This is a genomic window from Mesobacillus sp. LC4, from assembly GCF_053543455.1.
This window is the reverse complement of record NZ_JBGCUB010000001.1, coordinates 576,717-634,387: the sequence shown is the minus strand read 5'-3', so window position 1 is coordinate 634,387 and position 57,671 is coordinate 576,717. Positions and strand designations below refer to the sequence as shown.

Annotated in this window: 57 protein-coding genes and 1 pseudogene (2 of these 58 cut by a window edge); 7 read left to right on the top strand and 51 right to left on the bottom strand. The window is 42.6% G+C overall.

The window, feature by feature from the left end; genetic code table 11:
- From AB5I83_RS03245 to AB5I83_RS03170, 16 genes are all read right to left on the bottom strand, one after another.
- A protein-coding gene (locus AB5I83_RS03245; protein WP_448972774.1) for a hypothetical protein crosses the window boundary here: on the bottom strand, window positions 1–364 show its 5' portion. Its footprint begins 335 nt before the window's first position; 364 of the gene's 699 nt are visible here — the first part of the coding sequence; the start codon lies at window positions 362–364; the stop codon falls past the left edge of the window.
- A 192-nt stretch (window positions 365–556) separates the two neighbouring features.
- Window positions 557–778, bottom strand: coding sequence for a YozE family protein (locus AB5I83_RS03240; protein WP_448972772.1), 222 nt, complete (start codon window positions 776–778; stop codon window positions 557–559).
- Between the two features lie 190 nt (window positions 779–968).
- Window positions 969–1,160, bottom strand: a complete 192-nt coding sequence (locus tag AB5I83_RS03235; protein WP_167833738.1) for a hypothetical protein — start codon at window positions 1,158–1,160, stop codon at window positions 969–971.
- Between the two features lie 131 nt (window positions 1,161–1,291).
- The gene (locus tag AB5I83_RS03230) at window positions 1,292–1,573 is read right to left on the bottom strand and encodes a YokU family protein (protein WP_448972770.1); all 282 of its coding nucleotides are present in this window, start codon (window positions 1,571–1,573) and stop codon (window positions 1,292–1,294) included.
- Window positions 1,574–1,584: 11 nt separating this feature from the next.
- Window positions 1,585–3,018: a lysine 2,3-aminomutase gene (gene kamA, locus AB5I83_RS03225; protein WP_448972768.1), complete on the bottom strand. Its 1,434-nt coding sequence runs from the start codon at window positions 3,016–3,018 to the stop codon at window positions 1,585–1,587.
- Window positions 3,019–3,184: 166 nt separating this feature from the next.
- A complete protein-coding gene (locus AB5I83_RS03220; RefSeq protein WP_448972766.1) occupies window positions 3,185–4,582 on the bottom strand; it encodes a sigma-54 interaction domain-containing protein in 1,398 nt (465 codons plus the stop codon).
- A gap of 52 nt (window positions 4,583–4,634) precedes the next feature.
- The gene (gene ablB, locus AB5I83_RS03215) at window positions 4,635–5,501 is read right to left on the bottom strand and encodes a putative beta-lysine N-acetyltransferase (protein ID WP_448972764.1); all 867 of its coding nucleotides are present in this window, start codon (window positions 5,499–5,501) and stop codon (window positions 4,635–4,637) included.
- 58 nt (window positions 5,502–5,559) lie between these two features.
- On the bottom strand, window positions 5,560–6,981 hold the full coding sequence (locus AB5I83_RS03210) for an aldehyde dehydrogenase family protein (protein WP_448972762.1): 1,422 nt from the start codon (window positions 6,979–6,981) through the stop codon (window positions 5,560–5,562).
- A 12-nt stretch (window positions 6,982–6,993) separates the two neighbouring features.
- Complete coding sequence (gabT, locus tag AB5I83_RS03205) at window positions 6,994–8,322, bottom strand: 4-aminobutyrate--2-oxoglutarate transaminase (protein ID WP_167833727.1); 1,329 nt, start codon at window positions 8,320–8,322, stop codon at window positions 6,994–6,996.
- A gap of 21 nt (window positions 8,323–8,343) precedes the next feature.
- Window positions 8,344–9,612 (bottom strand): peptidase, encoded by a 1,269-nt coding sequence (locus tag AB5I83_RS03200; protein ID WP_448972760.1) that lies wholly within the window; start codon window positions 9,610–9,612, stop codon window positions 8,344–8,346.
- A 14-nt stretch (window positions 9,613–9,626) separates the two neighbouring features.
- Window positions 9,627–10,292 carry a 3-oxoacid CoA-transferase subunit B gene (locus AB5I83_RS03195; RefSeq protein ID WP_448972759.1) on the bottom strand — a complete coding sequence of 222 codons (666 nt, stop codon included), beginning with the start codon at window positions 10,290–10,292 and terminating at the stop codon, window positions 9,627–9,629.
- Window positions 10,277–10,969 carry a CoA transferase subunit A gene (locus tag AB5I83_RS03190; protein WP_448972757.1) on the bottom strand — a complete coding sequence of 231 codons (693 nt, stop codon included), beginning with the start codon at window positions 10,967–10,969 and terminating at the stop codon, window positions 10,277–10,279. Before AB5I83_RS03190 ends, AB5I83_RS03195 begins: the two co-directional genes overlap by 16 nt.
- Window positions 10,970–12,331, bottom strand: coding sequence for an aspartate aminotransferase family protein (locus AB5I83_RS03185; protein WP_448972755.1), 1,362 nt, complete (start codon window positions 12,329–12,331; stop codon window positions 10,970–10,972). It abuts the gene before it with no gap.
- Between the two features lie 568 nt (window positions 12,332–12,899).
- Window positions 12,900–13,880 (bottom strand): S66 family peptidase, encoded by a 981-nt coding sequence (locus AB5I83_RS03180; RefSeq protein ID WP_448972754.1) that lies wholly within the window; start codon window positions 13,878–13,880, stop codon window positions 12,900–12,902.
- Window positions 13,881–13,945: 65 nt separating this feature from the next.
- Window positions 13,946–15,412: an NAD(P)/FAD-dependent oxidoreductase gene (locus AB5I83_RS03175; RefSeq protein WP_448972752.1), complete on the bottom strand. Its 1,467-nt coding sequence runs from the start codon at window positions 15,410–15,412 to the stop codon at window positions 13,946–13,948.
- A gap of 183 nt (window positions 15,413–15,595) precedes the next feature.
- Window positions 15,596–15,751 (bottom strand): YjcZ family sporulation protein, encoded by a 156-nt coding sequence (locus tag AB5I83_RS03170; RefSeq protein ID WP_226642579.1) that lies wholly within the window; start codon window positions 15,749–15,751, stop codon window positions 15,596–15,598.
- Window positions 15,752–16,034: 283 nt separating this feature from the next.
- Between AB5I83_RS03170 and AB5I83_RS03165 the strand changes: the two genes are divergently transcribed.
- The gene (locus tag AB5I83_RS03165) at window positions 16,035–17,108 is read left to right on the top strand and encodes a GDSL-type esterase/lipase family protein (RefSeq protein WP_448972750.1); all 1,074 of its coding nucleotides are present in this window, start codon (window positions 16,035–16,037) and stop codon (window positions 17,106–17,108) included.
- A gap of 63 nt (window positions 17,109–17,171) precedes the next feature.
- The gene (locus AB5I83_RS03160; RefSeq protein WP_448972748.1) at window positions 17,172–17,777 is read left to right on the top strand and encodes a DUF502 domain-containing protein; all 606 of its coding nucleotides are present in this window, start codon (window positions 17,172–17,174) and stop codon (window positions 17,775–17,777) included.
- 49 nt (window positions 17,778–17,826) lie between these two features.
- On the opposite strand, the gene AB5I83_RS03155 is transcribed toward AB5I83_RS03160, so the two are convergent.
- The 4 genes from AB5I83_RS03155 to rsgA form a co-directional block, all read right to left on the bottom strand.
- Window positions 17,827–18,327 carry a PTS sugar transporter subunit IIA gene (locus AB5I83_RS03155; RefSeq protein WP_448972746.1) on the bottom strand — a complete coding sequence of 167 codons (501 nt, stop codon included), beginning with the start codon at window positions 18,325–18,327 and terminating at the stop codon, window positions 17,827–17,829.
- 32 nt (window positions 18,328–18,359) lie between these two features.
- Window positions 18,360–18,797, bottom strand: a complete 438-nt coding sequence (msrB, locus tag AB5I83_RS03150) for a peptide-methionine (R)-S-oxide reductase MsrB (RefSeq protein WP_448972744.1) — start codon at window positions 18,795–18,797, stop codon at window positions 18,360–18,362.
- Window positions 18,794–19,333, bottom strand: a complete 540-nt coding sequence (msrA, locus tag AB5I83_RS03145; RefSeq protein WP_448972742.1) for a peptide-methionine (S)-S-oxide reductase MsrA — start codon at window positions 19,331–19,333, stop codon at window positions 18,794–18,796. Before msrA ends, msrB begins: the two co-directional genes overlap by 4 nt.
- Window positions 19,334–19,477: 144 nt before the next feature.
- On the bottom strand, window positions 19,478–20,527 hold the full coding sequence (gene rsgA, locus AB5I83_RS03140) for a ribosome small subunit-dependent GTPase A (protein WP_448973891.1): 1,050 nt from the start codon (window positions 20,525–20,527) through the stop codon (window positions 19,478–19,480).
- A 346-nt stretch (window positions 20,528–20,873) separates the two neighbouring features.
- Here rsgA and AB5I83_RS03135 point away from each other — a divergent pair, with 346 nt between their 5' ends.
- On the top strand, window positions 20,874–21,629 hold the full coding sequence (locus tag AB5I83_RS03135; protein WP_448972740.1) for a DUF4397 domain-containing protein: 756 nt from the start codon (window positions 20,874–20,876) through the stop codon (window positions 21,627–21,629).
- Window positions 21,630–21,747: 118 nt separating this feature from the next.
- On the opposite strand, the gene AB5I83_RS03130 is transcribed toward AB5I83_RS03135, so the two are convergent.
- The 10 genes from AB5I83_RS03130 to ilvA all read right to left on the bottom strand — a co-directional run bounded on the left by AB5I83_RS03130 (window position 21,748) and on the right by ilvA (window position 31,001).
- Window positions 21,748–22,332 (bottom strand): YpmS family protein, encoded by a 585-nt coding sequence (locus AB5I83_RS03130; RefSeq protein WP_167834447.1) that lies wholly within the window; start codon window positions 22,330–22,332, stop codon window positions 21,748–21,750.
- Between the two features lie 35 nt (window positions 22,333–22,367).
- Complete coding sequence (locus AB5I83_RS03125; protein WP_448972739.1) at window positions 22,368–23,174, bottom strand: SGNH/GDSL hydrolase family protein; 807 nt, start codon at window positions 23,172–23,174, stop codon at window positions 22,368–22,370.
- A gap of 162 nt (window positions 23,175–23,336) precedes the next feature.
- Window positions 23,337–23,921, bottom strand: a complete 585-nt coding sequence (locus tag AB5I83_RS03120; protein ID WP_448972737.1) for an SCO family protein — start codon at window positions 23,919–23,921, stop codon at window positions 23,337–23,339.
- A 96-nt stretch (window positions 23,922–24,017) separates the two neighbouring features.
- Window positions 24,018–24,992 carry a nucleoside hydrolase gene (locus tag AB5I83_RS03115; protein WP_448972736.1) on the bottom strand — a complete coding sequence of 325 codons (975 nt, stop codon included), beginning with the start codon at window positions 24,990–24,992 and terminating at the stop codon, window positions 24,018–24,020.
- 74 nt (window positions 24,993–25,066) lie between these two features.
- Entirely contained in the window at window positions 25,067–26,647 is a 1,581-nt protein-coding gene (locus AB5I83_RS03110; RefSeq protein WP_448972734.1) for an ATP-binding protein, read from the bottom strand.
- Window positions 26,648–26,973: 326 nt separating this feature from the next.
- Window positions 26,974–27,816, bottom strand: a complete 843-nt coding sequence (locus AB5I83_RS03105; RefSeq protein ID WP_448972732.1) for a DegV family protein — start codon at window positions 27,814–27,816, stop codon at window positions 26,974–26,976.
- A 168-nt stretch (window positions 27,817–27,984) separates the two neighbouring features.
- Complete coding sequence (locus AB5I83_RS03100) at window positions 27,985–28,236, bottom strand: DUF2535 family protein (RefSeq protein ID WP_226642167.1); 252 nt, start codon at window positions 28,234–28,236, stop codon at window positions 27,985–27,987.
- A 241-nt stretch (window positions 28,237–28,477) separates the two neighbouring features.
- On the bottom strand, window positions 28,478–29,254 hold the full coding sequence (gene tatC, locus AB5I83_RS03095; RefSeq protein ID WP_448972730.1) for a twin-arginine translocase subunit TatC: 777 nt from the start codon (window positions 29,252–29,254) through the stop codon (window positions 28,478–28,480).
- 101 nt (window positions 29,255–29,355) lie between these two features.
- Window positions 29,356–29,559, bottom strand: a complete 204-nt coding sequence (locus AB5I83_RS03090) for a twin-arginine translocase TatA/TatE family subunit (RefSeq protein ID WP_167834439.1) — start codon at window positions 29,557–29,559, stop codon at window positions 29,356–29,358.
- Window positions 29,560–29,732: 173 nt separating this feature from the next.
- A complete protein-coding gene (ilvA, locus tag AB5I83_RS03085; RefSeq protein WP_448972728.1) occupies window positions 29,733–31,001 on the bottom strand; it encodes a threonine ammonia-lyase IlvA in 1,269 nt (422 codons plus the stop codon).
- A 165-nt stretch (window positions 31,002–31,166) separates the two neighbouring features.
- Here ilvA and AB5I83_RS03080 point away from each other — a divergent pair, with 165 nt between their 5' ends.
- The gene (locus tag AB5I83_RS03080) at window positions 31,167–31,388 is read left to right on the top strand and encodes a hypothetical protein (RefSeq protein WP_023627653.1); all 222 of its coding nucleotides are present in this window, start codon (window positions 31,167–31,169) and stop codon (window positions 31,386–31,388) included.
- An 83-nt stretch (window positions 31,389–31,471) separates the two neighbouring features.
- Here the strand turns inward: AB5I83_RS03080 and AB5I83_RS03075 are convergent, their stop codons facing one another.
- Window positions 31,472–32,203, bottom strand: a complete 732-nt coding sequence (locus AB5I83_RS03075; protein ID WP_448972727.1) for a lysophospholipid acyltransferase family protein — start codon at window positions 32,201–32,203, stop codon at window positions 31,472–31,474.
- A gap of 407 nt (window positions 32,204–32,610) precedes the next feature.
- Between AB5I83_RS03075 and AB5I83_RS03070 the strand changes: the two are divergent.
- Window positions 32,611–32,718: pseudogene (locus AB5I83_RS03070) on the top strand (transposase); the annotation flags it as partial.
- Between the two features lie 150 nt (window positions 32,719–32,868).
- On the opposite strand, the gene AB5I83_RS03065 reads toward AB5I83_RS03070, so the two are convergent.
- The 16 genes from AB5I83_RS03065 to AB5I83_RS02990 form a co-directional block, all read right to left on the bottom strand.
- The gene (locus tag AB5I83_RS03065) at window positions 32,869–33,357 is read right to left on the bottom strand and encodes a dihydrofolate reductase (RefSeq protein ID WP_448972725.1); all 489 of its coding nucleotides are present in this window, start codon (window positions 33,355–33,357) and stop codon (window positions 32,869–32,871) included.
- A complete protein-coding gene (locus AB5I83_RS03060; protein ID WP_448972723.1) occupies window positions 33,354–34,148 on the bottom strand; it encodes a thymidylate synthase in 795 nt (264 codons plus the stop codon). Before AB5I83_RS03060 ends, AB5I83_RS03065 begins: the two co-directional genes overlap by 4 nt.
- 158 nt (window positions 34,149–34,306) lie before the next feature.
- Window positions 34,307–35,008 (bottom strand): anthrax toxin lethal factor-related metalloendopeptidase, encoded by a 702-nt coding sequence (locus AB5I83_RS03055; RefSeq protein WP_448972721.1) that lies wholly within the window; start codon window positions 35,006–35,008, stop codon window positions 34,307–34,309.
- A 230-nt stretch (window positions 35,009–35,238) separates the two neighbouring features.
- A complete protein-coding gene (locus AB5I83_RS03050; protein ID WP_448972719.1) occupies window positions 35,239–36,318 on the bottom strand; it encodes a toxic anion resistance protein in 1,080 nt (359 codons plus the stop codon).
- Window positions 36,319–36,322: 4 nt separating this feature from the next.
- On the bottom strand, window positions 36,323–37,954 hold the full coding sequence (locus AB5I83_RS03045; RefSeq protein ID WP_448972717.1) for a YceG family protein: 1,632 nt from the start codon (window positions 37,952–37,954) through the stop codon (window positions 36,323–36,325).
- 560 nt (window positions 37,955–38,514) lie between these two features.
- Complete coding sequence (locus AB5I83_RS03040; protein WP_448972715.1) at window positions 38,515–39,303, bottom strand: TerC family protein; 789 nt, start codon at window positions 39,301–39,303, stop codon at window positions 38,515–38,517.
- Window positions 39,304–39,480: 177 nt separating this feature from the next.
- Window positions 39,481–40,059, bottom strand: a complete 579-nt coding sequence (locus AB5I83_RS03035) for a YpjP family protein (protein WP_448972713.1) — start codon at window positions 40,057–40,059, stop codon at window positions 39,481–39,483.
- 396 nt (window positions 40,060–40,455) lie between these two features.
- Window positions 40,456–41,232 carry a class I SAM-dependent methyltransferase gene (locus AB5I83_RS03030; protein WP_448972712.1) on the bottom strand — a complete coding sequence of 259 codons (777 nt, stop codon included), beginning with the start codon at window positions 41,230–41,232 and terminating at the stop codon, window positions 40,456–40,458.
- Window positions 41,233–41,378: 146 nt separating this feature from the next.
- Window positions 41,379–41,813 carry a BrxA/BrxB family bacilliredoxin gene (locus tag AB5I83_RS03025; protein WP_448972711.1) on the bottom strand — a complete coding sequence of 145 codons (435 nt, stop codon included), beginning with the start codon at window positions 41,811–41,813 and terminating at the stop codon, window positions 41,379–41,381.
- Between the two features lie 82 nt (window positions 41,814–41,895).
- Window positions 41,896–43,608: a dihydroxy-acid dehydratase gene (gene ilvD / locus AB5I83_RS03020; protein ID WP_448972709.1), complete on the bottom strand. Its 1,713-nt coding sequence runs from the start codon at window positions 43,606–43,608 to the stop codon at window positions 41,896–41,898.
- Window positions 43,609–43,820: 212 nt separating this feature from the next.
- Entirely contained in the window at window positions 43,821–44,951 is a 1,131-nt protein-coding gene (locus tag AB5I83_RS03015) for a conserved virulence factor C family protein (protein WP_448972707.1), read from the bottom strand.
- 720 nt (window positions 44,952–45,671) lie between these two features.
- Window positions 45,672–47,555 carry an ABC-F family ATP-binding cassette domain-containing protein gene (locus AB5I83_RS03010; RefSeq protein WP_448972705.1) on the bottom strand — a complete coding sequence of 628 codons (1,884 nt, stop codon included), beginning with the start codon at window positions 47,553–47,555 and terminating at the stop codon, window positions 45,672–45,674.
- Complete coding sequence (locus AB5I83_RS03005; RefSeq protein ID WP_448972703.1) at window positions 47,552–48,196, bottom strand: HD domain-containing protein; 645 nt, start codon at window positions 48,194–48,196, stop codon at window positions 47,552–47,554. Before AB5I83_RS03005 ends, AB5I83_RS03010 begins: the two co-directional genes overlap by 4 nt.
- 404 nt (window positions 48,197–48,600) lie before the next feature.
- Window positions 48,601–49,449 carry a DegV family protein gene (locus AB5I83_RS03000; RefSeq protein WP_226085207.1) on the bottom strand — a complete coding sequence of 283 codons (849 nt, stop codon included), beginning with the start codon at window positions 49,447–49,449 and terminating at the stop codon, window positions 48,601–48,603.
- A gap of 165 nt (window positions 49,450–49,614) precedes the next feature.
- Window positions 49,615–50,148: a hypothetical protein gene (locus AB5I83_RS02995; RefSeq protein WP_448972702.1), complete on the bottom strand. Its 534-nt coding sequence runs from the start codon at window positions 50,146–50,148 to the stop codon at window positions 49,615–49,617.
- Window positions 50,149–50,272: 124 nt separating this feature from the next.
- Window positions 50,273–51,961 (bottom strand): formate--tetrahydrofolate ligase, encoded by a 1,689-nt coding sequence (locus AB5I83_RS02990; RefSeq protein ID WP_448972700.1) that lies wholly within the window; start codon window positions 51,959–51,961, stop codon window positions 50,273–50,275.
- Between the two features lie 307 nt (window positions 51,962–52,268).
- On the opposite strand from AB5I83_RS02990, the gene metA reads away from it, so the two are divergent.
- Window positions 52,269–53,177 (top strand): homoserine O-acetyltransferase MetA, encoded by a 909-nt coding sequence (metA, locus tag AB5I83_RS02985; protein WP_448972698.1) that lies wholly within the window; start codon window positions 52,269–52,271, stop codon window positions 53,175–53,177.
- Between the two features lie 138 nt (window positions 53,178–53,315).
- On the opposite strand, the gene AB5I83_RS02980 is transcribed toward metA, so the two are convergent.
- Together AB5I83_RS02980 and AB5I83_RS02975 are read right to left on the bottom strand one after the other, a co-directional pair.
- On the bottom strand, window positions 53,316–54,008 hold the full coding sequence (locus AB5I83_RS02980; RefSeq protein ID WP_448973889.1) for an AIM24 family protein: 693 nt from the start codon (window positions 54,006–54,008) through the stop codon (window positions 53,316–53,318).
- A gap of 12 nt (window positions 54,009–54,020) precedes the next feature.
- Window positions 54,021–54,704: a class I SAM-dependent methyltransferase gene (locus tag AB5I83_RS02975; RefSeq protein ID WP_448972697.1), complete on the bottom strand. Its 684-nt coding sequence runs from the start codon at window positions 54,702–54,704 to the stop codon at window positions 54,021–54,023.
- Between the two features lie 124 nt (window positions 54,705–54,828).
- On the opposite strand from AB5I83_RS02975, the gene AB5I83_RS02970 reads away from it, so the two are divergent.
- Window positions 54,829–55,047: a DUF3892 domain-containing protein gene (locus tag AB5I83_RS02970; protein WP_448972695.1), complete on the top strand. Its 219-nt coding sequence runs from the start codon at window positions 54,829–54,831 to the stop codon at window positions 55,045–55,047.
- Window positions 55,048–55,090: 43 nt separating this feature from the next.
- On the opposite strand, the gene mntR is transcribed toward AB5I83_RS02970, so the two are convergent.
- Entirely contained in the window at window positions 55,091–55,513 is a 423-nt protein-coding gene (mntR, locus tag AB5I83_RS02965) for a transcriptional regulator MntR (protein WP_226085213.1), read from the bottom strand.
- A gap of 70 nt (window positions 55,514–55,583) precedes the next feature.
- Window positions 55,584–57,671, bottom strand: the 3' portion of a protein-coding gene (locus tag AB5I83_RS02960) for a DNA topoisomerase III (RefSeq protein ID WP_448972693.1). The gene runs 90 nt beyond the window's last position; 2,088 of the gene's 2,178 nt are visible here — the last part of the coding sequence; its start codon lies beyond the right edge, outside the window — the gene reads right to left on this strand; it ends in the stop codon at window positions 55,584–55,586.

Sequence of the window (57,671 nt, the reverse complement as noted above, 5' to 3'; positions counted from 1 at the left end):
ATTCCCCATCTTTAATCCTGGAGAGTTCATAAATTACATCCTCCCAGGCATCTTCTTTGTATCTCCAAATTTCAGTGCGGAAGCCGACAACTTTAAATAGGTCTGAGCCATACCCTTTAACCTGAACTAAGTCCCCAAAGAAATATTTGTATTCGATGTCGATTTGCTCCTTTTCAAGCAGCTTCCCATCGTATTCAGAGAGCATCTGCAAACTTGTTTCTAAATACAAGCCCTCGCTCTTATTTATCTCATATACATGAAGGCCGTCAAGCCATTTTACATCAGTCACTTTCCCCACAGTTCCATAAATAGTGATCACGACTGTATCACCGATGTTAAACTTAGGTTTCTTCCGTTTTTCCATATCCTCCATCCTCTCAACGATGAGTCGTGAATTGTGATTACAACAGTATATGCAATTTTCTGAAAATCGCTACGCCTAGAAATTGGAGGCAAGCAGCTTTTATAAAAGGGAGTCTAAGATGGATTTTTTTTCATGAACAATAACTCCTTGAAAACAAAAAAAGACTCTCGCGGTTTTACCGCAAGAGCCTTATTAACTTTCTGCTATTAAATACTCCTCCCAAGCTTCGTCAAAAACAGCCATACTTTCCGGGTATTGACCGTTCAGTTCCAGATAGGAGCTAATCTCATCATAATCCTCGGAGTTTTTCGGGAATGAGAGATCATCGTATGCGGAATTTGCAAACCTGCTGATTGCATCAATCGGTTTTGTGGTCCGGTACTTCATAAGAAAGTGGTAAAAGCTTTTATACATATGAACGCCTGCCTATAGTTAAAATTAGTTTGTCCATACTATAACGGATTTGTTAAGTGTCCGTCCACTGTAATGCAAAAAACGAAGCACCTCCCGATTTGGTGAGGTGCTCCCTTTTTGGATTAAAGAATAAATTCAGTGCTTAGATTAGGATCTAGCTCCAGCTCTTCTCAAGGCGCATGCTCTTTTCTTATTGCCATCTTGCTGATTTCGCCATCTCCAGCAATGCCCATATGATATTGAACATTAAAATAGCCACGGTGATTGGCACGGCATGCAGCCAATTCATCCCGTATTTCTCAATAATCAGCCTAACATAATATCCGCAAAAGAATAAGACAACCATTGCTGCAACCAGCATGATTGATAATGCGATGGACATTTCCTCTCCCCATTTCCTAAATAAATACTCCCCACTCTATTATAAAGAGGAGGGAGTAAATGGATAAAAAGGAAGTATGAAATTTTTGTGAACAACACGTTGCAGCTGGTAATATTTATCACACTAGGATATCAGGATGAAAAGTCAAAGTAATTCCGCTTTAACAGTCTTGGCTGGGCCATCAATTCTTCAAAGGTGACCACTTTGTCGAGTTTTTTTGTATCGATTAAAAATAATTGGTCTTCGATTTCCTTCGTGATCAATTCAGTCTGATAGGTCATATCGCAATCGAGACAATGGATGGCAGGAGTTTCATTAATTTGAATTGCTTTCGTGCCGTCTGGAAGTTCCCAAAAGACTTTGTCACTTACAGCTTTTGTGTTTTGGCTACCGCACCACTCGCATTTTCCCATCTTTCAACCTCCTATTCCTTTGTCGATGGGACTGCGCCTTGCCCATCAACTGCTTCAGCTGTCGTCTTATTCTGCTGTGCGATAAACTTCTTCTCCTTCAGCTCATCACGTTTTTCACGCTTATCCTTCAAAGAAGCATGTGCCGGGTCTTCCTCATACTTTTCCCTCCGGTCAATCCTTCCAAGTCCTTCTGGAATAAGGTTGAACTCACTGTCGTTCATGATAGCGGCGATTCCCGCGTTCGATTTTTTCTTTTCATAATCAGGGTATACTTGTTTAAAGTAGCCCTCTGCTCTCCCTGCAACATAATTTTCTGGTTCAGGGTAAGAAGTGATCACACCTTCAAAATTTCGTAACACGACTTTTTCAGGGCTTTGTGATATCAGGTAATTTGGCTGAAGAGAGATTTTACCGCCTCCGCCCGGAGCATCAACCACGAATGTAGGTACAGCGTAGCCGGATGTATGTCCTCTTAAGCCTTCAATAATCTCAAGGCCCTTTGTAACTGGAGCACGGAAATGACCGATGCCCTCTGACAGATCACATTGGTAGATATAATATGGGCGGACACGGATTTTTACGAGGTCATGCATAAGCTTTTTCATGATTGGTACACTGTCATTGATCCCTGCCAGGATGACGGATTGGTTTCCGACCGGTACACCCGCGTTGGCAAGCATTTCACAGGCGCGCTTCGAGTCTTCCGTGATTTCGATTGATGTGTTGAAATGTGTATTCAGCCAAATTGGGTGATATTTTTTAAGGATGGAACAGAGATTCTCTGTAATTCGCTGCGGGAAAACAACCGGTGCCCTTGTTCCAATCCTGATTATCTCAACATGGTCGATTTCCCTCAGGTTTTTTAATATATATTCGAGGATATTATCGTTGATGAGGAGACCATCCCCGCCTGAAATCAATACATCTCGGACTTCAGGGGTCTCCCTGATGTAATTGATTGCAGCATCAAGCTGCTTCTTGGCAACCCCCATGCCGATTTGGCCGGAAAATCTTCTCCGAGTACAATAGCGGCAATACATCGAGCATTGGTTGGTCACAAGGAAAAGCACCCTGTCAGGATATCTATGAGTTAAGCCAGGTACTGGCGAATCCTCATCTTCATGAAGCGGATCTTCAAGATCATATTTTGTTTTGTGAATTTCCTTTGAGATGGGGACTGACTGCATTCTGATCGGGCAGCGCGGATCATCCGGATTCATTAATGAAGCGTAGTAGGGTGTGATATTCAACGGAATGGTTTTCGTCGAGATCCTGACACCCTCTTCTTCTTCAGGCGTAAGATTAATAACCTTCTTTAAATCGTCCAGTGTCCTGATTGTATTTGTAAGCTGCCATAGCCAATCATTCCATTGCTCCTCCGTAACATTCTTCCAAAGCTCAATATCCTTCCAGTGTCTTGCAGGCTTATATAAAGTGTGTTTCATCCAAATTCCCCCCAGCTATTTTTATAGTTATTTATATTGCAAGTTCCGTGCCAAAAATGACGGATTATTCCGAATACACTAAAACCGACGCCAGCAAGGAGTTCATACGATAGCTGGGAAAAATAAGTCAGTATAAAAAAAAATAACCTGCTGAAATTTCGGCAGATTAGGTAGTTATATTTAATTTTTTGATTTTATATTGGAGTGTTTGCCTGGGAATATCCAGGAGGCTGGCTGCTTTTTGGATATTGCCGCCCGATGCATCAAGCGCGTCCTTGATTAACGAGATTTCCAACTCTTTAAGGTGGTCCCTTAAAATGAATGAGTTTCGTGATTTTTCATCAGAGGGACCTGGCACGATGTTTTTCAGCATCATTGGCAGGTCTTGTCCAGTCAGCATAGTGCCTTCGCATACATTCATCATGTATTCGATTGTATGTTTCAGTTCCCTTACATTGCCTGGCCATTGGTGGTTGAGAAAAATGGCCTTCACATGGTCATCCAGTCCAGAAATATGCTTCCTCAGCTGGTTGTTATATTGGCTGATGAAGATATCGGATAAATAAAGGATGTCCTCTTTCCTTTGCCTTAAAGGCGTAAGTTCGAATGTCAAGACATTCAGGCGGTAAAACAAATCCGTTCTCAGCTGGTTCTCTTCCATAGCCTGGCCAGGGTATACATTCATCGCGGAAATCACCCTGACGTTGACGGAGATGACATTAGTACTGCCGATTCTTCTGACTGCTCCATCCTCAAGGACACGAAGCAGCTTGGCCTGCAAGTCGAATGGCATTGAATTCAGCTCGTCAAGGAAGAGTGTTCCACCGTTTGCCAGCTCGAAAAGACCTGGCCTGTCCACCGCCCCCGTATAGCTTCCCTTAGAGGTGCCAAACAGGATACTTTCAAGCAGGTTTTCCGGTATAGCCGCGCAGTTTTGTGCGATGAAAGGTCCATCTGCCCTATTGGAGGAGTTATGGATGGATTGGACGAAAAGCTCCTTTCCAGTACCGCTTTCTCCATATACAAGAATCGGTGAATCAGACATTGCCAGTTTCTCAGCCTTCTTCTTGATGGTCATAAAATGCTTATTTTTTGTAAGCATGTCACTGAATGTATAACCCGCTTGCAGTTTGACTGCTTTCCCGTTGCGAGGCTTAAGCTTTTTTTGGATTTCGACCAGACGTTCAGAAAGCTGCTTAATCTGGGAGTAATCCTTTGCAATTTCCACTGCACCGATTAATTCTCCCTGAACAAAAATTGGCAGAGTTGTATTGACCGTGTCAATTTTTCGTCCATGCAAATTGACAAAGGACTGGGTTTCATTAAAGATCGGTTTCTTCGTTTCAATTACTTTCAAAAGAGTGCTGGATTGATTGTTCAGTGAAGGAAACACACTAAGAAGCGGCTTTCCAATCACTTCGCTGATTTCAAGTCCATCATGCCTTGCGGCCACCTCATTATAAAAAATGGTGATCCCAGCTGTATTCACGACGTGGATTGCCTCGTCAATGCATTTCAATATTGCGCTTAAGATTTCTTCCGTCACATTGGATACTGAATTCATCTCATCACACTCCCATATTGAGTATATGACAGAGTGCCGAAAAACTGTCTTATCACTGCCCAAAATTTGGCGTTTTTGCCAAATCTTTTACCCAAACGTTCATGTTTTCAATTTTATCATAGATATACACGTTGTTCACCAGCCTGCCGCGATACGCATAGCCCAATTGATACAGTGCGGCATTCATGCCAAAGGATAAAGCCCTGGCGATGGAGTAAGCGCAATAGATGCCATTTTCAATCAGTTCATCTTCAAGACGTGCCAGCAGCACCTTCATTAAACCGTGCTTTCTATGTTCTTTTAAGGTTGCGCAATCTGTCATTTCAGCATTTTTATAAAAAGAGTTCACATCCGCTGATGCCGCGCTGACAATCTGGCCGTCATTTACAAAGCCAAAATAAAGACTCCCTTCTTTCATCGTTTTGACAATATACTCTGGGTCATTCAATGGTGTCGGATAGATTTGAAAAACCTTGCTATACAAAACAGACAGGCCCTGAGCGTCTGTTTCGTCCATTTTTTTCAGGATGTAATCATTTGGAGGTGTGATGTTCTGCGCCGGTTCCGCTAGATGGTAAACACTCTTGATGATTCCATCTTCCTGTACCCAATGCGGTGAAGTCCTTCTTTCATCGCTATAGAACTTCGAAAAGAACACACAGTCATTGCCGAGGAAAAATCCGTCAATACCTGCCTCAAAACTGAAGCCCCGTTCAAGCAGCTGCGTAAAATGCTCTTTCCTTCCCTTGATAATTAATTTGTCTGCTTTTTCGCTCTCCACAAGCTTCTCCGCATGATCCAAAACATGTGGTAAACTGCCTAAATAATCTTCCACCCTGACCCGCTTATTCTGTTGATCCAGGTAAACAGTCAGATTATAATTCTTATCAGAAAAGCTCAAGGTTTTTCCTAAATGCATGTTCATTCCCCCAATTCCCAAAATGTATGAAAAGCCTGGCTTTGGGCCAGGCTGACGGTCAATCTAGTTTAATGGATACGAGCTTCAGTTCTGTCATCTCTTCTAAAGCATATTTAATCCCTTCTCTGCCGTTCCCGCTCAATTTGACACCTCCATATGGCATGTGATCCACTCGGAATGTCGGGATATCATTGATCATTACACCGCCAACATGAAGGATTTTTGCTGCTTTGAAAGCTTTTTGAAGATCTTTTGTATAGACTCCTGCCTGAAGGCCAAATTGGGAGTCATTGACCTGAGCGAGCGCATCATCGAATTCTATGAAAGTGTTGATATGGACAACTGGCGCGAAAACTTCCTCACAGGAAATTTTGTCAGTGAGCTGGGCATTGAGCAGCACGGTCGGCTTCAGGATTTGCTTATCGCTTTCCCCGCCATATACCAGCTCCGCTCCATTTTCCACAGCGTCCTGAACCCACGTTTTTGCCCTGGCCACATCATTAGCACTGATCATCGCAGCTAAATCTGTTTGTTCATCCAGCGGATTTCCTACCTTCAGCTTACCAGCTTCTTCAACAAATGTTGACACAAATTCATCGGCAATGCTTTCATGCACGAAAATCCTCTGAATGGATATGCAGACCTGGCCTTGATTTGAGAATGCTCCCGTAACGATTCTTGGCATAACCTTGTTAAAATCAGTTCCTTCGTCGACAATCAATGCGGAATTCGAACCTAGTTCAAGAGTTACTCTTTTGAGGCCTGCATTTTCGCGGATATGCTTTCCCACTTCAGGGCTACCTGTGAATGTGACCATTTTTACCCGATCATCTGAAATCAGTACATCGCCAACACTCTTCCCACTTCCAGTCACTACATTCAGAGCACCTGCAGGCAATCCTGCCCTATGAAAATAGGAAGCTATTTTGTATGCCGATAACGGTGTCTGGCTGGCTGGCTTAAGGACGACCGTATTACCGGCAGCAATAGCCGGGCCGACCTTATGGGCCACGAGATTCATCGGAAAGTTGAAAGGAGTGATCGCAGCGATCACACCCAGCGGTTCCCTGACTGTATAGGCGACTCTTCCCTCGCCTCCAGGTGCCGCATCCATTGGGATTGTTTCACCATGAATCCTCCTAGCCTCTTCTGAAGCAAAAGTATAGGTCATGATCGTACGGTCAACTTCTCCTCGAGCTATCTTCAAGGGTTTGGAGGATTCCTCCGCAATCAGCCGGGCACATTCCTCCCTGTCTTCCTGGATGAATTCAGCCACTCTACGCAGGATATCAGAACGCTTGTGGGCATCCATTTCCGCCATCACTCTTGCTGCTCCTGCCGCTGAATCAATTGCTTTTGTGACATCTTTCTTGCCTGCTTCGGCAACATCAGCAATTTTTTCTCCATTGAATGGATTAAAAAGCGGACGATATGTTTCCGTTTCAACGCTCTCTCCATTTATCCATAAGTTCTGTTTCATTGCATATCCCTCCTATCGCTCGCAGCATTCATTTATGACTGCTTCCAGCACATCGAATCCTTCCTCAATCTGATCATCTGTTATGACGAGAGGAGCCAAAAGCCTGATTACATTACCGTAAAGACCTGCGCTCATCAAGATCAAGCCTCGCTGATGTGCTTTAGCGAGTATTTCCCGGACCAATTGTCCGTTAGGTTGATCATTCTTATCGAAACATTCAATTGCACACATTGCTCCAATTGAACGGATATCGCCAATCTCCGGGAAGCGGTCTGTCAGCTTGCCGAACCTAGCATGAAATTTTTCACCAAACAAGTTTGCTCTATCAAGAAGATTTTGTTCTTCTATCATTTTAACGACTTTTACAGCAGCTACACAACCGAGAGGACTTCCTCCAAAGGTGCCGCCAATTTCGCCAACACCTGCAGAATCCATAATCTCGGCCCTTCCTGTGACCGCACTGATCGGAAGTCCGGCAGCTATTGATTTTGACATGGTCATCAAGTCTGGTACAACGTCGTAGTGCTCCATCGCAAACATCTTTCCCGTCCTGCCAAAACCAGTTTGAATTTCATCTGCGATAAAGAGAATTCCATATTGTTCACAGATTTTTTTCACTCCCTGGACAAACGCCTTGGACGGAATATTAAATCCACCTTCCCCTTGAATTGGTTCCATTATGACAGCCGCAATTTCGGTAGCAGGAACCTCACTAAGGAAAAAGGTCTCAAACTTTTTCAGCATATAGGCGTCCAGTTCTTCAGGTTTCATCTCTTTCTCCTGGGAATACACCGGATATGGCCATTTATAAGTTTCCGGAGCGAATGGCCCGAACTGGTATTTGTATGGTTTCACTTTACTAGTCAGTGACATGGCCATATAGGTCCTGCCATGAAATCCTCTTTCAAAAGAAATGATTCCTTTTCGTCCTGAATATTTCCTGGCGATTTTGATCGCATTTTCAACTGCTTCTGCTCCGCTGCTTAGAAAGAAGGTTTTTTTATCATGCGTGCCTGGAGTGATCTCATTCAGCAATTCCGAAAGTTCAATATATGGTTCATACATCATCACATGAAAGCAAGGGTGAAGGTAGCGGTCAATCTGTTCATGCAGTGCATCCACAACCTCAGGCGGACAGTGTCCAACATTCAGCGTTCCAATGGCCCCGGCAAAATCGATGAACGTATTTCCATCGACATCCGTCAACAATGCACCTTCCCCTTTTTCCGCAAACGACTTGATTGTGTTGAATGGTCCAAGAGGGACACTTTTTTCTTTTCGCGCTAACAATGCCTGTGCCTTCGGACCCGGTATCGCTGTGTTAATCTTTATATATCCCATTGCTTGATTCCCCCTTTTTTTCTAATCGCTGACCTCACACCACTTAAGTAATGCAAGGGCTATGATTTCAGCAGCTTCAAAAACATCTTCTAGCTTGATATACTCATTCGCCTGGTGTGCTGTTTCCGTTACTCCCGGTCCAAAGACCACTACAGGCACTCCGCCAACCTTCGAAAGAATTCCTCCGTCAGTAGCCCATGGAGACGCCTCGATTAATGGAGTCTTTTCTTTAACTTCCTTAAAGCTATCTGAAAGGACATGGATCAGTTCATGTTCGGGATCCAGGTCGCCTGGCAGCCAGCTAGCACCGAACCATTCAAGCTCAGGTGAATGATCTCTTAACCACGTATCTTCATTACAGACTTCCGCAATGGCTTCCAACATTTCATACTTTGCCTCTTCCTGTGTTTCATTTGGGGCGACCCCCATCCTGCCCTCAATGACAGCTAAATCTGGTACAGAAGATGGCCAATCTCCTGCATGGATTTTCCCTATATTGATAGGAATTGGGATTGGGATGCTCTCGAAAAACGGGTCTGTGATTCTCTCATTCCTCTGAGTCTCCAAGCTTCTCAGTCTATCTATCACCAGCATGGATTTTTCAATCGCGTTGACCCCTTCATACCTTGTCCCGCCATGCGCCCCTTTTCCTTTTACAGAGATTCTGAACCACATCGATCCCTGCTGTTTTGGAAACAGTTTCATATTGGTCGGTTCAGGGATGATGGCTGCATCCGCTTTATAACCTCTCAGGACCGTGGCAAGGGTACCGGCACCACCGCTTTCTTCTTCAATCACACTCTGAAAAATAACATCGCCCTTTAACTTTATTCCTGAATTCTTAATTGCCTCCATCGCCATGAGCAGTGAAGTTGTGCCGCCCTTCATATCTGTCGAGCCTCTGCCAAACAACTTGCCGCATTCGATATGCCCGCTGAACGGGTCTTTATCCCAATCTTTTGGGTCACCAGCGGGAACAACATCAATATGTCCATTGAGGATCATCGACTTCCCTCCGCCTGTCCCCCTCATAATCCCTATAGCATTTGGATTTCCATTGAAGTCTTTTCGGTCAGAACAAAATGCTGGGTGGACAGAAAGTGTGTTATCCCCGATTTCCCATATATCCATTTCAAGTCCAAGCTCGCGGCATTTTTCTATAATGACTGCCTGCGCTCCACTTTCATTCCCTCTTGTACTAGGTTCCTGGACTAACTTCTGTAAAAGCCGTGTCCCTCTGATCCTGCTTTCTTTAATGTAATTCCTCACCTTTTGCTCAGGAGTTTGCACGATATCAGCCCCTTTTAATATTCGATAATCCGTACCTCATCTGCGAGTGTAAATTTGCATGCGGTCTTAGAGGTAACTTCAGGTATTGTATGTGGCGCAAAAAGTTCAGACAAAATCAAACAACCATCCATTATTTTAAAAATAGCGAGGTCGGTAATCACCATGTCGACACATTCAGCTGCCGTTAAAGGCAAAGTACAGGATGGGACAATTTTAGAAACCCCATTTTTATCGGTATGATTCATCAATACGGCAACTTTCCGGGCCTTCTGTGCCAGCTCCATTGCCCCTCCCATACCTGGAACCTTCTTGCCCGGTACAATCCAGTTTGCCAGGTCCCCTTTCTGGCTAACCTGCAAGGATCCTAGAATCGTAAGATCCACTCTGCCTCTGCGAATCATTCCAAAGGCAACGGCGCTATCACAATAAGAGGAACCCGCCACGACAGTAACAGGGAAGCCGCCAGCATTGCACAGGTTTTCATCCTCAAAACTTTTTTCAGGCGACTCCCCCATCCCAATAATTCCGTTCTCAGCATGGAACATGACTCTCGTATTCTTGGGAAGGTGGTTTGGGACCAGTGAGGGAATTCCTATGCCTAGATTGACAACCATGCCCGGAGAAATTTCTTCGGCAGCTCGTCTGGCCATTCTATTTCTGACATCTACTCCCATGCCCATCTCCAATTCACCCCTCCAGAAGGAATTACCATATCTACAAATACTCCGGGTGTAACGATTTCTTCAGGATCCAGGCTGCCCAGGGGGACAATTTCCTCTGCCTCTGCAATGGTGAAATTTCCCGCCATCGCTACAAGCGGGTTCGTATTCCTGGCACTTTTATCAAAAACAAGATTTCCGTATGGGTCTGCTTTTTTGGCATAAACGATTGAAACTTCGGCAGTTAAAGCTGTTTCGATCAAATAGTCTTTGCCGTTCAAGGTCATTCTTTTTTTTCCTTTAGAAACAAACTCATGTTCAACGCCTACATCTGTCAATATGGCGCCGAGACCCATTCCTCCCGCGCGGATTCGTTCTGTAAGAGTTCCCTGTGGCGAAAACTCCACCTCCAGTTCCCCCTTAGTCATCAGTTCACCTGCAACTGGATTGGAGCCGATATGTGAGGCAACGACTTTCTTTGCCTTGCCGCGGCTGACAATTTTTCCAATTCCGATTTCAGGAAAACCCGTATCATTCCCAATCAGCACAAGGTCTTTTATTTCTTTTTCGAGAATGCCGTCTATTAGGTCAGGAGGAGATCCTACTCCGCCAAACCCGCCAAACATCAAGGTCATCCCGTCATAAAAATGCTCCATTGCTTGTTGAAGTGTGGCTATCTTTCCAAATGGATTTTCCATCTATTTCTCATCTCCATTTTCACAAGGAAATCCCAGTATTCTATATACTTCAATGAATGTTGCCTTAAGCAAAGCTATCAATTCATCAATCTCTCGCCTGGTGATCGTCAGCGGCGGAGAGATAATGACTGCGTCCCCTGACAGGCCATCCAGGCCGGCACCAGCTGGATAGAGCAGAATCCCTTTTTCTCTTCCTGTTTTTATAACTAGCTCTGTTAATTTGATGCTTCGTTCAAACGGGATTTTTGCACCTGCCAATCTCACAAATTCAAGACCGAGAAGCAAGCCCTTTCCCCGGACATCACCGATAAACTCAAACTGATTTTTCAACTTATCGAGCTTATTTTTCAGGTAAATAGACTTTGATTCGACTTCATTAAGAATTTGATTATTCTCAAGGTATTCCAAAACCGCCAGTGCAGCTGCGCATGATTGTGGATTCGCGCTAAGCGTATGGCCGCTCATAATTGATTTAGAGCCATTCTGAATGGGCTCCATCACATGATCACTGACAACCGTTGCTGCAATCGGAGCGTATCCTGCTCCCATTCCTTTTCCAAGGGCGACAATATCGGGGATGATGTTCCAGTGTTCAGATGCGAGCATCGGTCCTGTTCGGCCAAACCCTGTCATCACCTCATCCGCGATGAATAATATATTGTTTTCGTCACAAATCTTCTTAATCGTTTCGTAGTAGCCCTTTGGGGGAGTTATTGCGCCTCCAGCAGCACCGATCACCGGTTCTGCAATAAATCCTGCGATATGTTCAGAACCAATCCGCTTGATCGCTCCCTCAAGCTCCATCGCACATAAAAAGCCACACTCAGGTGCTGAGCTTTGATATGGACATCGGTAACAATATGGAGGTGAAATGGACGGAAATTCCTCAAGCAATGGAACGAACCTTGCTCTTCTCCCTGGATGACCTGACATCGAAAGGGCACCAAGCGTGATTCCATGGTAGCTGATCCATCGGGATAAAATTTTTGTTTTTGACTTGATCCCCTTCTCTTGCCAGTACTGAATCGCAATCTTCAGCGCGGTTTCTGTAGCCTCTGAACCACTATTTACGAAGAAACTCCAATTTAAATCCCCTGGCAGAGCATCGGCTAGTTTTTCCGCAAGTTTTTCGGCTGCCTCACTAGTGAATTGGGAGCGATAGACAAATGACACCTTTTTCGACTGTTCATGCATGGCCAGGATAATTTCAGGAACCCCGTGTCCAATATTTGCCGTGACAGCCCCGGATGCAGCATCTAGATATTTTTGGCCTTCTTTGTCAAAAAGAAAGACACCCTTTCCATAGTCAATCTCTGGATAGCTTTCATCCAAGGCAGGTTTTATCAAGTAGGACGGCTTCATAATTTCACTCCATTCACCGCATTAAAATTAAATGGACATTCTGTAAAGTGTATGAAATGAAAATAGGAATCTTTCGTGAAGTTCTAAAAAATTACTGGAGAGGAGGAGGGAACGGAGGGTGTTTTAGAATTAAGACGGGTTTGGGGAGCTTTGAGGTTATAGCTGTCAAGAAAACGATGGAATCTTGACTGCTTCGGGAGCCCCAGGCTAAAAGCTGTCAAGATAACGAAGGAATTGTGACAGGTTCGTAGGCTCTAGGACAAAAGCTGTCAAAATAAAGAAGGAATCGTGACAGGCTCGCGCGCATCAGGCTAAAAGCTGTCAAGATAACGAAGGAAACATGACAGCTTCGGGAGCCCCAGACTAAAAGCTGTCAAGAAAACGATGGAATCTTGACTGCTTCGGGAGCCCCAGCCTAATAGCTGTCAAGATAACGAAGGAATTGTGACAGGTTCGTAGGCTCCAGGACAAAAGTTGTCAAGAAAGTGGAGGAAGTAAGACATTTTCGGAGGCTGGACAAATTCCAGCCAGAGAAAAAGACACCTATCAAGGTGCCTTTAAATAAGAACTATTCTTTTTGTTCAATAAAGATCTCGGTTTGGCCAGCTGCTGCTTTTACAGTGGCGGTTGCTCCGATTGGCAATGTCGCAAATGGCTGGACATGGCCAAAGTTGACGTTTGCGATGATGGGTATGTTGCGCAGCTCTTCCTTACTGGAAATAATCTTCCTTAGTGCCTCTTCTGTAATATTGGAGTTTTTTTGGAAGCGGCCAATCAATAGCGCTTTAATCGAGTCAGCATCCGGCAGATGCAGCAGCGACTGCAGATCCCTGTCGAAGCTCCTTGAATGGCTTTCTTCGTCATCCTCGATGAACAGGATGCTATCTTTCAGTGAAGGCAAAAACTCTGTTCCCTGAAGCAGGTTCATTGTACAAAGGTTTCCGCCGATCAGTTTTCCCTCGGCTTCTCCTTCCTGGAGGATTAGATAGCCGTTTTGTTCATGGAATGTCCGATTTTCCTGGTCAAGATACCAGGCATCGTCGGACCATGTTGCAGATGGAACGACTTCGTAAGGAGCATCATTCGTGACTGCCTGCAAAAACGATTCCATCGTATATTCAAGTCCATGCTTCACGCCGAAGCTAGAAAAATGTGGACCGGAGTAGGTTACGAGACCAGTTTTTTGATAGATCGCCAGCTGAAGCGCGGTAATGTCACTGTATCCACATAGAATTTTAGGATTAGCAGCAATCAGGTTGAAGTCTATATACTTTAGCAGCTGATTGGAATTATATCCGCCTATTGCCGTTAAGATTCCTTTTACATTTGGATCGGCAAAAGCATTATGCAAATCCTCGATCCTCTCGGCAATCGAAGAACTGAAAAAGTCATCATGCGCTTCCGCATTCTTCCCAAATGTCACATTGAAACCCAGATTGGTCAACCTTTCAACAGACAAATCCACCTGGGCCCCTTTTAATATGATCATGCTGGTCGCAGGCGCAATTACTCTTATTTCATCCCCTGGCACTAATTTAGGTGCAAACATTATCTCCCCGCCTCTTCTAGATATATCTATTATTTTATCAGAGAAAAGAGAGTGTGTAAGTATCTTTAAACGAATGCAGGCTCAGCTTTTCGGCCAGCCTTTGACTTTTTGATGATGTCGGTGGCAATCCAGACACCGCATGCGCTTGCCTGTGCCAGACCTCTTGTGATGCCGGCTCCGTCCCCTCCGACATATAGACCGCCAATTTCGGTTTCAAATTTATCATTCAACTTCGGTCTTGCAGAATAGAATTTTGCCTCGACTCCATAGAACAAAGTATGTTCTGAAGCAAGCCCTGGAGTGACCTGGTTAAGTGCTTCTGTCATCTCGATCAAGCTCTTCAGTGTGTTATATGGAAGGACAAGTCCGAGATCCCCTGGAACAGCTTCCTTTAAAGTCGGCTCTAAAAATCCTTCTTTGATCCTCTTTTCCGTTGACCTGCGCCCCTTTAAAATATCACCGTATTTCTGGACAATCAGGCCGCCGTTGGAAAGGCTGTTTGCCAGTCTGGAAATCTCATGTGCATATTCATTCGGCTTATCGAATGGCTCAGAAAAAGTATGCGATACAAGCAAGGCAAAGTTGGTATTGCTGCTTCCAAGTTTAGGATCTTTGTAAGCATGGCCATTTGCAAGCATGATTCCAGAATGATTTTCGACAACGACATGTCCAGAAGGATTGCTGCAGAACGTTCTTACACTTGTTCCTACGGATGTATTGAAGATAAATTTCCCTTCATATAAATGCTCATTTATTTCCTCCATAACAACATTGGACGTTTCCACACGGACGCCAATGTCGACCTGGTTGTTAATCATCTTAAGCCTTCTTTTTTTCAAAAGCTGTGTCAGCCATTTGGAGCCGTCACGGCCAGGGGCAACGACCACTTTTTCAGCAAGGATTTTCTCGCCGTTTCTAAGCTCAACACCTTTGACTATATGGCCATCAGCAGTTTTCTCGGTAATCAAATCCTCGATCTCCGTCTTGAACGCCATATCAACTTTATCTTTTAAGTATTCAAAAATGTTTTTTAAAATCTCAAGATTCTGTTCAGTCCCAAGATGACGCACCTGTGCTCGTAACAGCTTCAATCCTGCCGCATAGCCTCTTCTTTCAATTTCCCTGACCTTATCTGTCATCGGGTCGGTGATGCTTTCTGTAGCTCCATGCTTAAGGTTAATTTCATCTACGTATCTAATAAGCTCGACGACTTTTGAATCAGGAAGGTAATCCGTCATCCATCCGCCGAATTCACTTGTTATATTGAACTTTCCATCTGAATAGGCACCGGCACCGCCAAACCCATTCGTAATCGAACACGCTGGAAGGCAACCGGCAAAATCCTTCTTCCCGGCTGGCGGCGGGCATTTCTCAATTTTCTTCTGTAAAATCGGGCAGTTCCTCCGGTAAATATCATGGCCTTTATCAACCAGCAAAACCTTTGCCTCAGGCATCTTCAACGATAATTCATAACATGTAAAAATACCTGCCGGACCTGCTCCAACGACAATCACATCATAGTTTGTATTCATTCTGCATCCCCCGCCAATCAGTTTTTTGCTTAACCATTGGTAAATATAACAAACAAAGGCGAAGGAGTCAACAATAATCACGAACTATATTTGGGATATACTAAAATAATGTTCGTGTTTTATCAGGACAATATAAGAGACTGCCTGGCAGGCAGCCTCTTATTTTATCTCAGTACATTGTTATTACCAGTTATAGCTGCAGCATGCACCAATGATGATCAACAAGATGAACAATACAACGATTAAAGCGAAACCGCCGTATCCATAACCAGCACCGCCTACTCCTGCATAAGGATAACCTCCGCCGCAGAAAGTTCCATAAGTTGGTGCTGTTGCCATTGGTGAAGTTACAGGCATAGGGGCATTATCATATCCGTACATTAAAAACCACTCCTCGTTTGTTTTTGAATTGCTTTCCCTTTACGGTATGATATGGGTACTTGACCCGTTTGTGCATTAGCCCATTTTTTAAAATTTATGGGTTCTTCAAAATTCTCAGCAGATTTACGTTAAAGTCAAAAAACAGGAAAAAATATTACAAAGTTGGAAGGTAACGGTTAAAATAGTGATATAGATATTTTTCGGAGGGATACCAACAAGAATGACATCAAGCGCAAAAAAAATGTCCAGTATAATTCTCCTCACCGCCGCATTTATGATCTTTTTAGCGATACAGTCCGAACATTACTTTTCAAAGAATTTAACGGTATATGAAAAAATTGATGCTGGTTCGAAGATTCATTACTTAATAATCGGAGACAGCATTGGCCGGGGTGCTGGTGCAGAAGATAAGGACTTACGCTGGTATAGCCAATTCGAGGTCCTTCTCAGAGACTTCAGCGGATCCCGGGCAAGAAGGAATATGATCGTCCAGAGCGGGGCAACCGCATTCGAAGGAATTTACAAATTGGAGAAGGCCCCGTATTTCCGGGACATAGATCTCATCTTTATTGTTTTTGGTGAAAATGATCGCAAATACATGGATTCTGAACAGTTTACCTTTTTTTATGAAAAATTGATCCGAAATGCCAAGGAGCGCTATCCTGGCTCTGAAGTCATCACAATCATTGAAAGTCCCTTACAACAGGAGAAATTTGCTGATGCGATAAATAGAGTGTCGGTGCATTATGGAGCAAAGCCACTAGACATGCGGGTTCCTTTTAAACAATCAGGAATGCTTACTGAGCAGCTCACCACAGATACGGTCCATCCTAATGGGAAAGGATATCAGTTATACGCGACTTCAATACTCGAATTGATTCAGAATAATATCAATTCAGATACCGAGATTGCCAGTCTTCCAAAACCTTTAACCATGGACCAATCCTTTACTCTGTACGAAAAAAAGAATTTATCTCGCAGCCAGGGATTCGTCATTGAAAATGGAATGAATATCAGCAAGAGACCTGGAGATTACTTAGAATATGAGTTCCAAGGCCCTATTCTTGGAGTTAAGGCGATTCGAAGCCAGGAGGGTGGAATGCTGAAGGTGTTGATCGACGGAGAATATGTCACGACGCTTTCGACATGGTGGCCCTTCACTCGTGAAAGATATCTATATATCGCAAGCGGGCTTGATAAAGGACGGCACACAGTCCGATTTGAAACATTGGGCAAAACTTCATCAAACAATACAAGTGAAAAGTCAGTCATCCAGATATCCTCAATTATCGTTGCAAAAGATGAACAAAAATAATCATAGAAAGTCGCATTTAAAAAGTGTATGATACTTCCATATGTTTAAAATAAGGAGTTCAACATGAAAAGTGTATTGAAGAATTTTATTAATGGGATTTTGACAATTGTCCCGATCATTCTCGTTATCTATGTCATTTATAAAACATTCATGTTCTTAGACAGCCTTCTAGGCAATGTCCTGAAGCCCTATTTACAAGAACGGTATATTCCAGGCATTGGCCTCCTGACAACCCTGATCCTTATTACCATTCTAGGATGGTTGTCCACCCGTTTCATTACCGGAAGTATCATTAAACTGATTGATAAATTGCTGGAAAAAACACCCTTCGTAAAAACAGTTTACTCTGTTATAAAGGACACGGTCCATTCCTTCCTTGGCGAGAAAAAATCATTCTCCAAGGTCGCTTTGGTTACAATACCCGGTACCAATATGAAAAGTCTCGGTTTCATAACGACAGAAAACCTGAAATCATTCCATGAACCATTATCCGAGCATGTTGCCGTCTATGTACCCCAGACGTTCCAGGTAGCGGGGTTCACCTTCCTCATCCCCAAAAACGAGGTGGAAATCATTGATGTAAAACCCGAGGATGCGATGAAATTCATCCTCTCAGGAGGAATGACTTCTGCAAATGGCAAAAATTCTGTTCATGAAAACAGCCGCTAATCAGCGGCTGTTTTTCTTCATACCTGGTCCGTTTACACAAACCTGATACCTATTCAAAGGTCACTTCCAAAATCGGTGTCGTTCCCTTATCTACATTTCCTTCTGTTAAAACCTTCAATGAGGCAGCCTGATCTGTGTTGGTGATTATCACTGGTGTCACAGTACTTTTCGCCTTTTCACTGATCACAGATAGATCAAAGGTTACCAGTTTATCTCCTGCCTTGACTTTATCGCCCTGTGCTACATGCGTTTCAAAACCTTCTCCCTTTAGGGAAACAGTCTCCAGACCGATATGGATCAATAGCTCTGCTCCGTTTTTCGCCCTGATCCCGACAGCATGCTTCGTAGGGAAAACCTGCAGAATCTCACCTTCCACCGGGGACACGACCACTCCCTCTGACGGTTCGATCGCTACTCCATCCCCCATCATTTTTTCCGAAAAAACAGGATCTGGTACTGCAGTTAAACTTACAGCTTTACCTGTCATTGGTGCTACCAATTGAATTGTTTTAACCGGCTCTTCTTTTTTTCCGAATAGCTTTTTAAACATCAGTATCATTCCTTTCAAACATTGAGCTTTGATTAATCATGGAACAGCTTGAGGTACTCTCCATAACCTTCCTCTTCCATTTTTTCTTTCGGAACAAACCTCAATGCGGCCGAATTAATGCAATATCGCAGTCCATTTTCTCCAGGCCCATCATCAAACACATGACCCAAATGAGAATCCGCCGTCTTGCTCCGCACTTCAGTCCGGACCATGAAATGGCTCCGGTCTTGCTTTTCAATTATTTCTTCATCCAAGATTGGCTTCGTGAAACTTGGCCAGCCGCATCCGGCATCATATTTGTCCCGGGAGCTGAACAAAGCCTTGCCCGAGACGATATCGACATAAATTCCTTCTCTTAAGTCATTCCAATATTCATTTCTGAATGGCGGTTCGGTTCCATTATTTTGCGTAACCTCATATTGCATAGGACTCAGTCTCTTCTTTAACTCCTCTGGATTATTTTTTGTCATTTCTTTTCCCCCCAATGATTCCTGATAAATGCTGAACGTCCCGATCCTACTTGGTATGCATTATACCTATCAGGGTTTTTCTTATAATAAGCCTGGTGGTATGTCTCTGCTGGATAAAACGTTTTGGCCGGCAGAATCTGCGTGACAATAGGTTTCGTGAATACACCGCTTTCCGCAAGCTTCATTTTTGATTCTTCCGCTAACTGTCTTTGTTCTTCACTATGATAAAAAATCGCTGTCTGGTAGGACTGTCCCCTGTCGTAAAACTGACCTCCTGGATCTGTGGGATCGATTTGCTGCCAGTATAACTGAAGCAGGTCCTCATAAGGGAATATTTCTGGATTGTATGTGATTTGTACCGCTTCATAGTGCCCGGTTGTCTCGCTGCAAACCTGCTCATATGTAGGATTCTCTGTCGTGCCTCCAGTATAGCCGGACACAACGCCGATAATCCCCGGCTGCTCATCGAACGGCTTGACCATGCACCAGAAACAGCCTCCGGCAAATGTAGCAAGCTCGTGATTACTTTTTTCCATAGTACACCTCATCTTTTAAGCTTTTGATAAATCAATGTAACTGTCTACTCAAATACTTATTCCCTATTGTATAACTTTTAAAGCAAAAAACACATTCAGAGCCCTTAAACAATTAAAACCCCTTCCGTAGAAGAGGTTTTTACATTATCTTCGCTTGTGCATGGAATGATGGCGAGCTTCTTTACTGATATTTTTCCAGTGTTTTTTTTCATCGGCTTGTGCCTTTTTATCCAGCTTACGGTCAATAAAGGCCAACTCTTTTTGGAGCTTTTTATAGCTGATAAGCCTACTTTCTTCGAGCAGTCCCTCCTGGATTGCTGAAACCACTGCACAGCCGGGTTCGTTTTTATGGCTGCAATCACGAAATTTGCAGGCATCAGCATACTCCTCGATATCTGCAAAACTCTCGGTGATTCCATCTTCACTGGTCCATAGCTGTATTTCCCTCATTCCTGGTGTATCAATTAAGATCGCCCCACCAGGCAGCCTGACCATTTCACGATGGGTGGTAGTATGCTTGCCTTTATCATCATTTTCCCTGATTTCCTGGACAAGCTGTTTTTCAAATCCTGTGAAGTAGTTGACAAGGCTTGACTTGCCGACACCTGACGAACCAATCAATGCAATTGTCTTACCTGGTGCCAGATATGCCTGAAGTTCCTCAATGCCTTTTCCCTCAAGAACGCTTACGGCTATTACAGGTACACCGATAGCCACTGAGGAAACTTGATCCAGCTTCGCTTGTAAATCTGTCACTAGATCCGCTTTGCTTAAAACGATGACAGGGTTCGAACCACTTTCCCAGGCAAGCAACAGGTATCGCTCAATTCGTCTTAGATTCAAATCATCATTAAGTGAGTTAACGATGAAGACTGTATCAACATTTGCTGCGACTATTTGCTCCTCGGTAACCTGGCCGGCAGCCTTTCTGGAAAACTTGCTTTTTCGGGGAATGATTCCTTTTATGATCCCGCGCATCTCCCCGGGGGAAGCTTGAACGGCAACCCAGTCGCCAACTGCAGGCAAATCTTCACGGCCATTTGCTTCAAATGTCAATTTGCCAGCTAATGTACATAGATATTCTCCTTCTTCGAGCCATACCCTATAACTATGCTTATGCTCTAATGCTACCCTGCCAAGCTTCAGTCCATCTGGATACCTTTCATTAAAAAGGCTGTTCACTTCAGCACTCATTCCGATATTTTCAAGATTATTCAATTCTTATTCCTCCATCATGCTTTTATAAAATATTAAAAAACCACAGGCATACACAGCCCGTGGTTCATAAGCATGGAGAAAAAGACTAGTCGTCTATTGATCCGCTCAGGTCAGGGGCCGTGCAAAAAGCAACAGTCATCATCAAAACATTTAACATTTTGCTCATTTCACTCCACCTGCCTCTCTTTTAGTTATTTATAGTATATGGTAAAACATTCCTCAAGTAAAGCTTTATTTTAACTATGCGCTGCCTATTTGCACCTCTTGCGCCCAATTTGCATACTTTACATTTGAGTATTCATTAATTTTAGGAGTGAGGGGTATGACCACTAGGAACCAGAATGATTACCTTCATAAAGCAGCCATATATGATTTATTGGCTAATTATTATAAATACCTAAATCCAAGCTTGCATGTCATGTATTACCACAAACACTTACGGAATTTAAATAAGGCTGTCCAGTTAATGCGATCCCCTGCAGTTCCGGAAAGTCCATTAACTCCAGCCATGGTTCGCTTCTTGCATGGATCTCCAGGGGTAGAGAAAGTTGATATTTATGTAAATGGAAACAGGGTGCTCCGTGACTTCAGCTATAAATCCAACAGCAGCCATATGCAGCTTCAGCCAGGGAAATATCAGGTTGATATATATCCAGCAGGTGATAGTGTATCTACGGTGATCAGCAAAAAGATAGTGGTCGAACCAGGAAGGATATACACAGCGGCGATTGCCGGCCCTATCAATAACCTTAGGCTGCTGATTTTCGAAGATAGCCCACAGACTCCTGTAGGAGAAACGAAAGCTAGATTTATCCACCTTTCTCCAGATGCACCAGCTGTAGATATTGCCGGGAAAAATGGTGATGTCATTTTTCCGAATGTGTCCTATAAACAAGCCACTACTTATCTCGCTTTGACCCCTATGACTGTTACACTTGAGGCGAAAGTTGCCGGTACAAAAAATACAGTAGTGACAATCCCCGATGTGAAATTGGAACCAAATAATGCCTATACGATCGTCGCGGTAGGTACTGCCAAAGGGGAACCACCAATTGAAGTACTAATATTGCAAGGTTAAGACGGCCGGGCGACCGGCCTGTTTTTTTAATGAAACATCATTTCTTTGCAAGAAAAGTTATTCCACATCAATGTTCCTTCCGAAAAAACAAAAAGAAGGCACCCATATAAGTACCTTCTTAATCTGCTGGAACAAGCAGCGTAAATTTAACGTTATCCTTTTTCAAATCAAATTCATTTACACGGACCTTTATGTTACTTTTCAACTTAAGCCTTTGCATTGACACATACACTCTTTCTTCCTTTGGCTGGATGTTCACGGCAGCCGGCAAATCATAGCTGTCGCGGACAAATTTAAGAACCGTTGATACAGGAAGGTTCAGTCTTCCTACCGAAATGGACCTCTGCTTTAAGATCAAATCTCCATTTTTCAATGCTTGAGGTTCGAAGGTTAGCCTTAATTCCAACTCCTGACTGAAGAGAGGCAGCGTTCCATATAACTCCACTTCATCTGTCAACAGAACTTGATAATTAATCTGGCTGTTCTTTGCTTCTTCTTCCAGGTAGTGATTGATGACCCGATTTAAATCCCGTTTGTTTGTCGAGACATTAAAAGCAACATCATCTCCATCAGATTGATTCGGAACAGGTTCTATTTTTGTTTCCTCAACAGGTGAAGCGATTAGGACCCAGACTGCGATGATCACTGCAGCTATGATACCCAATAATATAAAAAAGCCGATTTTCCATTTGTTTTTTTTCATTACTTTTTGTAGCTCCTCTTCCATGACTTATTGCATCAGTACGATATTGAATCAATAACCTGCTCATTCAGCGTTTCATAAATCCGGTCAGCAATTAATTGGTAGCCCCGGTCATTCGGATGAAAATAATCAGTATATAACAGGTTTTCTTCATTGTTCAGGAAAATATCATGAATGTCGACAAAGTGCGCATTCCCATCCTGCGTTACTATTGAGAGACTTTGGCTGTTCCATTCATCCACTATTTGATTCATTTCTTCTACATCCGCAAACCAGCCATAAAACGGGTTATACAGTCCGATTAAAACTATTGGCGCTTCTTGATTATGGCTTCGGATTGATAAGAAAATTTCCTGAAGCTGTTTTGCGAACAACTTTTGTTCTGCTTGAAAAAGATTAAGATTAAGACTGGAGAAATTCTGCTTAACCACCTTCATCAAATCATTTCCGCCGATCGTTAAGATGATCAGATCGGCCTCCTTGATAGAGGATTGGACATTTTTGTCATTGAGCCTTTTAAGAAGCTGGTCGGTCCGATTCCCTCTTACACCAAAATTTTCGAAATTCGCATTTTTTATTGTCTTTTCATTTTCAAGCTGTTCAGTAAGATATGGGATATAACCTCCTGTGTTGGTACTATCCCCTACCCCCTGTGTTAGAGAGTCCCCAGCAGCCACAATATGCAAATCCCTTGGAAAAAATGATGTCGGCAAAGCTTCCTTTAATTCCACTCCCGTTTCCTTGACCTTATTGAAGTTCCCTTTTTGCAAACTTTCAAACTGGCTGCAGGAAGATAAGATCATGGCCAGTGCTACATAAAGTAAGGTGAATTTCTTCAACAATATTCATCACCTACCTTTAAAAAGTATAATCATTATATCATTTAATGCCTTAATGGGGCTTGTTTTCCGATTCGCTTTTCCCAATTCCAAGCGTATATTATAATCTGTTCAACCTGAAAAGGCTTATTCCAGGACAAAAAAAAACAGACCACATAATGCGGTCTATTGGAGTGCTTCAATATCTTCAATTATTTGTTCAAAAGGAACGTCCTTCAGCCCAGTATAATATTTCCTCATATCCCCGTTCTGGTCTACAAGGTAAAAATCAGTTCCGTGGATGACCTGATCCCCTGTTTCAGGCTTCTTGACTAAAGTCTTAAAATTTTCAAGCGCAAATTTCTCTATTTCCGCTTGGGTATAACCCGTTAGGAATGACCAGTTCTTGAAATCCACATTGAACTTCTTTCCATATTCCTTAAGTGCCTCAGGAGTATCGACATCAGGATCCACACTGAAGGAAATAATCTCGACATCCTTAAGCCCTTCTTCATTCATCATATCCTGGAGCTTTGCCATATTGGCTGTCATTGGCGGGCACACATCTGCACAGTTCGTAAAAATAAAGCTTGCAACCCAGACCTTGTCTTTTAAATCCGCTTTGCTTACTGACTCACCATCTTGATTGGTGAAAGTAAAATCCTCAATCGGATAGTTCTTGGCATCCTTTAATCCGCTATTCCCACATGCAGCAGCAAAAATCATAACTGCAGCAAGCATGAGGATGGTATAAACCTTTTTCAAACCCATCACCTGCATCTCTCGAATAATGTCCATAGACAATTTTATCAGAGGCATTTGAGAGAAGAAAGAAAAAGGTATGAAAAAAGTGTGAAATTGCATCATTTACCCTGTGCCATTGTGGGATTGTGAATTTTTCATCGTTGTGTAAAAATTCTTAATGAACTCTGCGTAATTGAAGTTAACAGCTACCTTATGGACAGGATAATCTGCTTTGTCAATCGATTTCCTAAAATCCCCGATACTCTCGCCAAATGCCTCCCCTTTGTTCACAACAATTTTGACAGGAATATCGAGGTAAACAACATGCTCTTCATGCACTAACGCCCAGAGTGTCAGTACATCATGGAGAGGAGCACCAGTCAATTCAGGATTCCTCTCTTTATAGAACTTGAAGTAATAATCGAACATGGGCTTGACTAGCTTCCCTACTTCACTGTCAATAGAATGGTAGTATTCATCAAGCTCATCAATCAAGGCCGGGGTCACGATTGCCCCGCTCGTCACATCTAACGGAATGATTTTCACAGGAGGTTTTGATTGTGTCAGGACGATATTAGCAGCATAAGGATCTCCATAGAAATTTGCTTCAGAGACCGGCGTCACATTTCCCGGCTCATTGAACGCTCCACCCATAACGTAAAAATCCTTAACCATTTTCATAGTTTCAGGGTAGAGAATGAAAGCTGCCGCGAGCGATGACAGTCTGCCCACATTCACTATGATGATTTCACCGGGGTTTTTTTCGATGATTTCCTGAATGCCGTGGAAATTTTCTAGAGAGTAATCCACCTCAATATCAGGGATAATCGGTCCTAGCCCTTCAATCCCATGGACATCAGGAACATATTCAGGGGGAATTCCTGTCAATGGCAATTCGGCACCAGTAAAAACCGGAACATCACTTCTTCCGGTCAACTTCTGCAAATAAGCGGCATTACGCAGTGCATCTTTCTTTGATACATTGCCATAATCGGCAACGACACCGACCAAATCTATTTCCTTATTAAAAAAAGCATATAAAACAGCGATATTGTCATCTATTCCAAAATCACTAAAGAAAAGCACTTTATATACCAAAGTCCGGACACCTCCTTGGTAAATTATATTGAGAGCTTTGAAAATAATGGCAAAAAAATAAAAAGCCCTGATATTTACTCAGGACTTTCCTCCAACAATGGGACCTTTATCTCAAAAGTGGTTCCTTCTCCTTTTTTACTGTAAACCTTTATTTGACCTTTCATGCGTTCTACAATCTGGTAACATACCATCAATCCCATGCCTGTGCCCCGCTCTTTCAAAGAATAAAAAGCCGTACCAAGCCTTGAGAGTTCGTCCTTAGTCATGCCAATGCCTGTATCATTGATGGTAAAAACACCGAAACCAGCTTGCTTCTCCAATGTCATGCTAAGCTTACCGCCATCTCCCATTGCCTCAATACCATTTTTCAGAATATTGATGAGAACTTGTTTTAATTCGCTTTTATTCCCTCTAATTTTTACATGGTTCTTTATTTCTGTATGCATTGAAATGTTTTTAGACATCATGGCATAAGAATTCATCAAATCCATGACCTGCTCCGCCAGCTCTCTTCCATCGATGATTTCCAATTTCCCAACATCAGGTTTCGCCAAACTCAGATAGTCATTAATGATATTTTCCGCTCTGTTCAACTCTTCAATCATCAATTTTAAATACATATGATCTTCTTCGCTCATCTCTTTTGAAAGGAAGATTTGCAGAAAGCCTTTAACAACAGTCATAGGGTTTCTGATTTCATGGGCAACAGAGGCCGCCAGCTGGCCTATTGCGTTCATTTTCTCGGCACGCTGAAGCTCTTGCTGAAGTCTTGTTCGTTCAAATATATTTTCCATTGTGTTGATAGCTTCCTCCAGCAACAGCGACTCATTGTCCTTAAGAGCGCTTTGGCCCAATTGTTTGGATGCCGCTGAGACTCGATCAAAAAGTTGGGAAAGCTTGTAAGCCATCTCATTAAAGTTCTCACTTAATAAACTTAGTTCTGATTGGTCATGCACTGGCAGCTTAACGCTAAAATTTCCGGAACTGATTTCCTTAATCCCAAAAAACAAGTCGTCAACGGGTTTCATGACCTTCTTAAGGCCCCAATTCAAGATGACATACACAGCAGCCAAAATGGCCGCCAGCTCCAATAATAACAGCATTAAAATTTCCATTTGATTTTCCTTGATGATGGATGCTTTTGCATCTATTCCAAGTATGGCTACAACGTTCCCGCTGTTATCAGTAATCGGGGCAAATGCGGTGATCCAAGAGCCGTATTGATCAGTGAAAATATCGGTACTTGTTATAATCTTCTTTTCCCTGGTTTCCCGATAAGCACCGATAAATTCTTCGCCTGCATCATAGAACATCAAGGAATCAAAGGTATATTCATAATAAGCATCTGAAGCAGACAGTATGTAAACTTTATGATTTGGATATTCTTCAGGAAGTACAATATAAGCACCAAGGAAAGAGGCACTTTTGCTGCCTACCAAAGTCAAGAGCCTTTCTAGCCGCCTAATTGAAGGATTGGACGCATCCCGGAACTCATTTGCCTTCTTTATATCTTCTGGATCCAGTGTGGATGACCAAATACCTGCCACTCCTTCAACCTTGTCCGCCATTTGGCTTTTCAATTGTTTTGACTGCAGGTAGAAGCTTGTTCCTATTGTCGACACGACTACGATCGTCGTGATCAAAAATGAGAACATCAAGACCTTCTGAAATAATGGCATGTTCTTAACATTAAGCTTCATATTTTCATTGTCACATTCCGTTCCATCTAAAAGTGAATATTGAAAATATTCGACACTATTCTTTGATTTTCCTGTATTGTTTAAAAACTTTGTATTGAACCAGAAGAATATTGTTATTTAAGAATTGGATATTGGGTGAACCGGTTGTTTACACACATTTGGTTATTTTATAATGTAGCGAAACCTCTTCCTAAACGATGTATCCCCACATTATCCGTTTTTTAGAGAAAGCTAACGAAAAAGTCCTGAAATGTAAACTTCAGGACTTAGAGAGTAGAGCCTTATTCAAAATAATACATAAAACCAATAGCGCCAGGGCCTGTATGAGTGCTTACAATCGGCGTTGTGTCTTCGATAGTAAAGTTATCATAGCCAGATACTTCATACACAGCTTTCTTTATTTTATCAGCTAGTCCCATGCCTTCTGCATGAACAAGCCCTACACCTTTGATTGTTTTACCATCTACATCTGAGGCAAATTGATTTCTAAGGTACTTTACAACCTGGGAATGACTTCTGGCCTTTGAAACTGGAGTATACTCTCCACCTTCTAGTGAAGCGATTGGTTTGATATTCAACAATGAACCAATCATCGCTTTTCCTTTGCCAATACGCCCTCCCTTGACCAAGTTCTCAAGCGTATCAACGACGACAAAAAGACGAGTCTGATTTCTAATTTCATCAAGCCTTGTTACTATTTCTTCAGCTGTTTTACCATCAGCCGCCATCTCTGCAGCCTCAAGAACCTGAAAGGCAAGGGCTTTCGAAATAAAGCGGGAATCAATTACATTCACCTTTGCAGTGGTCATCTGTGCTGCACTTTCTGCAGAGCGGACGGTACCGCTCATACCGCCTGTCATATGTATCGAGATGATTTCATAACCGTCCGTAGCCAGCTCGTCATACACCTTTAAAAATTCACCGGCAGGAGGCTGGGAACTCTTTGGCAACTCAGGAGAAGCTTTCATCTTTTCCATGAATTCCTTAGGACTGATCTCCACTCTGTCTAAATAATTTTCCCCATTAATAGAAATGGATAATGGGACAACGATGATCCCCCACTTCTTGATAAGCTCATCATTCAGATCACATGTAGAATCAGTTACAATTTTAATTTTAGACATAAATTCACATCCCTATCAAAACACTGAACTATGACTATTATACCTATTCTCAGATGCAAATTAAAATATTTGCATACCATCTTTTAGGTTCCTAAAGCAAAGAAGTGTAAGAAATGATCCTGAAAAAGAACAAAAGCGCCTGTGTAAGGGCGCTTCAAAAATGAATCTTCAGGCGTTATTTTTCAATTCAGCACATTGGAATAGTTGCTCATATTCCGGCCACTTCATGACTCTTTTTAAATACTCTTTAAAAGAATAAAACTTTTTTGCGTTTCTTTCCTGATAGATTGCTGTTATAAAAGTTTGCAAACGGACTTGGATCATGAAATAATAGGTGCTCTCTTCTTCCAACACAGGAATATCCACGACTTTAACCTTCTGTCCAACAACATTTTTGAACTCTAGGCTTTTGAATAGCAAAATATCAATCCTCTTTTATACCCGTTTGATTATATTATACCCTAATTCCTAGTCGAAATGTGTCTGTTTACGGAGATAAAAATATTTTTTTTAGTACTTTTCGTAAACTTGATGCTTGAAAGGTAAATGCAACAAACTTGTTGGATTTGAGGCTCTGCTGAGTCCAAGTAGCAAGGTTGAGATGGAAAAGACTATAATAAAAACGTGTGGAACTAACCCACACGTTTTTAGGAATGTTTTATTAAAGCTTGGATGATTCCTCATCGAACTCCTCTTCCATATCACCATATTGTTCTTGCCACTCTTGTTCCTTTTTGAGCTTCCGTCTGTATACGAATTTGGACAAGTTCACGCTGATCTCATACAAGACCAGAAGTGGAATTGTAACAAGGATATCGGACATGAAATCCGGCGGAGAAATGACGACTGAAATCACGATTAGTATAAAGTAAGCATACTTCCTGACCTTAACCAGAACATAAGGATTAATGACTCCCAGTGATGTCAAGAACATGACGACAACCGGCAATTCGAACAGTACTCCAAATGGGATGGTCATATTCATGATGAACTTGAAGTATTTTTCTGCCGTAAAGTTGGTTACAAGCATATCCCCGCTAAGTTCAACAAGGAAGTTCAATACTGTAGGAAAAATAACAAAGTAGCCAAAAGCTAGACCAACGATGAATAGTATGAATAACGCCGGTATATAAGAAAGCGATATTTTTCGTTCAATCGGCCTGAGTGCTGGTTTGACAAAAAGCCAAATCTGTGTGGCCAATACAGGAATCGTACCAGCTATCGCGATGATGGTGGCAAGCATGAAGTAAATCCATACGATGTCACTTGGACCTAAGACTATTAACTTGACATCCAAGTCCCGGACAAAAAAGTTATATATTTCTTTAACATAGAAAAACCCTACGCCGAAGAAAATAATAAATGCTACAGCCGTAATGATCAGTCTGTTCCGCAGCTCATCGAGATGATCCACCAGATTTAATTCTTTATCTTCCATTTCACAATCCCCTGCCAATTCCTTTTGGTGCTGTTCTTAAATAGCTTGTCATTTACAAGCCTCTTTTTCAAAAAAGGTGTAAGACAAAAGTATCTTACACCTTATTTAGTAACTTTCGTGATTTCTTTCTTTTCTTCTTCAAATTCTTCCATGACATCGCTTGTCAATTCGCGAGTTGATTTCTTGAATTCACGAAGCGTCTGGCCAAATGCACGGCCAATCTCAGGAAGCTTTTTAGGTCCAAATATAATGAGGGCTAAGACAAGGATTAAGATTAATCCAGGAACTCCGATGTTTGATAACATATCAACATCTCCTTTTTACATATTGTAAATCTACTATGATTATAGTACTTTTACTCCCCAAAGTGGAGGAATGCCGTGAAAGTTCATAAGAAATTCACAAAGGCTGCCAGAAGCTAATTTTCTGTGACAGTTCTTATTCTATAACATTCACCCTTAATTATCTATTATTAATATTATACCAGTAAATTAAACAACTGATTATCCTTATTCAATTCCATGAAGGCAAATCCCTTATTCTCCATGCTCGCAATCAGCCTATGATATTCATGTTTATTTTTCAGTTCGATCCCCACAAGTGCCGGACCGCTTTCTTTATTATTTTTCTTTGTGTACTCAAACCTCGTGATATCATCACCAGGTCCCAACACATCATCGAGGAATTCACGCAGCGCACCTGCCCGCTGTGGGAAGTTGACTATAAAGTAATGCAGCAGCCCTTCATGGAGAAGAGACCTTTCTTTGATTTCCTGCATCCTGCTTATATCATTGTTTCCGCCGCTTATAACACATACCACTGACTTTCCTTTTATTTCATCCCGGAGGAGGTCAAGTGCTGCAATTGGCAAAGCTCCAGCTGGCTCAGTGACAATCGCATGCTCATTATATAACTCCAGGATTGAGGAACACACTTTTCCTTCTGGAACTGCAACGAGCTTATCGACATTTTCCTTGCAGATCTCATATGTTTTACTGCCGACACATTTGACCGCAGCACCATCTACAAATGTATCGATTTCCTTTAGGGGAATAACGCTATTTTGCTCAAATGCAGCGTTCATGGATGCGGCACCACTAGGCTCGACTCCAATAAGCCTCGTCGTCGGTGATACGCTTTTTATATATGTACTTACTCCTGCCATCAAACCTCCGCCACCTATACTGGTGATTAAAAAATCAACAGAGTCCTGGCAATCATTTAAAACTTCCACTGCAACAGTTCCCTGCCCAGCAATTACTTGTTCATCATCGAAAGGATGGATGAATTCCCTATTTTCTTTTTCTGCACATTCCCTTGCCTCCCGATAAGAGTCATCGAATGTATCCCCTACTAGTACGATATCAACGAATTCACGGCCGAACATCTCAACCTGGCTTACTTTTTGGCCTGGTGTTGTGGCAGGCATAAAAATTTTTCCATTCACCCCGAGCTGTCTGCAGGCGTATGCTACACCTTGAGCATGATTCCCGGCACTGGCGCATACCACTCCCTGATCAAGCCCCTGTTCCCATAATAACTTCATTGAATAATAAGCACCCCTTAACTTAAAGGAGCGTACATGCTGCAAATCCTCACGTTTCAAATAAATATTAGCTTCATATTTTTCAGATAAACGCTGGTTCAGTTGCAATGGTGTATGGGCAACAACCTCTTTTAGATGCCGATAGGCAATGAGAATGTCTTCAACACTTACCCATTTTTTCTTTATTGTTTCTTGTTCCATACTGTCACCCTCACTTTGCAAAATATTAATTTTTCCATTATAACATGAAATATTCTAATCTCAGTTAAATTTTTTAAATATTTAAAAATTTTAGGCTTTTAAGATGAATATAATGGTAGTAAAATAACATATAATAACGGAAATTACGCTGGAGGGAAATGAGAAATGGAATTTTCATTAAACAGTTATGACGGGGCTTTGCCAGTAGAGGTTACACTCGATGAGGATAATGGCCGCTACATGATTCGCAAAAGTGATACTAGCGGAGAGTATTTCAATAGTCCTTTGGAAATGGTGAAATGGATTAGAGACAACTTTAAGCCTGAGGATTTTTGCATTCCTGCAGAATTCACCCAAATGATGAATAGCCTTGCACAATTCGAATAACTCCATTACAACATCCAGCCAGATTTTCTAAAAACGAACAGCCCCTGCCATCGTGCAGGGGCTGTTGACATTTTCAAAATGAATTAGGAGGCAATTCTTTTGGCGTTCCTGGACTGGATGATCACTTCCCTAATTTCTTCAGCAAGGGAAATTAAATCTTTATCCTTATATTGCCGGCTGTAAATCGGAGGGCTGATGATGACTTTTATTTTTGCAGGTTTGACTAATCGGCCATTTTTCTCGAATACATCGGCTGTTCCTTGTATGGAGATCGGCACAATCGGAACACCTGAATCTTTAGCAAGCCGGAATCCCCCTGCTTTAAAGAGGCCAACAGGTCCACCCTTGCTTCTCGTTCCTTCTGGAAAAATCACAAGTGAATTCCCATTCTTTAAAAGTTCCACCCCTGCCATAATGGAGTCAGTCGATTTTTCACGATTCTTCCGATCAATAAAGACACAATTGATGGCTTCCATCCAGGCAGACAAAACCGGGACCTTCTTTATTTCAACCTTCGCAATAAAGCCAAAAGGCTTTTCAAGGGCCCCAATAAGAACAGGGATGTCAAAATTGCCCTCATGGTTACTGGCAATCAACACCGGACCTTCGGGAATATGTTGAAGTCCATCAACTTCTATCTGTGAACCTGTCAGTGCCATGAACGTTTTTGACCATTTTTTTGGCGTCTCATGAATCAGTTGCTTCTTACTATCTGGAGTTAGATCATCCGGCAATCTTTTTAATCGTGAAAGCCTTGGTATGGTGTAAACAAGATAGCCACCCATATACAAAAAACACGCAATTAATCGAAGCATTGTTTCCTCCTAAGGTTATTCTGTTGTCATTATACTGGATTTAATAGGAAGAGACTATATGTATCGGAAAATTGTATAGAAAAAGCAGTCCTACGATGAATATCGTGTTTGTTTACAGTCTTTTTTTATTGGTGCTGGAATGGGGCTGTTGATTTCCGTTCCAGGCGCTTCGCTTTCCGCGGGGCTGGCGGTGAGCCTCCTCACCGCCGTTGGCGTCTGCGGGGTCTCACCTGTCCAGCTGAGCCCGCAGGACATTGATTGGCTTCCTCGAATCTGCCCACGCACGATGGAAATGCGATAGCATTTTCGGAGGAGTCTACGCGCCTTCCACTCCAATCAACAGGACTTCCAAACTTAACGTGGAAGTATGCTAAAGTCTATTTTAAAATAGAAGAATAAAAGGAAATAAAGGAAAGCATGGCATGCGTTGGACAACCCTATGGGGACTTAAAAAATTTTCGATGCAGGCGATGCTTACTTTCGCCACCATGAACCTGAAGAAGGTGACCAACTAGGCATGGAGCAGACCAGTAATGGCCTAAAAGTATAGCAAAGAGAGTACATTTTCTATAAAAAATCCGAAGAAATTCAGAAAGGGGTTCAGAATGAAAGCATTCCGAACCCCTTTTGTCAACAAACTGAGCAGTCCTAAAAGGACTGCAAGCTTATTTTCGCTTATAGATTAAAAACTCATAATCGTATGGATTTTTTTCATCCTTCGTTCCGTTCTCTCTTGTCTCAAGCTCCCATTTATCAATGTCGAACACTGGAAAGAAGGTATCGCCTTCAAACTGGTGATGAATCATAGTAAGGTACAGCTTGTCTGCATGCGTGAGGACTTCCTTGAATATTTCTGACCCGCCGATGACGAACACTTCTTCAGTCTTGTTCTCAGCTGCAAAGGCTAACAGGTCATCAATTGAATGCATCACAGTGCACCCCTCAGGCTCGTAATTTTCGTCACGCGTAATGACGATATTTTCCCTGCCTGGGAGGGGCTTGCCGATCGATTCGTAAGTTTTCCTCCCCATTGCGATTGGATGCCCCATTGTCATACGCTTGAAAAATTTGAGGTCTTCCGGGAGTCTCCACGGCAGCTGGTTGTGGTATCCGATGACTCTGTTTTCATCCATTGCCCAAATAAGCGATATCATACACTGACAGCCCCTTTAATATGTGGATGCGCTTCATAATTAACTAGTTCAAAATCTTCGTATTTAAAATCAAATATTGATTTGACCTCAGGGTTGATCCGCATTTGCGGCAATGGTTTAGGATCGCGTGTAAGCTGCAATCTTACCTGCTCCAAGTGGTTCGAGTAAATATGGGTATCGCCAAAAGTATGCACAAATTCGCCGGGCTCAAGATCGCAGACATGAGCGACCATCATTGTCAGCAAGGCATAGGAAGCAATATTAAATGGCACACCCAAAAATACATCAGCCGATCTCTGGTAAAGCTGGCAAGAGAGCTTGCCATCGGCTACGTAAAACTGGAACATACAATGACAAGGAGGCAGAGCCATCTTATCGATTTCAGCCACATTCCATGCATTGACAATCATCCTTCTTGAATCAGGATTGTTTCTTATAGTATTGATCAATTCGGTGATCTGGTCTACCGTCTCACCATCTGCACCTGTCCATGAACGCCACTGGTGGCCATATACCGGGCCGAGTTCTCCATTTTCATCTGCCCACTCATTCCAGATTCGTACTCCATTTTCCTGTAGGTATTTCACATTCGTATCGCCATTCAGGAACCATAGAAGTTCATGAATGATAGATTTCAAGTGGAGTTTTTTCGTAGTGAGCATCGGAAATCCATCCTGGAGGTTGAACCGCATTTGATACCCGAATGTACTGATCGTACCAGTACCTGTCCGATCTTCTTTTTTTACACCTGTATTCAATACATGTTCACAAAGTTCTAGATATTGTTTCATGAATCTCCCTGCCCTTCAAAGCCTTCGATTTCTTTTTCTTATTTTAGCAAATTCATCCCCTATGGTGGAAGCCTATACCTTTTATTTTAAATTCTCTTATAACTTAGCCAAAGTGTTCTGTTTTTCCTGCCGAATGGTTCAATAATAGCAAAAAAGGCCTAATCCAGGCCTTCGATATATTGGTAGGTTTGCGGTGCTGCTTCCTTAAGCAGTTTCGCAGGCAGTCCGCCAATATAGAACATTGCAAAGCTTTCAGCAAAATATTCTTCAGGATAATCGAGGAAATAGCCACGCCCCGGGAAAAGCAGCCTGCTTTCACGTTTCCAGATTTCCTGAAACCTCTTTTCATGCCTGATTCCGTCATAAACATGGCGGTCAAGTGAATGGGCAAATTCATGCAATTCAAGATTGACAGAACCGTGGCCCTTTCCTTTTTCACTGCTGCCTATTTTCACGAGAACCGTCCGTGAACCGCCAATACCAGGTACCTGATCCCATGTCTTATCAGATGTATATCCTCGAGGGACGATTCCCTTCAAATGGCTTGCTGTTGGATTATCCGTCAAACTGCCTTCGAATAACTTTACTTTAATATTGTTGTTTACTGCTTTAAAAATCATGCTTTCTGGAAGAATCGTAAGTCTTTTTATGATCATAGCTGCTTCTGCCTGATTGAAGTCCTTTTCCGGCAGGACAATCAATCTGCCAGCCAGCCTTGCGTCTTCAGGCATCAGTGATTCATATAACAAGGATTGTTTAGGATATTCATATAAGAAAATGCCGTCCATATTTGCATTGGAGCTTCCGAGCAAGGTGAAGGAAAGTATGATAACAACGAATATTTGATAAACCTTTTTCATTTATTATCCCCTTTCCTGTAGTGTATTAGCCGAAGATGTAAATAGGTGGAAGAGTCATTAATCCGTGGAAATTTCACTATAGTAATCTACTAAAATTATAACATATGATTGCTTGCCTGCTGATTGAGAATTTCAGGAAGGCCTTTATTATTTGTCATTAAAAAACTCACCCAAATCAGTGCTTGGGTGAGTTTTTTAATGGACAAAGAATCAATTATGACTGCTTATGTTTACTGCTTGTAGGTTTCCTGAAGCTGTTTCAAGTGCTGCTTACCTTCTTCATACAGACGCTTATTTTCATCCTCAATTGCCTTGATTTCCTTCATTCCATTAAGAATTATCTGATAGCATTCTTCAATTGTCTCAATCCTGATGCCTGGTGTACCTAAATGGCGGACGAGATTCACATTGTTGGCGGCAATGTCCTGGGCATTCTTGACCATTACCTCATTCGTGCTCCGATCGAGCTCTTTCATCGAATCTGTCATTAAATTTTGCCTCTTAGCTGCTGCAGCCTGTATCAATCCTTTCTTGAAAATGGGAATGGTCATTAGAAAAGCAGAGTTTATTTTGCTGACCAGTTTCTCATTTCCACGCTGTAGCTGCTTTATTTGGGGCGCAGTCTGCAAAGCGATCGTCTTCGCGATTTCAAGATCATGGATTCTTTTTTCAAGAAGCTCAGTCGCATTTCGTAATGAATCAAGTTCCATGGATGACAATTGATTCCCTTTCAATTCATTTTGTTCGAGATGCGGAAGTTTTTTTGTCTTCCATTCCTCCAGCTTCAATTCTGCACCCACAACGTATTTTTCAAGTGTCAAATAATCCTGAAGAATCTGTTCATGCAGACGTTCAAGCAGGTTCGTCATTTCTGTCATTTCACTTTTGTACTTAGATATTCTTATATAAACCAATTCTATTTCTTTCCCCATCGACTGATATTTCTGGTACAGCCTATCTGTCATCTTCCCACTGTTCCTGAATAACTTGCTTAAAATTCCTCCTATGGCTTTTTCAAAATCCTTTTTGTCATAACGATCCATGACCTTGTTTAATTGCTTGAGCAGTTCTCCATAGTCCTCTGCATTGGTCATACTCATTATTTCAAGAATCCGTTCCGAGAAACGTGAAATCTCAACCGACGGCTCCTTGCCATATTGAAGGATATTGATGGTATTTTCATCAATGCTCCGTGCAAGCCTCTGTATTTCAGGTTCATTCCTTAAAGCCAACTTAATATGAGAAAGCGGCGCTTCATTCATAGACTTGCCATTTGAAGAGCTGACACTTTGATCATGTGTTGGATTCATCAGCTTAATCTCTCCTTAGGATTTTTGAGATGCCATGAAAAATAACCTTTTTTATGACGGAAGGCTCCTTTAGCTCTTGTTCGAATACAACGTCCTCAAGCCAGTGGGATACGAAGGCACTTTGATCGATGTAATTTTCGATGTCACTTTGCCCCGCAGGGTTATAAATCACTATGTCAACTCCAAATTGATTCAATAACAGCAGGAGCGCGGCATCTGGCCTGGTCAGCGATCCGTTGAGTTGGTTATTGAAGAGAATCAACTTAGGCACGTTCTGGGAGTAGTCGAATTTCTGCAGCATTTTCAAAATAATCTCCGGTATCTGCATTGCCTGATTGAACAAATAAACTTTGACATCATCTTCTTTCTCACTATTCCTTGGCTTAAGTTTAGGAGCTGCACATATGTTTCTGATTGCTGTAGCCAGGCCATTTTGCAGCCCGGCAGGCAGATGACTATACTTCCAATAATGGGCACCTGCCATCTTTTCCGGATTGATAAGCCCATCACGATCCAATGACTTTTGATAATGAAACCGAAAGTCATTATTCGCACCTGGAGAAACAGGCAAGCTTTTTACCAGATAGGTATTTTCCTGAAGCATCAAGCCATGAAGACGGTTCCAATATTCACGGCGATTACTTGTCACGCCATTGACCTTTGCAAATAAGACTGGAATTTTCACGAACTTCCTCTGTAAGTCAAAATGTGGTCTGAACATCGCCTTTTCCCTGGAAATCAGAAACATTTCGTCATACGTTGTTCTTAACGTAATGGCATTAGGAATGTACTCTCTTAGCTGCCATGGTTTATAAATCACTGTACCTTCACAGTCGAGTATTTTTTCGATTTCCTTAGAAGCCCTGAATGCGACTGTAGTGGTGGTCTTCAACCGCTTTTCCTTTGGAAATGGCTCTGGAGTACTGGTTTCCGGGAAAATATGAAAAAATGTTTTCAATCCATCCTGTTCCCCTATCGATAATATGTCATTGCCCGCCGGATTGAAGGAAACGATGTCGCAGCCCATTTCAATTAGAAAGAACAGCAAATACTGGTGACTTTTTTTATAGTTCCCATACCACAAAAACGCAGGCATCCTCTCATCAGGGTCCGCGTTCTTTAGATGATTCTCCAGCTGGACAATCCATTCCATTACATCATTGAGAACAACAAAAAACCCTTTGCTCTCGAGCCCCTCTTTTTCCAAATTCGTATACAGTTCAATCATTTTAATCGCTGCTTCTCTTATTTGCCTATTGATCAGGAAGTTCTCTATAGTGGGCAGCAGCCTTTCTGCATCCAAATGGGAAACAAAGCTTTTAATGGATAAGTTTTGTTCATTGACGAACCTGCTTATTTGCTGTATGGATTCAATATGGACGGTTGAATTTTTCAGTGAAGAGTCGCTTAACAAGACTAGCCCATGAGAGTGAACATAGTCATACAATTGGTTATAATATGCATCTTCATCATGAGGAATGCCAATGAAACTAGCAACCACTTGGCTGATATGTGTATAAGGGCCCTCTTTTTTATAAAGAGCCCGCTCCCTAGAAGGAGTATTTAACATGGCCAAACAGTTATCGTATGTAACAGTTACCGGGTGGATGATTAATTTGGTGTTTGTTGGATGCATAGAATCACTTCCTGCTGAGGACGTTAATCTAAAATTGAATGTCGATTTCGAATTGTCTGCCATTATCATACCATACATATAGAGGTGTCTTAATTTTTTGGATCTAATAGCCATACGGTCGAAGAACCGCTAAAGTTTCATCCATTGCCGCAATTTCTTTATTTCACCTTTCAGCCTACCCTCGCATATAGATGAATACTTAAACATGGAAGGTGAAATCACATGCGCTTTATTTTTAAAAGAGAGCCTGTTGAAGAAATGCAGCTTGAATTACAGGAAGTCAGTCAGGCGTTGTGCTCAGGCGGACTAGTTTTGTTTGATTTATTATTTTATTCACTTATACTCACCGTTTTAATCACTCCATCTGCCTCCACATTTTTACACTTCACATGTACTTTTTTACTTACCTATGTATCATTTGCCTGCCTATTCTTATTTGTCAGGAGAACAGTTAGAGTGATCAGCCCTGTCAGGAACTATGATAAGTAAATCTATTTTTAGTGACAATCGTCCTGCAAAATAATAAAAAGGAACAGATCTGTATCCGTTCCTCAATGCCGTTATTGGACATTTTTTTGCTGTTCATTCACTTCAGCTTTCTTCTTATTAATATAGTGTAGGACAAATGTTGCTGCGAAAGTAATCAGCAACAGAATAAAGAAGTAGGCATGTTCTAAATGGAAGCCAAACACACCAGCCAACATTTTCGCCGAAATGATAAAAATCAGAATGTAGGCTGTTGTCTCAAGTTCGGGAATCTTCTCAATCAATCTAAGAAATACTCCAGCAACCCCCCGCATCATCAAAACACCAAGCATTCCCCCGAGGAGCAAGACCCATACTTCCTCGCTGATTCCCAAAGCCGCGAGGACACTGTCCACGGAGAATGCAATGTCCATCAATTCCACTGCAGCCACCGTCCCCCAGAAGGTACCGAATAACCGTATCAGCAGACCGCTCTGATTGATTCCTGCAGCTTCCCCGCTATCCTGATGTTCACCTTTTTTCTTTTCGATAAAATATTTGATTGCCAGCCACGCCAGATATCCGGCTCCTAATACCTTCACCCACCAGAATTCAATTAAATAAACTCCTATTCCAATTGCAATGAACCTGAACGCATATGCGCCAAGCAACCCATAGAATAAAGCTCTTTTCCTCTGTTTTTCTGGCAAGTGTTTCACCATGACCGCCAGCACTAAGGCGTTGTCAGCAGATAAAAGCCCTTCAAGGATGACGAGTGTACCAATAAGCCCCCAGCTGACAGGATCCGTTAAAACCTCGACCCACATATCCCAATTAAAAAACTGGACATAAGTATCAACAAACCCTTGCAGTATGTCTGCCATTCTAGATGTTCCTCCCATTTTTGGTTCTTAGGCTTTGTACAGAAAAACCCAGCATCAGCCGGGCCTCTATAAAAACTTATTTCGTTTTTCTTAATTTAAGTCCTAATAAGCCAAAATAAATGGGATTCACGCATATTTTTTAAGGCAGAAAAGCTGTTTTCGAATGCAGGATTATGTTCAGCTTCTCCATTTAGGCGGAGTATTTTTTGCCCAGAATATTTTCCCAAGCTCATAATGAGTCTGGAAGTTATCATGATACGTGTGGTAGTGGAAATTAAACCAGAAACCATCCTTTGGCGGCTGGTCTCTCCTCACGTGGAATCGGATAATGTCCTTGCCACTGTCCCCGATAATATGAAAAATCTTTTCAGATTCACCACCACCAGGCATTTCTGTGATACGCAGTGAATTCAACTTTTCTCCTGGATATTGCAGTGCTACCATTTCAATTGCTTTTTCAATGTTAGGCAAAATGGTCTGCCTAAATTCATCCTCAATCACCGGGCCAATTTTCGTTCCAAACTTCTGGAAAGATTGCAGTTCGGCTTCTCTCATTGCTCTATGCATGAATGTGTCCCTTTCCGCTTCCTCATCTAAAGGGACATCCAGAGAATCAATGAAACTTGTTTCAGCAGCAGTCGATTTTTCAGATCTTTCAGTGGTTGTCAGAAATCCATTCGCCTGCGCAGGAGATACCATCCCAAACGAGACAATTGAAATCATGACAACGAGCGATTTGCGCAGCCATGCCGGCATGTCGATCACGTCCTTATGGATATAGGAATTTTCATCTGCAAATATATCAATCTGTCTTCAGTTAGTTCCGTAGAAAAAATCAAAATAGGTGATACTATGAAATATTTACTTAGTATTATTATAACTTGTTTATACGAAAAATTGGGCAAAGGGTTTCAGATTTTTTAAAAATGGTAATAAGGAAATAGTAGAGGCTTCTTTAAAGAAGTGAAAAAGGGAGGTCAAGAGTATGGAGTGGGTCGCTGTTGCAGTCAGTCTAATAACGCTTGCTTATTTTGTCTATTTGGCAATTGCGGATTAAGGTGAGCAGGATGGACAGCAATAATGTATCAGTTATTGTCCGTCATGAATCTCCACTGTCAAAGTAAAGAGATCACAAAAGAATGGGGCCTTGCCTCATTCTTTTTCTATGACCCCAAAATGAAATTTAGCGGTTTTTCTTCTGTACACATTGAAACCAAAATCCTCAAATCGCTTGCTTCTGAAATGGTCCTTCAGGATGACTCTTTGCCTGGCAACACGGACTGCCTGTTGAATCACTTCTCGTGAAAGCCCCTCATATACGGCAAAGTGCGTAAGGCCCCTGATTCCATCTGACTCTAGTATCGATTCATCGAACATGGGGTCAAAATAAACACAATCGAAGCTATCAGTTTCCTGCTCCTTAAGGAACTCCATTGAATAATCTTGTACCACTTTTATTTTTCCCATAGCATGATTGATGGCTTCATATCCCGAATCCCATGTCTTGAGACCGGCTTTAACTAAATATGCTAGTTCAGGTCTTGCTTCTATACCTGTGACAGATCCCGTCTCTCCTACAACAAAGCTAGCTGCGATACTATCGGACCCAAGACCGAGCGAACAGTCAAGAAAACTCATTCCTTCTTGCAGTTTTGCCGCCTCAATGAGAGGATCAGTTTCCCCTTTCATTAATCGTTTGATTCGAAACATGGCAGAATTAGGGTGGAAAAAGAAAGGCTCCGCAGCTCCCAGCGGGAATAGTTCAAGCCGTTCTTTGCCTACAACGAGGCAGTCGTCCTTTACGATTTCCTGGAGCGCTGATACTGACCTTTTTTTCCTTGGAACGAAATCTGCATTAAGTTCAAGGGCTATTGCTCTTGCGTGAGCTGTCATCATCTCATTTGTCCTGCCTGCAGTCGTCACAAACACACCCAACACCTCCTGACACCATTTTCATTTTGATAAATCCCCTGATCAACATAGAAAAAGGACGTCCTTAGACATCCTTTTCCTAACCTATTGCAATGTTCACATTAAGGTCTCGCTATAATGACCGGTTATTGAAAACCAACAGCTTAGCAATGAGAATCAAAAGCAGTTGTTAAGTTTTCCATGATTGCTTCCATTGGCTGACCTTCGATATCATGGCGAGGAATAAAGTGTACGACTTCTTTCCCCTTCAACAATGCCATTGATGGTGAAGATGGCTCAAGATCTGTGAAGTACTCACGCATTTTTGCCGTTGCTTCTTTATCCTGTCCTGCAAAAACAGTCACAAGATGATCCGGCTTCTTCTCACTGCGCAAAAGTGCTTGAGTTGCAGATGGACGCGCAAGGCCTGCAGCACAACCACAAACAGAGTTCACTACGACAAGCGTCGTTCCCTCTACATTTTCCATAAATTCTTCAACTTCAGCCGCGGTAAGCAGTTCTTTGAAATCCGAACGTGTCAATTCCTCGCGCATTGGCTTTACCATTTGTCTCATATATTCTTCATATGCCATTGACATAAATAAACCCCTCCCAAACAATAGTTTGCAGTGTTAGCATACTATATTATTTATGCCCAACGCAATAAAAGAACACCTCATGTTAGGAATGGACAGGCTCCTGAACCGTTTTTCCATCGAAAAGATCGGTTACAGCGCCTTTTGAGGAACAAGATACAAGTCTGGCGTATTTAGCCAGTGCTCCTCGCTTTGGAAGTGGCGGCGGATTCCAGTTTTGCCTGCGAACAGCAAGTTCTTCCTCACTTAAAGCAACCGAGATCAGTTTCTGTTCACTATCAACCGTAATCAGGTCCCCATCCTTTATTAATGCAATCGGGCCGCCAACCTGTGCTTCAGGGGCAATATGGCCAATGACCAGTCCGTGACTTCCCCCGGAGAATCTGCCATCTGTAAGCAATGCAACACTTTCTCCCAGGCCTTTACCGACAAGAATTGCTGATAAACTCAACATTTCAGGCATGCCCGGTCCACCTTTTGGACCTTCATACCGGATGACCAATACGTCTCCAGCGACAATTTCATTAGACATCACTGCTTTTGAAGCTGATTCTTCATCATCAAAAACCTTTGCAGGACCAGTCATGCTTTTCACCTTTAATCCTGATACTTTTGCTACTGCACCATCTGGGGCAAGGTTCCCTTTTAAAACAACGAGCGGACCGTCCTTTCTGAACGGCTCAGCTGCAGGACGAATGACTTTTTGGTCAGGTTTTAAGTCAGGAAAGTCCTTAAGATTCTCTTCGAGTGTTCTTCCCGTAACAGTGAGGCAATCACCGTGCAAGAGTCCTTCTTTTAGTAAGAGTTTCATGACCGCAGGAACCCCGCCAACATTGAATAGATCTTGCATGACATATTTGCCGCTTGGTTTCAAGTCAGCAAGATGAGGTACTTTTTCCTGGATCCTATTGAAATCATCCAGCGTCAGGTCGACTTCTGCAGCGTGCGCGATAGCCATTAGATGCAGGACGGCATTTGTGGATCCCCCGAGAGCCATTACGACCGTAATCGCATTTTCAAAAGCCTCCTTCGTTAAAATCTGTCTTGGACGAAGGTCTTGCTCTAGCATCTGATAGACCACTTCTCCGGCCTTATAGCAATCCTCCCGCTTTTCATCCGTTTCTGCTGGATGTGAAGAGCTACCCGGCAGGCTCATACCAAGGGCCTCGATGGCGCTGGCCATTGTATTAGCGGTATACATCCCTCCACAGGAACCAGAACCTGGACAAGCCTGGCATTCAATCTTATGAAGTTGTTCATCACCAATGGCACCCTTGTTATACTGGCCGACACCTTCGAACGCTGATACGATGTCAATGTCCTTTCCATCGAGCTTTCCTGGTTTGATCGTGCCTCCATAAACAAAAACAGAAGGGAGATCCATCCTGGCAATCGCCATCATGCAGCCTGGCATATTTTTATCACAGCCGCCGATGGCAACGAAACCATCAAGGCTCTCTCCCTGGACCACTGTTTCAATCGAGTCGGCAATTAGGTCACGACTAGGAAGCGAATAGCGCATACCATCTGTCCCCATCGAAATTCCATCCGATACAGTGATCGTGTTAAAGATCAACGGCGCTCCACCTGCTGCCCTTGCCCCCTCTTTCGCTTTCACCGCTAGCTTATCAATATGTATATTGCAAGGAGTCACCTCGCTCCAGGTACTCGCTATTCCAATCATCGGCTTCCTGAAATCATCATCACTGAACCCAACCGCCCGAAGCATGGCTCTGTTCGGCGCCTTTCTGGCATCATCACTAAATACATGGCTCTTGATTCTTAAATCTTTTTCCATGAATGTCCCTCCCGATTTTTTATTCACTACATTACCTCTTTTTGGGGAGTATTGCAATAATTATCTAAATATTTTAATTATTAAAAATAAGTAAGCGGATACATTAGTGGATTTCATACAGAAAATCATTCGATTGGCAAAACCAGGACCTTTATCTCCAAAAAAAAGACACCCTGAACGTTACTGGAATGTCCAAAGTGCCTTGATCTTTTTTATTGTTTTCTGGCTTCCGTCATTTGCTTCCAAACGGAGCCTTTTGCTTCCTCGCCATGCTCGATACGGGCAATCGCCAGTTTCACCTGCATGCTTACTTCGAATTCAGGATCATCTTCTGCAGCCTTCAACGCAGGAAGTGCTCTTTCATCACCTGCTTCATACAGGAACATTGCCGCTCTCCAGCGGACAAGCTTGCTTGGATCCTTTAACGCTTTCATCATTTCGTCCATTGCTTCCGTAAAACCAAGATCCGATAAACAATCACCCGCTGTCCTGCGAACCGTAACCGTTTTGTCATTCAGGGCTTTGTACAGCAATGGCAATACATTTTTGTCCTCTATCATTCCCAAATATACAGTTGCCAGGCGGCGAATCGATGCTTTCTCATCTTTCAATGCTTTTTCCAGCACCGGCAGATCTTCTATAGTTGGATCTTCCATTTGCTCAAGAAGCTGGTATCTAATCCGCCAATCCTGATTTTCCAAATCAGCTTCTGTGATCCTGATTTTTTTCTTCGCAGCTTTAATCTGAGCTTCCTGTCCTGGATTTTTAGCCAACTTAACGAGCTCCTCCAGTCTCTCAGGAGGATATGCCGCTAAAAGTTCTTCTACAACATCATTTCCTACCTGATCGAATTCCCCGTACCGGACTCCGAGTTCTTTCCACCGGCGGACCATTACCACATTATCGTCGGGAGTCTGGACCTCCCCTACTTTTGTAACGAAAGATTCTGGCAGACCAAAGCGCTTTTCTTCTGTTCCGTCCGTCAATTTCACTTGCATCGGTATCCCCTTATAGACCTGTACAAGAACCTTTATTTCTCCAAAATGCTCATTGATCTCAGGTGCGGCATCCCCTGATTCCTCAGCATCTTCTCCGAATGCTTTCCTCACCTCAGGAAGGATTACTTTCCAGTCATACTTTGCATTTCTTTCAACTGCAAGGAAATCTGCAACATGGTAAACCCCTTTTACCCCTTCAATTTCCAGTATGTTCAAGACGACTTCCGGAGCCCCGGCCGCCGAGTCCTTTTTATAGTTATTGCTCTTGCCCATAGGAAGTTCTTCATCCAGATTGATCTTCATCGTATTCGGGCTTGGCGTTGGTTCAATTGATACAATTTTCACATTCCCACCCCTTTATTTTTTTCAGGAATGAAGCCATTTTAACATAATGAGTGATAGATAGCATTTCGAAGCCCTTCAGACCAAAGCAGCCCCTTTGTTCTGACAACTTTTCCTCTTTTCACGGCAAACCCGTCTGAAGTTGCTCTTTCTTTTGACAGCTTTTCCTGTTTTCTCTCTGAACGTGGCAGAAGTTGCTCGATCTTTTGACAGCTTTTCCTCTTTTTCCTCTGAACCTGTCTGAAGTTGCTCTTTCTTTTGACAGCTTTTCCTCTTTTTCCTCTGAACCTGTCTGAAGTTGCTCGATCTTTTGACAGCTTTTCCTCGTTTTCCTCTAAACCTGTCTGAAGTTGCTCGTTCTTTTGACAGTTTTACCTCTTTTCCCTCTGAACCTGTCTGAAGTTGCTCGTTCTTTTGAAAGCTTTTCCTCTTTTCCCTCTGAACCTGTCTTAAGTTGCTCGATCTTCTGACAGGTTTTCCTCGTTTTCCTCTGAACCTGTCAGAAGTTGCTCGATCTTTTGACAGCTTTTCCTCTTTTTCCTCTGAACCTGTCTGAAGTTGCTCGATCTTTTGACAGCTTTTCCTCTTTTCCCTCTGAACCTGTCTGAAGTTGCTCTTTCTTTTGACAGCTTTACCTCTTTTTCCTCTGAACCTGTCTGAAGTTGCAATACTATTTCAGCTCTCCTGTTAAGCAAAAAAAAATAAGACCTGGTTTCCCAGGCCTTATTCGTTTTCGGCAAGCTCAGATAAATAGCTCCATCTTTCAATAAGATACTCTAACTGTTCATTCAGCTCATTCTCTTCATTCATCAGAGCCTGACCCTTTTCAAAATCACTTCCGATCTTGGCCATTTCTGACTGCACTTCTTCGAGGCGCTCTTCTGTACCTGCAATCTTATCTTCGATTTCTGCCCATTCTTTCTGCTCCTTGAAGGAAAGTTTCTTTTTCTTAGGCTTTTCTGTCTGTTCTACTCTCTCCTTTTTCGGCATTGAAGGAGCTGCTTCTGGTTTCGGTCTTTTTTCGAGGTATTCTGTGTAGTTGCCGTAATGCAAATCTGTCTGGCCATTCCCTTCCAGAACTAGAATCAAATCGACAACCTTATCAAGGAAGTACCGGTCGTGGGATACGGTAATGACGACACCCGGGAAGTCTTCCAGGTAATCTTCTAAAACAGTCAATGTTTGTGTGTCCAGATCATTCGTCGGCTCATCCAGCAGCAGGACGTTTGGTTCTTCCATCAATAATTTCAACAAGTAAAGTCTGCGTTTCTCGCCACCGGAAAGCTTCCTGATTGGCGTTCCATGGGAATAAGGCTGGAACAGGAACCTCTCGAGCATTTGTGCAGCCGATATTGTCTTGCCGTCAGTGGTATGGACGATCTCCGCAGTCTCTTTCAGGTATTCAATTACCCGCTTATTTTCGTCCATATCTTCATTTTCTTGGGTATAATAAGTAATCTTCACGGTTTGTCCGGTAATGATTTCACCGTCATCGAGACTAATCCTGCCTGCGAGAATATTTAACAAAGTCGATTTACCTGTCCCGTTGCGGCCGATGATTCCCAGTCTGTCTCCAGGTTTTACGAGAAGGTTAAAGTGATCCAAAATCACCTTGTCCTCATATTTTTTTGATGCTTCTTTCAGTTCTAGCACCTGCTTACCCAGGCGACTGCCACTCAGAGAAATATCAAGTTTTTCTGAAGACTTCACATTTGACACTTCTTCATCCAACTTGTCAAAACGCTGAATCCGGGCCTTCTGTTTAGTTGTTCTTGCTTTAGCTCCGCGCCTGATCCACTCGAGTTCCTGCCTGAACAAATTCTTCTTCTTTTCAAATGTTGCGGCTTCGTTTTCCTCTCGGATTGCCTTGGCTTCAAGGAAGCTTGCATAGTTGCCTTTATAGCTATATAGATTTCCGCCATCAAGTTCAAAAATCCTGTTTGTCACCCGGTCAAGGAAATAACGGTCATGGGTGACGAGCAAAAGTGAACCTGAATATCTTGAAAGATAATCTTCAAGCCATTTTACTGTCTCATAATCGAGATGGTTCGTCGGCTCGTCGAGAATCAGCAAATCCGGTGATTCAATCAATACTTGAGCAAGGGCGACACGTTTCTTCTGTCCGCCTGATAGTTCACCCATCTTCTTGGAGAAGTCAGAAATTCCAAGCTGCATGAGAATGGATTTCGCAGCAGTATTGGCATCCCAGCCATCTGAACTATCCATCTTCCTCTGCAGTTCATAAAACCTCTCCTGAAGTCCAGGGTCATCTGGTTTTTTTCCCAATTCAGAAAGAATGATCTCATAATCTCGCATCAATTTTAAGATAGGGGCTTCTCCACTAAAAACCTGGTCAAGAACCGTTTTGTCATGTTCCATTTCAGGCTGTTGAGATAGAAACGAGATTTTATAGTCTTTCGCAAAAATCAAGTCTCCCGAATCCGGCTGGTCAATGCCCGCTACAATTCTGAGTAAAGAGGACTTCCCTGTTCCGTTCACACCAATCAAGCCGACTCTTTCACGCTCACCAATTGTAAAGGTAATCCCATTAAAAAGCTCTTTTTCTCCATATGTTTTTGTCACGTTTTCAATCGTGATCATTTTCATGCCTTACCATTCCATTCACTGTAAAATTGATCAAGGAAAGTTTCCATGAACCTATGTCTTTCCTCTGCAAGTTGTCTTGCATGCTCAGTATTCATTTTATCTTTTAGCTTCAAAAGCTTTTCGTAAAAGTGATTGACCGAAGAACTGTCGCCTTGCCTATATTCTTCCAGTGTCATCTGATCCCTGACATTCAGCTCAGGCTCATAGATCGGGTGGCCTTTTTTTCCGCCAAATGCAAAAGTCCTTGCAATCCCTATCGCACCAAGGGCATCAAGACGGTCAGCATCCTGGACAATCTCTGCTTCGATGCTGTCAAGTTCAATCACCCTGCCGCCTTTATAAGAAACTGTTTCAATACAACTCTTGATTCTTGAAACGAATTCATTCTCGATTTGTATGCTATGCAAAAATGAATCCAGTTTTGCCCAACCTGCTTCTTCTGATTCATTTAATTTATCATCCGGTATATCATGAAGCAAAGCGGCCATTTCGATAATGAACCAGTCACCCTTCTTCTCCTTGCTCCATATAAGTCGTGCATTTTTCCTAACCCTGTCAATATGATGCCAGTCATGCCCCGAAGAATCCTTTCCTAGCTCAGCTTTAACAAATTCCTCTGCCATAACGATTTTATCTTCCATGTGAACACCCACTTTCCTACCGAACTAATTTTACCATAGAAACCGATTTGAGATAGCGGGTTATATACTTGTTGAGACATTTCGCTTTTCTTCAAAAGGGTATAGTGCCAGCCTCTCTATCGGACATTGTCTCAAGATACAGTTCCCTGCTTGGCCGATAGAGCCTTTCTATCGGACATTTTTTCTGCGTTCAGCTTCCCGCTTGGCCGATAGAGCCTTTCTATCGGACACTTTCTCATGGTTTAGCTTCCCGCTTGGCCGTTAGGGCCTCTCTATTGGACACTTTCTCATGGTTCAGCTCCCTGTTTGGCCGATAGAGCCTACCAGTAGAAAATGTATCCATAATATCTCATATAACAATACTTCTCCTAATAAAACAAAAGAAAAAAGTGCCGGGTCGGCACTTAAACATCTTTGTTATTCCAGCTGATTCCGATTGTATGTTCACCTGCATGGACGCCGATTACAGCTCCAATTGGGCAGCTCAGGAAAGTGAGTTCAGGAAATATCGCTTCTAGTTCACTTTGCCATTCGTCAGCAACTTCCTTATGAAGGCCATAGAGGATGTACACTTCCTTAACTCCATATTTCTCGTGAGATTTTCTTAAATAATCAAATATTTTCTCTCGTGCTTTTTTATCGCTTCGGACTTTTTCTTTTGTATTCAACGCCCCATCCTCAATGCTGATAATAGGCTTGATACTTAGCATGCTTCCCAGATAGAATTGCATTCCTGACATTCGGCCGCTACGATGGAGCTGTTCCAGGCTGCCAATCATCACATAGGTTTCATTGGAATCACGTATGATTTCTAGCTTTTCTTTAATCTCCTCGATCGATGCGCCCTGTTCCGCCAGTGCAATGCCCTTTTTTAATAGGGAAGTCAATGGGAAAGTGAGAATTTTAGAATCAAAGGTTATGACAGGAATATTGGCGTCTTGTGCGGCTTGTACACTTGAGGCGACTGTTCCGCTAAGCTTGGATGAAATCAGAACTGCAAAAACGAGATCATAATCTTTTTCTAGCTTCTCATATAGTTCCAAAAAAACACCCACAGGTGGCTGAGAGGTTTTCGGCGCCGTTTTCACACTCTTTAATTTTTCATATAATTGTTCTGCAGTCAGGTCCTTGCCATCAAGGTATTCTACATCATCCAGCACAATGGTCATCGGAACCTGATACACATCTGGATGATTCTTTAATTCCTCATCCAGGTAGGCTGTACTATCTGTAACCCAGGCGATTTTCTTCAAACAATCTCCCCCTATTTTATTTTTCATTATAGAATTAGGTTTTTATCCCATACTATTCTGCCAAGCTTGTACAAATCACGAGCCTATATAATGAATAGAATTATCCTGTGTTAATAGATTATTCTGAAAACAACAAAGAAATTCCTGCCTATTTGACAGGAATTATTATTCAACGCATAATTTTTTTAATTTTTCTAGTGAAGTTATCATATAATGGACCATTTCTGATAGGTCATCGATCTGTTCTTCGTATACAAGACGGTTAAAGGTTACCTTCACATGGTTTTGAATATGTGATTTATTCTGCAAGGGTTCTATCATGGCGGTCTGACTGATCGCCCGGTCCCCTCCCCAGGTTTCGGTGAGCACTTTCTGGATTTCCTTAAAAACTTCTAATTCATTTTGATGAATGAGCGTGAAGGAAATACCCACTACACAACCTGCAAGCTGTTTGGCATCTACACTTTCTAAAAGCTCTGCAGAGAGGTTCTCCAATCCTGCCTCAATAGTCATTGTTGCCGACAACAGCCTTGATTCATAGCCTTTTTTGGTGAATGAAATTTCGTATTTACGCGACAACTTGGCGGCATTAATCCAGTCATTTCGGTCAATGACAATAATTTCTCCGCTCAAATCCCTGTCATAAATATCGCCTTCGATGACGACTTTAATATTTTCAAAAGCTGTCGGGTCGAACAATACTTCCACTCCTTTTAAAAACAATAGGAAATATGGCCAGCCCCATCTTACAGTGTGTTAGGTTCCATGAAAGTTAATTCCATGTTTACACTATGTCTGAAAGAACTGGCCATGCAATTTTTAATTAGAACAATCCAACTGCATTGCCCTCTTCATCAACATCCATATTCAATGCTGCAGGTAGCTTAGGCAACCCCGGCATAGTCATGACTTCACCTGTCAATGCTACAATGAAACCGGCACCTACTGAAGGCTTAAGTTCCCTTACAGTAATAGTAAAACCTGACGGCCTTCCCAGTTTTTGCGGATCATCAGATAATGAATATTGTGTTTTAGCCATACATACTGGCAGCACACCCCAGCCAAAGCCTTCAAAGTCAATAAGCTGCTTCTTTGCTTTCTGTGAAAATTCGACTCCGTCCGCACCATAAACCTGACGGGCAATCGTCTGGATCTTGTCTTCCAGTGAATCGGACAAGTCATAAAGATGGGCAAATGTATTTTCGCTTTTTTCAATTACATCAAGAAGTCTCTCTGCAAGCTCCACTCCGCCAGCTCCGCCTTTTTCCCATACTTCTGTCAAGGCAACTGGTATCCCTGCATTCTCACACAGTTCTTTCAGGGTATTTGTTTCAAGGTCTGTATCTGTAATGAATCGATTGATAGCAACAACATATGGCAAGCCAAAGCTTGCAATCGTTTCAACATGCTTTTTCAGGTTCGTGAAACCATCTCTTAAGGCTTTAACATCTTCATTTTTTAATTCTGTTTTCTTCATACCACCATGCATTTTCAGAGCGCGTATGGTTGCAACAATGACAACCGCTGACGGATCGATTCCCGCTGTTCTTGCTTTAATATTCAAGAACTTCTCTGCTCCAAGGTCAGCACCGAACCCTGCTTCGGTAACGACAAAGTCAGCAAGCTTGGACGCAGCCTCGGTCGCGATTACACTGTTGCACCCATGTGCGATGTTCGCAAATGGACCGCCATGGATCAGTGCCGGAGTATGTTCAATTGTCTGAACAAGGTTCGGCTTTACTGCTTCCTTCAATAAAAGAGTCAAAGCCCCTTCTACTCCCAGGTCGCCCACAGTGACAGGCTGTTTTTCATAATTATAAGCAACAACCATCTTTGACAGACGAAGTTTTAAATCTTTAAGATCGCTCGCAAGGCATAAGACAGCCATGATTTCTGATGCAACCGTGATGTCGAAGCCATCTTCACGAGGAACGCCCTGCATAGGCCCTCCCAGTCCGACGATCACTTTTCTTAATGCACGGTCATTCAAATCGAGAGCTCGCTTCCAAACGATTCTTCGCTGATCAATGTTCAGCTTGTTGCCCTGCTGCATGTGATTATCAATTAAAGCAGCCAGCGCATTATTCGCTGTAGTAATCGCATGCAGGTCCCCTGTGAAGTGTAAGTTGATATCCTCCATCGGAAGCACCTGCGCGAAACCTCCGCCTGTTGCACCGCCCTTGATTCCCATAGTAGGACCTAACGAAGGCTCTCGCATAGCAATCATCGTTTTTTTACCTAGCTTGTTCAATGCATCCGCCAACCCGACCGTTACGGTGGATTTTCCTTCCCCAGCAGGAGTGGGATTAATAGCAGTGACAAGAACGACCTTGCCGCTCTCCTTTGTTTTCAACTTCGCCAAAGCTTCCGAAGATAGCTTCGCTTTATACTTTCCAAACAGCTCAAGATCATCGGCATCCAGGCCAATGCTCGCTGCAACATCAACAATCGGTTTCATTTTACTATCACGAGCAATTTCAATATCTGACTTAACTTGAATATTTGTTTCCATTTCCAATCCCCCCAGATATTCTCTATATGCTTACCATCTTATATTTTACCATCAGAGAATTACTATCAGGCAAAAAATATTTATTTGTCATAAAATTTCCTCTTTAGCCAATTGCTCCATGAAAGAATTCAGACTATAATAAAAATTACTGAATTTAGTTTACTAAGGCTCTTTTCAACATCTTTGTTACTTTTACGAATATAAATGCAATTATCATTCAGAAGTCTTCATTAAAAAAGCCACGATGACTTTATATGGTGAATACTAGAATATGTAATATAAGCTTTGCTAAAAAGGAGGTTATAAATTGCCTATTAAAATCCCGCAACACTTGCCAGCGAAGGAAGTCCTGGAAAAAGAAAATATTTTCATCATGGATGACAGCCGTGCTGCCAAACAGGATATCCGCCCGTTGAATATATTGATTCTGAATCTAATGCCCGAAAAGGAAAAAACAGAGAGACAGCTGTTGAGGCTGCTCGGAAATACGCCACTTCAGGTAAACATAACATTTTTAAAAACCGCTACATATGATTCTAAAAATACATCACAATACCACCTTGAAGAGTTTTATCTGACCTTTTCGGAAGTTAAAGAAAAGAAATATGACGGCATGATCATTACCGGTGCCCCAATTGAACTGATGGAATTTGAGGAAGTACACTATTGGAATGAACTAAAGGAAATCCTCGATTGGACTGAGCGGAATGTCACATCTACACTGCATATATGCTGGGGAGCACAGGCTGCTTTATATCATCACTTCAGCATCAATAAATATACTCTGCCGAAGAAATGTTCGGGCGTATTCAGTCATAGAGTGCTAGACCAAACCGCCAAGCTTTTAAGAGGCTTTGATGATGAATTTTTTGCTCCTCATTCGAGGAATACGGATATAGGGGAAGAATCGTTGCAAAGCCATCCAGAGCTGAAGCTGCTAGCATCATCAGAAGAGGCAGGCGCATTGATTATCGCCAGCAGAGACAGCAGAAAAATCATGATCACAGGCCACCTTGAATATGAAGCAACAACACTTGCAGAAGAATACTTGCGAGATAAGGAGAAAGGCATCGAAATCGATATGCCAAAGAACTATTTCCCACTGGATAACCCTGAAAAGAGTCCGAACAACCGCTGGAGGTCACATGCGCATTTGTTCTTTTCCAACTGGCTTAACTATTATGTATATCAAGAAACTCCATATGAATGGGATTAGAAAAGACCCAAGCACCAAGGCAGCCCTGACAAATGCTTCCTGATTGAAGTGATATTTAAAGTTTTACAAAAAAAGGCATCGGCCGAGTCGATGCCTTTCTTAAATTTTTTTATAGCAATAGCTGTTTGCTTATCTCTGTTAACTTTGCGGAGCATAATAGACTTCTTCAAATGGCTGGACGACAACGAACCCATCGCCGCTGAATTTCATCTGGATCGATTCGCCGCTTCCACGTCCAAGGAAGGTTTTGAACGAGATATCTGTAACAAACTCAGGCTGAAGATTTCCAGACCATGCTACTGTTGCGTTTGGATCTGTATATACTGGGTTATCCGTACTGACAAGCAGCGTCAGTGGCTCATAATGGGATGTGATTGCCACCATTCCTGTACCCTCAAGGCGGACATTGAACAGACCACCCGACAACATTCCAGCGACCCTACGCATCAGCTTGATATCCCAGCGGATGGAAGGTTCGAATGCAAGCAGGTCATTTCCGTTTACGAAGATGGCCTCATTTTGCAAATGCAAGATCGATATTTTCTTCCCCTGGTCAGCCAAATATAGCTTTCCATTGCCGTTTGCTTTCATTAATGATGTGCCTTCACCTGTTAATGCCTTTTTGAACATCTTGCCGATTCCGTGTTCAAGCTCTCCCTCACGCTCAAATTTGATTTGACCGCGATACGAAACCATCGCTCCAGCTTTCGACCATACCAGTCCATTCAGATTGATCTCCAGCATTCTCGGTGTCTCCAGCTCAAATAACCCTTCCCCTTTATCCTCCTGCTTAGTATTGTTCACAAACTCTTCGATTGAATAACGACTCATCATAATGCCTCCTTATTTTATAACCTGGAACATGAAAACCCACATAAATGAAAGGGATTGCTGGAGCTCTAAGGGCAAAGAACCGTGCGGAAGCTGCTCTGCCGCTTTTTTATATACTCCGAATTCACCTGCTTTTCTCCAGCCATTTTCAAGAGCCAGCTTTTCCAGCTCCCATGGCATGATCGTGTTACAGATTACATCTTCTCCATATAGTCTCCTGAAGCTGTTCGTCCTTGGTCCTGCAGTTGGACCTAGAATGCCTATGCAGGCATAGCCATTTGGTTTAAGAATACGAGCCATTTCTTTTAAAGACTCATAGGGGTGATTCGTCCATTCTATTGAATTGATTGCCATGACCGCATCAAAATGGTTATCGGGACTTCCACAATCCGACAGGCTCCCTTTAGTGAAAGCACCGTTCTCATTTCGAGGGTTCAGCCTGGCCCTTTCCAGCATCTCTTCTGATACATCGATTCCGGTGACTACATAGCCTGATTCCGCCAGCTTTGCCGAGCCTGTTCCATCGCCGCAGCCTAGATCACAAACCAACGAAGAAGCCGGGAGAAATTGCTTAATGAATGGGACTATATCCTTTCGACTCCCAGTTTCCCACATTGCCCTGCTTCTCGAATTCCATGTGGAAGCCATGCTGTCCCACTGTTTTTCGGACTCCATTTCCCAATTGAAGGTACTCATAAGCTCACCTGCCTTATTATTTTTAATTCCAATAATAGTTATTTCGCTATGAAAAAGAGAATTCCTCTTAAGTTTATTTTTGCGGAAAAAGTGCAAGACTAGGAGGGTGAAAGGAGAGATCAAATTGGAAGAAGAACAATTGGTTGCCATACATAAAAATAACGCTGGTGAAATCATCAGTTTCCAGACATCCAGCGGAAGGATTATATCCTATCGCAAAGCCTTGCAGGAAGCTAACACAGGAACAATTTCAGGAGTGAATATCGATGAAGGTGCAGATGGAACTACTTCTTTGGTTTCAGCAGATGGATCCGGTTTTGAGCAATATCCCGATATTTACTAAGGAATGAATAAAAACACCTGACAGCATGGTCAGGTGTTTATTTTTATTCTTCATCATTTTGTTTTTGGATAGCTCTTAATTCTTGGACACGGGATTGATCTTCTTCAAAGAATTGGACAAGGTCACCAATTCTGTCGATTGCATCCCAGCTTAAATGGTGTTCGATTCCTTCAACATCATTATAGATATTTTCCTCTTTTACGCCGATTACCTTAAGCAATTGCTCAAGCAGTTCATGGCGATCTACCAGCCTTTTGCCTGTTTTATATCCTTTCGGTGTCAGGACAAGCCCCCGATATTTCTCGTAAACCACGAACTGGTCTTTATCCAGCTTCTGGACCATTTTTGTCACTGAGGAGGGATGGACCGATAATGCCTCCGCGATATCCACTACCCGGGCATATCCTTTTTGTTCTATTAAAATGAATATTTGTTCTATATAATCTTCCATACTAGGTGTTGGCATCCCATGACCTCCAATGCTTAAACAATAGCCATATTAAAGTTTACTATAGAAGGACAAGGGTGACAAGGCGCTATCCACCTTGGTTGACTGGCTGTGCTGCTATATCGAATTTTAGCTTGCTGTCCTCTCCATCCCAATATAGCTTGGCGTTAAAGGTTCTATCCTTGCTCTGGAAGCCTTCAATCACATCCGTACTTCCTTCAGTCAAAAGTTTCTTGATATTCTTCTGGGTTACCGTCTTGCCAAGGATTTGCTTGGAGAGTGTGAAATTGCATTTTGTTTTCTGATAGTTTGAGCAGCCATAGAAGGTCCCTTTGTCCACAACCATGCCATCGCATTTTTTACATTTTCCCAGGTTTGTAGTTCGGCGGGAACGTCCACCCTTCTTCCCAGGTACGAAAGCATTGGTCAATTCTTCGGAAAACGTCCAGCCTGAGGACCCTTCCGATGTTTCAGCAACAAGGTGTTTGATCATTCTCGAAGTCTGCTCAATGAACTGTTTGGGAGAGGCTTCTCCCTCTCCTATTTGGTGCAGCCTCTGCTCCCATTTCGCTGTCATTTCAGGAGATGCCAGTACTTGTCCGCCCACAGCGGCGACGAGAATTTTCGCTTTGGCTGTCGCATAAACGAGGTTTTTGCGGACTTCTATATACGCTCTATCCTTTAGCATCGTAATGATGCCCGCTCTCGTCGCTTCTGTTCCAAGCCCTTCAGCTTTCATCAGGACCTTTTCAAGTTCCTTGTCTTCAATATGCTTTCCTGCCGTTTTCATAAGGGTAATCAGTTGGCCTTCAGTCAGCCTCTTTGGCGGCTGTGTCTTGCTTTCCTTTACCTCTGTTTTCATGACGGTTCCCGTTTCACCTTGCTGGACAGCAGGAAGCTCTGGTTCCTTATCTGATTCTTTTTGAGGAAGCACTTTTTTCCATCCTTCATCCAGCTGGACTTTCCCCTTGGAAATAAACTCCGCCCTGGCCTCCACAACCGTCTTGATTGTTGTATATTCTGCGATGTATGGACCGTAGTGCGCTGCAATCAGTGTCCTGGCCAGCAAGTCATATAATTTCAGCTCGTCCCCAGAGAGCCTGCTTAGGTTAGGAACTTGTTCAGTCGGAATGATGGCGTAGTGGTCGGTAACCTTTTTTTCATTGACATACCGTTTGTTATTTTGAATCGATGATTTCGGCAATGGAAAAAGCTGCTGATAATCAGGATTAGCCTGAAGCTTATTCAGAATCGCAGGAAAGCCTTCTGCTTCCCCAGGGGTTACATACCTGGAATCGGAACGGGGATAAGAAACGATTCCCCTTTGATATAATCCCTGCAAAATGTCCAACGTCTTTTTCGGCGACATTTTAAATCGTCGATTCGCTTCGGCCTGAATCGCTGAAAGATTATAGAACAGCGGCGGCAGAAATTCTTTTTTCTCAGAGACAACTTCTGCGGCTTCTGCAGATTTCCCATCGCAGAAAGCAGCAATTTTCTCGGCCATCTCTTTTGTCTTGATCCGTGAATCTCCATCTTTTTCCCATTTGCCGCTGTACTTCTTGCCATTGATATTGAATTTTGCGTTCACTTCCCAAAAAGGTTCCGATACGAAGTTTTCAATTTCCAGCTCACGTTTAACAATTAATGCGAGAGTAGGAGTCTGTACCCTCCCGACTGAAAAAACATCGGAATAGCCTTTTTTTTGTAGAAGAAGAGTGTACAGCCTCGATGCATTCATGCCGACAACCCAGTCCGCGCAAGCTCGCGTATAGGCTTCAAAATATAAATTCTTTGTATCTGATTCATTCAAAAGGTTTTGAAATCCTTCCTTAATCGCTTTTGGAGTCAGCGAGGAGATCCACAATCTCTTCATTGGCTTCGTGCAGTTGGCCAGACGGAGGATATTCCTGATGATCAGTTCACCTTCGCGCCCGGCATCGCCTGCGTGAATGATTTCAGACACCTGCGGATCGGTGGCAAGCTTTTTTATGATTTGGAATTGCTTTGCTTTCGACTTGACCACTTCATACTTGAAGTTTTCTGGAATGATTGGCAGTGTACCAAGCGACCATTTTTTCCATGACGGATTGTAATGCTCTGGGGCCGACAATTCCGTTAAATGGCCGATTGCCCATGATACGTATGCACCTTCAGGGAATATTTCATTAGGAAG

Excerpts from the sequence above, each read along its gene's own strand:
- AB5I83_RS03240 (WP_448972772.1), bottom strand. The coding sequence starts at position 778 with ATGTATAAAAGCTTTTACCACTTTCTTATGAAGTACCGGACCACAAAA.
- AB5I83_RS03235 (WP_167833738.1), bottom strand. The coding sequence starts at position 1,160 with ATGTCCATCGCATTATCAATCATGCTGGTTGCAGCAATGGTTGTCTTA.
- AB5I83_RS03230 (WP_448972770.1), bottom strand. The coding sequence starts at position 1,573 with ATGGGAAAATGCGAGTGGTGCGGTAGCCAAAACACAAAAGCTGTAAGT.
- kamA (WP_448972768.1), bottom strand. The coding sequence starts at position 3,018 with ATGAAACACACTTTATATAAGCCTGCAAGACACTGGAAGGATATTGAG.
- AB5I83_RS03220 (WP_448972766.1), bottom strand. The coding sequence starts at position 4,582 with ATGAATTCAGTATCCAATGTGACGGAAGAAATCTTAAGCGCAATATTG.
- ablB (WP_448972764.1), bottom strand. The coding sequence starts at position 5,501 with ATGCATTTAGGAAAAACCTTGAGCTTTTCTGATAAGAATTATAATCTG.
- AB5I83_RS03210 (WP_448972762.1), bottom strand. The coding sequence starts at position 6,981 with ATGAAACAGAACTTATGGATAAATGGAGAGAGCGTTGAAACGGAAACA.
- gabT (WP_167833727.1), bottom strand. The coding sequence starts at position 8,322 with ATGGGATATATAAAGATTAACACAGCGATACCGGGTCCGAAGGCACAG.
- AB5I83_RS03195 (WP_448972759.1), bottom strand. The coding sequence starts at position 10,292 with ATGGGCATGGGAGTAGATGTCAGAAATAGAATGGCCAGACGAGCTGCC.
- AB5I83_RS03190 (WP_448972757.1), bottom strand. The coding sequence starts at position 10,969 with ATGGAAAATCCATTTGGAAAGATAGCCACACTTCAACAAGCAATGGAG.
- AB5I83_RS03185 (WP_448972755.1), bottom strand. The coding sequence starts at position 12,331 with ATGAAGCCGTCCTACTTGATAAAACCTGCCTTGGATGAAAGCTATCCA.
- AB5I83_RS03180 (WP_448972754.1), bottom strand. The coding sequence starts at position 13,880 with ATGTTTGCACCTAAATTAGTGCCAGGGGATGAAATAAGAGTAATTGCG.
- AB5I83_RS03175 (WP_448972752.1), bottom strand. The coding sequence starts at position 15,412 with ATGAATACAAACTATGATGTGATTGTCGTTGGAGCAGGTCCGGCAGGT.
- AB5I83_RS03170 (WP_226642579.1), bottom strand. The coding sequence starts at position 15,751 with ATGGCAACAGCACCAACTTATGGAACTTTCTGCGGCGGAGGTTATCCT.
- AB5I83_RS03165 (WP_448972750.1), top strand. The coding sequence starts at position 16,035 with ATGTCCAGTATAATTCTCCTCACCGCCGCATTTATGATCTTTTTAGCG.
- AB5I83_RS03160 (WP_448972748.1), top strand. The coding sequence starts at position 17,172 with ATGAAAAGTGTATTGAAGAATTTTATTAATGGGATTTTGACAATTGTC.
- AB5I83_RS03155 (WP_448972746.1), bottom strand. The coding sequence starts at position 18,327 with ATGTTTAAAAAGCTATTCGGAAAAAAAGAAGAGCCGGTTAAAACAATT.
- msrB (WP_448972744.1), bottom strand. The coding sequence starts at position 18,797 with ATGACAAAAAATAATCCAGAGGAGTTAAAGAAGAGACTGAGTCCTATG.
- msrA (WP_448972742.1), bottom strand. The coding sequence starts at position 19,333 with ATGGAAAAAAGTAATCACGAGCTTGCTACATTTGCCGGAGGCTGTTTC.
- rsgA (WP_448973891.1), bottom strand. The coding sequence starts at position 20,527 with ATGAGTGCTGAAGTGAACAGCCTTTTTAATGAAAGGTATCCAGATGGA.
- AB5I83_RS03135 (WP_448972740.1), top strand. The coding sequence starts at position 20,874 with ATGACCACTAGGAACCAGAATGATTACCTTCATAAAGCAGCCATATAT.
- AB5I83_RS03130 (WP_167834447.1), bottom strand. The coding sequence starts at position 22,332 with ATGAAAAAAAACAAATGGAAAATCGGCTTTTTTATATTATTGGGTATC.
- AB5I83_RS03120 (WP_448972737.1), bottom strand. The coding sequence starts at position 23,921 with ATGGGTTTGAAAAAGGTTTATACCATCCTCATGCTTGCTGCAGTTATG.
- AB5I83_RS03110 (WP_448972734.1), bottom strand. The coding sequence starts at position 26,647 with ATGTTCTCATTTTTGATCACGACGATCGTAGTCGTGTCGACAATAGGA.
- AB5I83_RS03105 (WP_448972732.1), bottom strand. The coding sequence starts at position 27,816 with ATGTCTAAAATTAAAATTGTAACTGATTCTACATGTGATCTGAATGAT.
- tatC (WP_448972730.1), bottom strand. The coding sequence starts at position 29,254 with ATGGAAGATAAAGAATTAAATCTGGTGGATCATCTCGATGAGCTGCGG.
- AB5I83_RS03090 (WP_167834439.1), bottom strand. The coding sequence starts at position 29,559 with ATGTTATCAAACATCGGAGTTCCTGGATTAATCTTAATCCTTGTCTTA.
- ilvA (WP_448972728.1), bottom strand. The coding sequence starts at position 31,001 with ATGGAACAAGAAACAATAAAGAAAAAATGGGTAAGTGTTGAAGACATT.
- AB5I83_RS03080 (WP_023627653.1), top strand. The coding sequence starts at position 31,167 with ATGGAATTTTCATTAAACAGTTATGACGGGGCTTTGCCAGTAGAGGTT.
- AB5I83_RS03075 (WP_448972727.1), bottom strand. The coding sequence starts at position 32,203 with ATGCTTCGATTAATTGCGTGTTTTTTGTATATGGGTGGCTATCTTGTT.
- AB5I83_RS03065 (WP_448972725.1), bottom strand. The coding sequence starts at position 33,357 with ATGATATCGCTTATTTGGGCAATGGATGAAAACAGAGTCATCGGATAC.
- AB5I83_RS03060 (WP_448972723.1), bottom strand. The coding sequence starts at position 34,148 with ATGAAACAATATCTAGAACTTTGTGAACATGTATTGAATACAGGTGTA.
- AB5I83_RS03055 (WP_448972721.1), bottom strand. The coding sequence starts at position 35,008 with ATGAAAAAGGTTTATCAAATATTCGTTGTTATCATACTTTCCTTCACC.
- AB5I83_RS03050 (WP_448972719.1), bottom strand. The coding sequence starts at position 36,318 with ATGAATCCAACACATGATCAAAGTGTCAGCTCTTCAAATGGCAAGTCT.
- AB5I83_RS03045 (WP_448972717.1), bottom strand. The coding sequence starts at position 37,954 with ATGCATCCAACAAACACCAAATTAATCATCCACCCGGTAACTGTTACA.
- AB5I83_RS03040 (WP_448972715.1), bottom strand. The coding sequence starts at position 39,303 with ATGGCAGACATACTGCAAGGGTTTGTTGATACTTATGTCCAGTTTTTT.
- AB5I83_RS03035 (WP_448972713.1), bottom strand. The coding sequence starts at position 40,059 with ATGCCGGCATGGCTGCGCAAATCGCTCGTTGTCATGATTTCAATTGTC.
- AB5I83_RS03025 (WP_448972711.1), bottom strand. The coding sequence starts at position 41,813 with ATGTCAATGGCATATGAAGAATATATGAGACAAATGGTAAAGCCAATG.
- ilvD (WP_448972709.1), bottom strand. The coding sequence starts at position 43,608 with ATGGAAAAAGATTTAAGAATCAAGAGCCATGTATTTAGTGATGATGCC.
- AB5I83_RS03010 (WP_448972705.1), bottom strand. The coding sequence starts at position 47,555 with ATGAAAATGATCACGATTGAAAACGTGACAAAAACATATGGAGAAAAA.
- AB5I83_RS03005 (WP_448972703.1), bottom strand. The coding sequence starts at position 48,196 with ATGGAAGATAAAATCGTTATGGCAGAGGAATTTGTTAAAGCTGAGCTA.
- AB5I83_RS02990 (WP_448972700.1), bottom strand. The coding sequence starts at position 51,961 with ATGGAAACAAATATTCAAGTTAAGTCAGATATTGAAATTGCTCGTGAT.
- AB5I83_RS02980 (WP_448973889.1), bottom strand. The coding sequence starts at position 54,008 with ATGAGTCGTTATTCAATCGAAGAGTTTGTGAACAATACTAAGCAGGAG.
- AB5I83_RS02975 (WP_448972697.1), bottom strand. The coding sequence starts at position 54,704 with ATGAGTACCTTCAATTGGGAAATGGAGTCCGAAAAACAGTGGGACAGC.
- mntR (WP_226085213.1), bottom strand. The coding sequence starts at position 55,513 with ATGCCAACACCTAGTATGGAAGATTATATAGAACAAATATTCATTTTA.